At 52.8% G+C, this 57,292-nt stretch carries 57 protein-coding genes, 2 tRNA genes, 3 pseudogenes and 1 riboswitch (2 of these 63 cut by a window edge); of the genes and pseudogenes, 37 read left to right on the top strand and 25 right to left on the bottom strand.

What is annotated here, in order from left to right:
• The 6 genes in view from acsB (Dform_RS04550) to Dform_RS04525 are tightly spaced (at most 36 nt apart) and all read right to left on the bottom strand, a layout consistent with a single transcriptional unit that may run on beyond the window.
• Nucleotides 1-1,978 carry the 5' portion of an acetyl-CoA decarbonylase/synthase complex subunit alpha/beta gene (gene acsB / locus Dform_RS04550; RefSeq protein WP_076003972.1) on the bottom strand. The gene continues 206 nt to the left of window position 1, outside the view, so the window shows 1,978 of its 2,184 coding nt (coding positions 1-1,978); its start codon is at nt 1,976-1,978; its stop codon lies off the left edge, out of view.
• A 32-nt stretch (nt 1,979-2,010) separates the two neighbouring features.
• Complete coding sequence (locus tag Dform_RS04545) at nt 2,011-2,949, bottom strand: acetyl-CoA decarbonylase/synthase complex subunit delta (RefSeq protein ID WP_076003971.1); 939 nt, start codon at nt 2,947-2,949, stop codon at nt 2,011-2,013.
• Nucleotides 2,950-2,985: 36 nt separating this feature from the next.
• Entirely contained in the window at nt 2,986-3,873 is an 888-nt protein-coding gene (gene folD / locus Dform_RS04540; RefSeq protein WP_076003952.1) for a bifunctional methylenetetrahydrofolate dehydrogenase/methenyltetrahydrofolate cyclohydrolase FolD, read from the bottom strand.
• Nucleotides 3,870-4,649, bottom strand: coding sequence for an ATP-binding protein (locus Dform_RS04535; protein ID WP_076003951.1), 780 nt, complete (start codon nt 4,647-4,649; stop codon nt 3,870-3,872). The genes folD (Dform_RS04540) and Dform_RS04535 overlap by 4 nt, the downstream gene beginning before the upstream one ends.
• Nucleotides 4,646-6,562 (bottom strand): ASKHA domain-containing protein, encoded by a 1,917-nt coding sequence (locus Dform_RS04530; RefSeq protein WP_076005061.1) that lies wholly within the window; start codon nt 6,560-6,562, stop codon nt 4,646-4,648. Before Dform_RS04530 ends, Dform_RS04535 begins: the two co-directional genes overlap by 4 nt.
• 11 nt (nt 6,563-6,573) lie before the next feature.
• Complete coding sequence (locus Dform_RS04525; protein WP_076003950.1) at nt 6,574-8,334, bottom strand: formate--tetrahydrofolate ligase; 1,761 nt, start codon at nt 8,332-8,334, stop codon at nt 6,574-6,576.
• 194 nt (nt 8,335-8,528) lie between these two features.
• Here Dform_RS04525 and Dform_RS04520 point away from each other — a divergent pair, with 194 nt between their 5' ends.
• From Dform_RS04520 to cobU, 13 genes and pseudogenes are all read left to right on the top strand, one after another.
• A complete protein-coding gene (locus Dform_RS04520; protein ID WP_076003949.1) occupies nt 8,529-8,741 on the top strand; it encodes an AtpZ/AtpI family protein in 213 nt (70 codons plus the stop codon).
• Nucleotides 8,742-8,985: 244 nt separating this feature from the next.
• Nucleotides 8,986-9,336 (top strand): annotated as a pseudogene (locus Dform_RS11565) (F0F1 ATP synthase subunit A); the annotation flags it as partial.
• Nucleotides 9,337-9,698: 362 nt separating this feature from the next.
• Nucleotides 9,699-10,442 carry a radical SAM protein gene (locus Dform_RS04510; RefSeq protein ID WP_076003969.1) on the top strand — a complete coding sequence of 248 codons (744 nt, stop codon included), beginning with the start codon at nt 9,699-9,701 and terminating at the stop codon, nt 10,440-10,442.
• 344 nt (nt 10,443-10,786) lie between these two features.
• A complete protein-coding gene (locus tag Dform_RS04505) occupies nt 10,787-11,974 on the top strand; it encodes an ABC transporter substrate-binding protein (RefSeq protein ID WP_425481070.1) in 1,188 nt (395 codons plus the stop codon).
• A gap of 67 nt (nt 11,975-12,041) precedes the next feature.
• The gene (locus Dform_RS04500; RefSeq protein ID WP_192846599.1) at nt 12,042-13,103 is read left to right on the top strand and encodes a FecCD family ABC transporter permease; all 1,062 of its coding nucleotides are present in this window, start codon (nt 12,042-12,044) and stop codon (nt 13,101-13,103) included.
• The gene (locus tag Dform_RS04495; RefSeq protein WP_076003967.1) at nt 13,104-13,922 is read left to right on the top strand and encodes an ABC transporter ATP-binding protein; all 819 of its coding nucleotides are present in this window, start codon (nt 13,104-13,106) and stop codon (nt 13,920-13,922) included.
• Nucleotide 13,923: 1 nt separating this feature from the next.
• Nucleotides 13,924-14,670: an adenosylcobinamide amidohydrolase gene (locus Dform_RS04490; RefSeq protein WP_076003966.1), complete on the top strand. Its 747-nt coding sequence runs from the start codon at nt 13,924-13,926 to the stop codon at nt 14,668-14,670.
• An 8-nt stretch (nt 14,671-14,678) separates the two neighbouring features.
• On the top strand, nt 14,679-15,635 hold the full coding sequence (cbiB, locus tag Dform_RS04485) for an adenosylcobinamide-phosphate synthase CbiB (RefSeq protein WP_076003965.1): 957 nt from the start codon (nt 14,679-14,681) through the stop codon (nt 15,633-15,635).
• Nucleotides 15,616-16,719, top strand: a complete 1,104-nt coding sequence (locus tag Dform_RS04480; protein ID WP_076003964.1) for a pyridoxal phosphate-dependent aminotransferase — start codon at nt 15,616-15,618, stop codon at nt 16,717-16,719. Before cbiB ends, Dform_RS04480 begins: the two co-directional genes overlap by 20 nt.
• Nucleotides 16,720-16,730: 11 nt before the next feature.
• A riboswitch (cobalamin riboswitch) is annotated at nt 16,731-16,918 on the top strand.
• A 101-nt stretch (nt 16,919-17,019) separates the two neighbouring features.
• A complete protein-coding gene (gene cobT, locus Dform_RS04475; RefSeq protein WP_076003963.1) occupies nt 17,020-18,081 on the top strand; it encodes a nicotinate-nucleotide--dimethylbenzimidazole phosphoribosyltransferase in 1,062 nt (353 codons plus the stop codon).
• A gap of 59 nt (nt 18,082-18,140) precedes the next feature.
• Nucleotides 18,141-18,905 carry an adenosylcobinamide-GDP ribazoletransferase gene (cobS, locus tag Dform_RS04470; RefSeq protein WP_076003962.1) on the top strand — a complete coding sequence of 255 codons (765 nt, stop codon included), beginning with the start codon at nt 18,141-18,143 and terminating at the stop codon, nt 18,903-18,905.
• Nucleotides 18,906-18,916: 11 nt separating this feature from the next.
• Complete coding sequence (locus Dform_RS04465; protein WP_076003961.1) at nt 18,917-19,525, top strand: histidine phosphatase family protein; 609 nt, start codon at nt 18,917-18,919, stop codon at nt 19,523-19,525.
• Between the two features lies 1 nt (nt 19,526).
• Nucleotides 19,527-20,090: a bifunctional adenosylcobinamide kinase/adenosylcobinamide-phosphate guanylyltransferase gene (gene cobU, locus Dform_RS04460; protein WP_076003960.1), complete on the top strand. Its 564-nt coding sequence runs from the start codon at nt 19,527-19,529 to the stop codon at nt 20,088-20,090.
• 78 nt (nt 20,091-20,168) lie between these two features.
• Here the strand turns inward: cobU and trxA are convergent.
• The 14 genes and pseudogenes from trxA to Dform_RS04390 form a co-directional block, all read right to left on the bottom strand.
• A pseudogene (trxA, locus tag Dform_RS04455) lies at nt 20,169-20,489 on the bottom strand (thioredoxin).
• 51 nt (nt 20,490-20,540) lie between these two features.
• On the bottom strand, nt 20,541-20,729 hold the full coding sequence (locus tag Dform_RS11560) for a hypothetical protein (protein WP_225973761.1): 189 nt from the start codon (nt 20,727-20,729) through the stop codon (nt 20,541-20,543).
• Between the two features lie 64 nt (nt 20,730-20,793).
• Nucleotides 20,794-23,982 carry an FAD-dependent oxidoreductase gene (locus Dform_RS04445; RefSeq protein ID WP_076003958.1) on the bottom strand — a complete coding sequence of 1,063 codons (3,189 nt, stop codon included), beginning with the start codon at nt 23,980-23,982 and terminating at the stop codon, nt 20,794-20,796.
• Between the two features lie 19 nt (nt 23,983-24,001).
• Entirely contained in the window at nt 24,002-25,150 is a 1,149-nt protein-coding gene (locus Dform_RS04440) for a (Fe-S)-binding protein (protein ID WP_076003957.1), read from the bottom strand.
• 75 nt (nt 25,151-25,225) lie between these two features.
• Nucleotides 25,226-26,176, bottom strand: a complete 951-nt coding sequence (locus Dform_RS04435) for a sensor histidine kinase (RefSeq protein WP_225973733.1) — start codon at nt 26,174-26,176, stop codon at nt 25,226-25,228.
• A 212-nt stretch (nt 26,177-26,388) separates the two neighbouring features.
• On the bottom strand, nt 26,389-27,063 hold the full coding sequence (locus tag Dform_RS04430; protein ID WP_076003955.1) for a response regulator transcription factor: 675 nt from the start codon (nt 27,061-27,063) through the stop codon (nt 26,389-26,391).
• A gap of 61 nt (nt 27,064-27,124) precedes the next feature.
• On the bottom strand, nt 27,125-27,763 hold the full coding sequence (locus tag Dform_RS04425; protein ID WP_076003954.1) for a DUF3786 domain-containing protein: 639 nt from the start codon (nt 27,761-27,763) through the stop codon (nt 27,125-27,127).
• A gap of 1 nt (nt 27,764) precedes the next feature.
• A complete protein-coding gene (gene acsC / locus Dform_RS04420; protein WP_076003953.1) occupies nt 27,765-29,111 on the bottom strand; it encodes an acetyl-CoA decarbonylase/synthase complex subunit gamma in 1,347 nt (448 codons plus the stop codon).
• A gap of 13 nt (nt 29,112-29,124) precedes the next feature.
• Nucleotides 29,125-31,310, bottom strand: a pseudogene (acsB, locus tag Dform_RS04415) (acetyl-CoA decarbonylase/synthase complex subunit alpha/beta).
• Nucleotides 31,311-31,440: 130 nt separating this feature from the next.
• Nucleotides 31,441-32,283 (bottom strand): acetyl-CoA decarbonylase/synthase complex subunit delta, encoded by an 843-nt coding sequence (locus tag Dform_RS04410; protein ID WP_225973732.1) that lies wholly within the window; start codon nt 32,281-32,283, stop codon nt 31,441-31,443.
• A 36-nt stretch (nt 32,284-32,319) separates the two neighbouring features.
• Nucleotides 32,320-33,207: a bifunctional methylenetetrahydrofolate dehydrogenase/methenyltetrahydrofolate cyclohydrolase FolD gene (folD, locus tag Dform_RS04405; protein ID WP_076003952.1), complete on the bottom strand. Its 888-nt coding sequence runs from the start codon at nt 33,205-33,207 to the stop codon at nt 32,320-32,322.
• Nucleotides 33,204-33,983 carry an ATP-binding protein gene (locus Dform_RS04400; protein WP_076003951.1) on the bottom strand — a complete coding sequence of 260 codons (780 nt, stop codon included), beginning with the start codon at nt 33,981-33,983 and terminating at the stop codon, nt 33,204-33,206. Before Dform_RS04400 ends, folD (Dform_RS04405) begins: the two co-directional genes overlap by 4 nt.
• Nucleotides 33,980-35,896 carry an ASKHA domain-containing protein gene (locus Dform_RS04395; RefSeq protein WP_076005061.1) on the bottom strand — a complete coding sequence of 639 codons (1,917 nt, stop codon included), beginning with the start codon at nt 35,894-35,896 and terminating at the stop codon, nt 33,980-33,982. The genes Dform_RS04400 and Dform_RS04395 overlap by 4 nt, the downstream gene beginning before the upstream one ends.
• Before the next feature lie 11 nt (nt 35,897-35,907).
• Nucleotides 35,908-37,668, bottom strand: coding sequence for a formate--tetrahydrofolate ligase (locus Dform_RS04390; RefSeq protein ID WP_076003950.1), 1,761 nt, complete (start codon nt 37,666-37,668; stop codon nt 35,908-35,910).
• 194 nt (nt 37,669-37,862) lie between these two features.
• On the opposite strand from Dform_RS04390, the gene Dform_RS04385 reads away from it, so the two are divergent.
• The 9 genes from Dform_RS04385 to Dform_RS04345 are packed head-to-tail and all read left to right on the top strand — an operon-like array spanning nt 37,863 to nt 44,778.
• On the top strand, nt 37,863-38,075 hold the full coding sequence (locus tag Dform_RS04385) for an AtpZ/AtpI family protein (protein ID WP_076003949.1): 213 nt from the start codon (nt 37,863-37,865) through the stop codon (nt 38,073-38,075).
• A gap of 16 nt (nt 38,076-38,091) precedes the next feature.
• Nucleotides 38,092-39,111: a F0F1 ATP synthase subunit A gene (locus Dform_RS04380; RefSeq protein WP_076003948.1), complete on the top strand. Its 1,020-nt coding sequence runs from the start codon at nt 38,092-38,094 to the stop codon at nt 39,109-39,111.
• Between the two features lie 38 nt (nt 39,112-39,149).
• The gene (atpE, locus tag Dform_RS04375; protein ID WP_076003947.1) at nt 39,150-39,380 is read left to right on the top strand and encodes an ATP synthase F0 subunit C; all 231 of its coding nucleotides are present in this window, start codon (nt 39,150-39,152) and stop codon (nt 39,378-39,380) included.
• A gap of 21 nt (nt 39,381-39,401) precedes the next feature.
• Complete coding sequence (gene atpF, locus Dform_RS04370; protein ID WP_076003946.1) at nt 39,402-39,902, top strand: F0F1 ATP synthase subunit B; 501 nt, start codon at nt 39,402-39,404, stop codon at nt 39,900-39,902.
• Between the two features lie 9 nt (nt 39,903-39,911).
• Nucleotides 39,912-40,457: a F0F1 ATP synthase subunit delta gene (locus Dform_RS04365; RefSeq protein WP_076003945.1), complete on the top strand. Its 546-nt coding sequence runs from the start codon at nt 39,912-39,914 to the stop codon at nt 40,455-40,457.
• Between the two features lie 28 nt (nt 40,458-40,485).
• Complete coding sequence (atpA, locus tag Dform_RS04360; RefSeq protein WP_076003944.1) at nt 40,486-41,997, top strand: F0F1 ATP synthase subunit alpha; 1,512 nt, start codon at nt 40,486-40,488, stop codon at nt 41,995-41,997.
• Nucleotides 41,998-42,015: 18 nt separating this feature from the next.
• Nucleotides 42,016-42,873 (top strand): ATP synthase F1 subunit gamma, encoded by an 858-nt coding sequence (atpG, locus tag Dform_RS04355; RefSeq protein ID WP_076003943.1) that lies wholly within the window; start codon nt 42,016-42,018, stop codon nt 42,871-42,873.
• A 15-nt stretch (nt 42,874-42,888) separates the two neighbouring features.
• The gene (gene atpD, locus Dform_RS04350) at nt 42,889-44,280 is read left to right on the top strand and encodes a F0F1 ATP synthase subunit beta (RefSeq protein WP_076003942.1); all 1,392 of its coding nucleotides are present in this window, start codon (nt 42,889-42,891) and stop codon (nt 44,278-44,280) included.
• Nucleotides 44,281-44,334: 54 nt separating this feature from the next.
• The gene (locus Dform_RS04345; protein ID WP_076003941.1) at nt 44,335-44,778 is read left to right on the top strand and encodes a F0F1 ATP synthase subunit epsilon; all 444 of its coding nucleotides are present in this window, start codon (nt 44,335-44,337) and stop codon (nt 44,776-44,778) included.
• A gap of 356 nt (nt 44,779-45,134) precedes the next feature.
• Here Dform_RS04345 and Dform_RS04340 read toward each other — a convergent pair whose 3' ends face one another.
• On the bottom strand, nt 45,135-45,362 hold the full coding sequence (locus tag Dform_RS04340) for a KH domain-containing protein (RefSeq protein ID WP_076003940.1): 228 nt from the start codon (nt 45,360-45,362) through the stop codon (nt 45,135-45,137).
• Nucleotides 45,363-45,389: 27 nt separating this feature from the next.
• Nucleotides 45,390-45,629 carry a 30S ribosomal protein S16 gene (gene rpsP / locus Dform_RS04335; protein WP_076003939.1) on the bottom strand — a complete coding sequence of 80 codons (240 nt, stop codon included), beginning with the start codon at nt 45,627-45,629 and terminating at the stop codon, nt 45,390-45,392.
• Between the two features lie 152 nt (nt 45,630-45,781).
• On the opposite strand from rpsP, the gene nfi reads away from it, so the two are divergent.
• Both nfi and prfB read left to right on the top strand, forming a co-directional pair.
• Nucleotides 45,782-46,489 carry a deoxyribonuclease V gene (gene nfi, locus Dform_RS04330; protein ID WP_076003938.1) on the top strand — a complete coding sequence of 236 codons (708 nt, stop codon included), beginning with the start codon at nt 45,782-45,784 and terminating at the stop codon, nt 46,487-46,489.
• Nucleotides 46,489-47,584 (top strand): peptide chain release factor 2 gene (prfB, locus tag Dform_RS04325; RefSeq protein WP_099092352.1). Its coding sequence is split into 2 segments (ribosomal slippage): nt 46,489-46,554 and nt 46,556-47,584, totalling 1,095 coding nucleotides; the frame shifts between segments, so codons are not numbered across the junction. Before nfi ends, prfB begins: the two co-directional genes overlap by 1 nt.
• Nucleotides 47,585-47,608: 24 nt before the next feature.
• Here prfB and Dform_RS04320 read toward each other — a convergent pair.
• A tRNA-Ser gene (locus tag Dform_RS04320) sits at nt 47,609-47,698 on the bottom strand.
• A gap of 82 nt (nt 47,699-47,780) precedes the next feature.
• The gene (locus tag Dform_RS04315; protein ID WP_076003936.1) at nt 47,781-48,110 is read right to left on the bottom strand and encodes a hypothetical protein; all 330 of its coding nucleotides are present in this window, start codon (nt 48,108-48,110) and stop codon (nt 47,781-47,783) included.
• 193 nt (nt 48,111-48,303) lie between these two features.
• Here Dform_RS04315 and thrS point away from each other — a divergent pair, with 193 nt between their 5' ends.
• From thrS to Dform_RS04250, 13 genes are all read left to right on the top strand, one after another.
• A complete protein-coding gene (gene thrS / locus Dform_RS04310; protein ID WP_076005060.1) occupies nt 48,304-50,019 on the top strand; it encodes a threonine--tRNA ligase in 1,716 nt (571 codons plus the stop codon).
• Between the two features lie 68 nt (nt 50,020-50,087).
• The gene (locus Dform_RS04305) at nt 50,088-50,762 is read left to right on the top strand and encodes an FmdB family zinc ribbon protein (RefSeq protein WP_076003935.1); all 675 of its coding nucleotides are present in this window, start codon (nt 50,088-50,090) and stop codon (nt 50,760-50,762) included.
• 8 nt (nt 50,763-50,770) lie between these two features.
• Nucleotides 50,771-50,846, top strand: a tRNA-Ile gene (locus Dform_RS04300).
• A gap of 117 nt (nt 50,847-50,963) precedes the next feature.
• Nucleotides 50,964-52,091, top strand: coding sequence for a GTPase HflX (gene hflX / locus Dform_RS04295; protein WP_076003934.1), 1,128 nt, complete (start codon nt 50,964-50,966; stop codon nt 52,089-52,091).
• A gap of 327 nt (nt 52,092-52,418) precedes the next feature.
• Nucleotides 52,419-52,688, top strand: coding sequence for a hypothetical protein (locus Dform_RS04290; protein WP_076003933.1), 270 nt, complete (start codon nt 52,419-52,421; stop codon nt 52,686-52,688).
• 110 nt (nt 52,689-52,798) lie between these two features.
• Nucleotides 52,799-53,494, top strand: coding sequence for a hypothetical protein (locus tag Dform_RS04285; protein WP_076003932.1), 696 nt, complete (start codon nt 52,799-52,801; stop codon nt 53,492-53,494).
• Nucleotides 53,495-53,653: 159 nt separating this feature from the next.
• Nucleotides 53,654-54,190: a recombinase family protein gene (locus Dform_RS04280; protein ID WP_076003931.1), complete on the top strand. Its 537-nt coding sequence runs from the start codon at nt 53,654-53,656 to the stop codon at nt 54,188-54,190.
• Nucleotides 54,168-54,395, top strand: a complete 228-nt coding sequence (locus Dform_RS04275) for a hypothetical protein (RefSeq protein ID WP_076003930.1) — start codon at nt 54,168-54,170, stop codon at nt 54,393-54,395. Before Dform_RS04280 ends, Dform_RS04275 begins: the two co-directional genes overlap by 23 nt.
• A gap of 1 nt (nt 54,396) precedes the next feature.
• Entirely contained in the window at nt 54,397-54,579 is a 183-nt protein-coding gene (locus Dform_RS04270) for a hypothetical protein (protein ID WP_076003929.1), read from the top strand.
• Complete coding sequence (locus tag Dform_RS04265) at nt 54,576-55,181, top strand: hypothetical protein (protein WP_076003928.1); 606 nt, start codon at nt 54,576-54,578, stop codon at nt 55,179-55,181. Before Dform_RS04270 ends, Dform_RS04265 begins: the two co-directional genes overlap by 4 nt.
• A gap of 280 nt (nt 55,182-55,461) precedes the next feature.
• Nucleotides 55,462-55,752: a hypothetical protein gene (locus Dform_RS04260; protein ID WP_076003927.1), complete on the top strand. Its 291-nt coding sequence runs from the start codon at nt 55,462-55,464 to the stop codon at nt 55,750-55,752.
• On the top strand, nt 55,749-56,216 hold the full coding sequence (locus tag Dform_RS11220; protein ID WP_076003926.1) for a hypothetical protein: 468 nt from the start codon (nt 55,749-55,751) through the stop codon (nt 56,214-56,216). The genes Dform_RS04260 and Dform_RS11220 overlap by 4 nt, the downstream gene beginning before the upstream one ends.
• Complete coding sequence (locus Dform_RS04250; protein ID WP_076003925.1) at nt 56,194-56,775, top strand: zonular occludens toxin domain-containing protein; 582 nt, start codon at nt 56,194-56,196, stop codon at nt 56,773-56,775. The genes Dform_RS11220 and Dform_RS04250 overlap by 23 nt, the downstream gene beginning before the upstream one ends.
• Nucleotides 56,776-57,044: 269 nt before the next feature.
• On the opposite strand, the gene Dform_RS11215 is transcribed toward Dform_RS04250, so the two are convergent.
• A protein-coding gene (locus Dform_RS11215; RefSeq protein WP_145925531.1) for a hypothetical protein crosses the window boundary here: on the bottom strand, nt 57,045-57,292 show its 3' portion. 22 nt of this gene lie beyond the right edge of the window; the window shows 248 of its 270 coding nt (coding positions 23-270); its start codon lies off the right edge, out of view; its stop codon occupies nt 57,045-57,047.

The following is a 57,292-nucleotide window of genomic DNA, read 5'->3' as shown; positions in this document are numbered from 1 at the left end:
CGGCGGCCAGGAATTTCCGTTGGGTGATATTGTACTTGGAATGCCCCACGAAACCGGGTGTAGTAACGCCGCCGCCGATGGTCCCGGCCAGCGTGGTGAATTTCATACCGCAGGGCGTCATATCGGTGTATTCTCGGTTGACCGTCATAACTCCGTTGCACAAGGGGAGTATGGCGGAAATGCATTCCATACAGCCGCAGGCGGTCATAGGATCCGATATGATGCTGTAAAAATTATAATGGTCCACGTTACCCCGCGACGCTTTGAAAACATATTCGTTAACGCCTTTCCACTGGCCCAGGCGCGGGTCGAGAGTCTGGCCTTTGGATACTGGCTGGTTGGGACCGATGGGGTTGATGTCAAAGGATGCCTTGCAATCCATCCAGTTGTAGGACCCGCAGAGCCCGGTCCGTTCCGGACTGATCACGCATACATGGGACGGGGCGAAGGACTGGCACAACAGGCAGGAATAAAAGGTCTCCACAGATTCATCGGTCATTCCCTCGATGCGGGCATCACGAGCGGCGTAGGCCTCTTTGGCTTTGGCAACGATCGCCAGCACGTCCTCGGTGCGGGTGTAAAGGGTTACCTGCATTTTATCGAAGATGCGGCCGAAATCCTGGTGCAACTTGGCGTGGAGCAATTTTCCGATATGACTCAGCCTGAACCCTTTTTCAACCGCCCCTTTGCTCACCCTTAACCATGCAATATCCCTCTGGCCGATGTGCATGACACCCTGGGCGTAATTGATGAGGTGATGGATCTGCCTTTCCAGAATGGGCTCGTAATCGTCCTGCATTTGCCTTCCGGCGACTTCGACAACGATGGCCAACGGCAGTTTGCTGCCGGCGGGAACCTCATCTAATTCAGGTCCACTGACTTCAACCGCACCGTCAGTGACTTCGTCGATCGGCCTTGAAGTTACCCACTCTACCATCGGCGTGCGCCCGCCACCGCATTCAAGGTAGATGTCTTCACCCCTGACACGCTCACCTTCGTAAGCAGGGCCGTAAGCCACCGGGACCGGGACTTCGTTGATCACGATCTTGAGCCCACGGACATCGATCGCCCGGTTGACGATTTTATCTTGAGAAACATTCGATACGATGGCATTTGGAATTTCGGGAATGGCAGAATCGGCAATAACCGGAAAGCCGAAGTTGAGAGCACCCGCCGCGGTAGCCGCCCATTCTTCGCTCACTTCGCCAAGAGCCATCACAAAGGCGTAAACCCTGTTTTTGCAGTATTCAAACAAGCTCTTCGCCTGCCCCGGAATGACGTTGCCAAAAGAGAGGGCGACTCGCACGGCAAAGCCGATCCCGAAAACGGTCGACGAGGTGTCCGGACCGAAGGGCACCAGCCGGGTCGGCCAGCCGACCTGGATGCCAGAACGCAGTAACTGCCGCGCTAATAGTTGGTCGCCGCTGGCCGCGCTCATAAAGGTATAGAGGTTTTTCTGCTGCAGTTCAGTCGCAATTTTTACGGCGATTTCATCGGAGGGCGCCGCGCCAAGAATAGCAGCAAAACCAGGGGCGGTCCCGTCAACGAACTCGACGCCCCTTTTTCTCAGGATGACGTCATCGGCGGCGCCAAGCCAGATATTGTCGTCAATCGGATCCTCGGTCTTGGTGTAATAATCAGGCTGTTCCAGGTATCGGATCGCCTCAATGATCTCTTCGGCGAACAGAGCCGCCATGCCGGCATTGAGCACCGGATCCAGTGATAAGAGAGCGTCCTCAGGTTTCATGACCGGAGGCAGCATCTCGCGGCATTTGGCTATTGCGTGTGCCACATCGCCGAGGGTCTCTACTTTTTGACCGGTTACGCCGTAAATTACCGGAAGGAAGTAAGCCGTATTTGGGAAACCGACTGGTTGGCCGCTACCTTTGGTTACCAGAGCGTTCCGCCAGGCAGATTCAGCCCGGTCTACCAACTGGTGAGCGCCGTTTATGGCAGCAGTGGCAATAATCGTTGACATAATGTTAACCTCGGAATCGCTAAATATCGAGATCAGCTAAGATCGTCGATCATATCCTTAACCAGTCTAATAGCCTCAGGATGCCGCATCACCAGTATATCGGCGCCAGCCAAAAGCAGTAACGTGGCGCTCATGGCTTCCAGGGTAATGCCGCGTTTTTCGGCATCTCCCAGCCTGGGGTCTTCGGATTCTGCGATTTTGGCTTCTTTGGATTTCCAGGTTTCCCGGGCGATATTACAGATGAGCGGGAATTGGAGCTTTTCATCCTGTTGCGTGAGCGCCGCCATCCGGATACGTTCCATCACAGAATATGCGTATTCGATGCCGTAGCCGATAGAACTCACCGTTGGATCCATTATCATCTCGTTGGGATTGACTCCCAGGTTAGCCATCAGGATATTTAACTGCTTGGCAAGGTTGATATCGATAGGGCTGGACGCAATGACGGTATGCTTGTATGCCATTGCCGCTGCCGCTATCTTTTTGTAATCACCTTTTTCCACAGGACCAAGGACAAGGCGCCGGTCCTGTACCGCTTCCGCCACAGCCCGCAGCACCTCGGTATCTTTTTCATGGTTGGCCGTACCCCAGACAATCAAAGGCACATCGATTGAGTGGGCTACTTGGGAAACCACCCTGGCTGCTGCGTCTGCATCCCGGTTGGTTCCGTTCGGGTCGGTGCTCTGGAGTTGCAGGCAGATCATCTCTGCCCCGTACACCTCGACGCACTTTCTTGCCCATGCGACCGGATCGTTCATCTCACCGGCGAAGGGCGCCTGTGCCGCCTCGGGCCAATCTAATGGAGCTTCATCATAAACTTCCATGGCGATACGGGGCGGATTCGGTGAAGATCCTTCAAAACCGTAAAATGAATATCTCTGTTCGCCGCCGACCATGACTTGCTGTCTATCACCGAGACTGATTGAACGTATACTACCGGAATAATTGATCCTGGGAATATCTACAGCCATAAAAGTTCCTCTCGTCTGGAGGTGGAATAATCTCGGCTATTTCAAGCCGTGAGCCATCTTGGCGGCTTTGACTGTGTTTGCCATCAGCATAACGATTGTCATCGGGCCGACGCCCCCCGGAACCGGCGTGATGGCGCTTGCGACGGCCTTAACATTATCAAAATCGACGTCTCCACACAAGATTCTCTTGCCGGCTGGAGTTTTGCCGATCTCATTGGTTCCCACATCTATGACCGTGGCGCCCGGTTTCACCATATCGGCGGTGATAAACCGTGGTTTACCAATGGCCGCGATGAGGATGTCAGCCCTTCGGGTATGGTTGGCCATATCATGTGTAGCAGAATGGCAGACGGTCACCGTGGCGTTGGCTCCGGCGGCCTTCTGCAACAGTATGTTGGCTATTGGCTTGCCCACGATGTTTGACCGCCCCACGACTACCACTTCCGCACCTTCGGTATCGACATTGCTTCGGATCAGCATCTGCTGGATGCCGGCAGGGGTACACGGCAGCAGGGATTTTTCGCCGATAACCAAACGCCCGATGTTGATGGGATGGAACCCGTCCACGTCTTTGTCGGGCGAGATCGCCGTCAGAACCCTGTTTTCATCGATATGTTTCGGCAGCGGCACCTGCACCAGGATGCCGTTGATCCTCGGATCGTCATTCAAAGTTTTGATGAGGTAGAGCAATTCCTTCTCGGACGTTTCTTCCGGCAATGGATAATTGGCCGAGAATATCCCCAACTCCTGGCAGGCTCTGACCTTGGAACCGACATAGGTTTGGGACGCCGGATCATTGCCCACGATGACGGTGGCCAGACCGGGTATGACATGGTGGCGGGCGCGAAGCATCTCAATTTCATTTTTAAGTTCTTCGCGAATCTGCTTAGAAATTTCGGTACCGCTTATAATCCTGGCCGTCATGAATTAACCTCACTCGGATTCTTTGAAAGAATCTGGTTCATCATTTTATCGATTGCCTGGACCGACGCCGAGTCTCCGGGCATATCCAGCAGCGACCGCTGGTGCCAGTCGTATTCCATTATTAGACGGTCTTCCGGTATCGCGGCTCCTATCGAGATGCCCAGCCTGCCGAATTCCGCTTCAACAAGTGGATCGATTGTCTCGGGAGCCTGGTTCAAGATGACCCACCGATGTTTGATGTTAAGTCTCAGTTCTTTTACCAATTGGATTATCGTACCGACGGTACGTACGCCCTTTACTGAATGGTTTGAGACGAGCAGCAGATGGTCGATAGACTCGGTTGTGCCGCGGCTTAGATGCTCAAGTCCGGCTTCGTTATCCATAACCATGAACTTATAGTTTGGCAAAAGTTTGTCGATGAAGGATTTCAGGACATTGTTCGGAAAACAATAGCAGCCCGCTCCTTCTCCCCGGCCCATGGTTATTAAGTCAAAATCCTGGCTTTCAAATATCGACTCGTTCAGTTTCAAGTCCAGTAGAGCTTCCTTGGACATACCCGGTGGAATAACAAGTTTATTCTCGTTGTAACCAGCCAAAATGGAGCCAATGGTTTTTTCAACATTCACACCCAGGCCAAGGTCAAGATTTGCTGCAGGGTCGGCATCGACTGCCAGGACAGGGACCCTACGCTGTTTTATGAGATAACGGACGATCAGGCAAGCAATGGAGGTTTTGCCGGTACCCCCCTTGCCCGCCATGGCAATGGAAATGGTCATGTCGACTGTGTACCCCCCGATTTGATCACGCCGTGGCTGACTGAAGGGAAGAGGCTTGCATCGGTGTGGGGTAAAAACATGGAAGCCGTGTAATTTTCCATAAATGAAACATTTTCCGAAAGCTCAATGTTGGTTATAAGCCCGGCGACCTTCCTGCCGGCTTCAATAAGTTCAGTTGAAAAACTGGACAGGCGTGCGCCGAGAAGAGAGCCGTTCCCGACAAACACGAATTTACCGCGGTCGATGTCCGGCAATAACCCGATGGTAATTGCATCTTCGATATCGAGATGGCTGCCGAAGGTACCGGCCACGATAACGTTTACTAAACCATCGAAGGTGAGGTCCACGCTTGCCAGAAGTGTTTGATAGCCGGCGTACATCGCCCCCTTGGCGCGAATCAGGTTTTCAACATCGATTTCAGTCAAGACTATATCTTTACCGATCGACGTCTCACCCGCCTGAACAAGCAGGTATTCCGGGCCGTCCTCTCCATCCCGAACGTGTTTTGAAGCCTCGATATTAAATTTGCCTCTTTGGTTGATGATTCCGTTTAAATACAGAGCCGATATCGCGCTAATCAAGCCGGCGCCGCAAATGCCGCGGGGTTTGTCTCCGCCGATTGTGGTGATGTTCGGGCTCCCGTCGGCGCCAATCCTGAACGATTCGATCGCTCCTGCTGTCGCCAGCATGCCATGTCGGATGCCACCGCCTTCGAAAGCCGGGCCAGCTGAGCAAGAAGCGGACACCATCCATTCCCGGTTGCCGACCACGATTTCTCCGTTTGTGCCTATATCGATATACAGCACCGTGTCGGAACGCTGGAATATTCCGGTTCCCACGAGACCGGACACGATATCGCCGCCAATGTAGCTGGCGACCGATGGAATCGTCGAGACGGGCACGTCGTACCCCAGGTCAAGACCGATTTCTCCTGCGGAAACAACAGGAAAGACAGAAGCAGTTGGCACGTAAGGCTCGAGTCTCAGATATTTTGGCTCCACTCCCGTCATCAATTGGACCATGGTAGTGTTCGCAGCAACCATGACATGGGCTATCTGCGACGTATTGACGCTGGCACGGGAAGCCATGTCCGATGCGATCTTGTTCATGGTCGAGACCACCGCCCGTTGCAGTTGGGTCAGGCCGTCCCTTTTTCCGGAGTAATTGATCCGGCTGATCACATCGTCGCCGTAGGCGCGTTGACCATTGTACTCAACCCCCTGGGCCAGGACCTTGCCTTCGTTCAGGTCCAGAAGTTCCCCGCGGATGCCGGTGGTCCCGATGTCGAAGGCGATCCCGTAATTCCGGTCTCTGGTGTCGCCTCCTTCCACGTCGATCAACCGCAGTCCATGTTGTTCTTTCAGCGCCGTGAGAGTGATTTTCCAATTGCATTCTCTAACTGCGCCGGGCAATTTTTTCAAAAAAGCAAGCGCAATCGAAGGATTCTCAATGCCGTGAGATTCGAGAGCCCGGGCCAGGCGGGTAAGATCGCTTGAATTATCCCGCAAATTCGGCGGGGGTAGCGCTATAAAAAGTTTGAAGACCGGCGGGGCGAACCGCCAACCGGATGCCGCCATGACTTCTTCTCGAGTGACCAGCGAACGAAGGTGCCCGCTTGAAGCAGGCGCTTGGGCTTCGGGTAATACGTACACGATCAGGTCTGTCAAAATCCGGGTCTGGCACGCCAGCCGCACGCCGTTAGCAACATCTTCGTTGCAAAGGATCGAACCCGGAGATGTTTCTACGTCACCCTTTTTAATGGATACCCTGCAAGTGCCGCAAACCCCATCGCCACCGCACGAGGCAGCGATGCCGACACCCACGCTCCTGGCGATTTCCAGCAGGTTGTCACCTTCGTGTGCGGGAGCTGAGATGCCCTGGGGCTCGAAACGGACGGTGATCGGCTTATTCATGGTGTTCAAACCTAAAACAGGCCTTTGACTTTGCCTGTTTCGACATCGACATCGATGCGGCGGAATGCAGGGTCGGAAGACGTCCCCGGCATCAATTTAATATCTCCGGCCACCGGGACAACAAATCTGGCGCCATTATATGTAAGGATATCCCGTATAGGAAGAACCCACCCGGAAGGCCGGCCTTTCAAGTTGGGATCGTGAGACAAACTCAGGTGGGTCTTAACCATGCAGGTAGCAAAATCCGATTTGGAAGCGTCAGCTTCGATGGCTTCGGCTTTAGCTTTGGCTTCCGGCGTGTAGGATACCCCATCGGCACCGTACACCTGCCTTGCGATCTTCTCGATGCGGGAGGTCAGGGGCAAGGAGCTTTCGTATAACAACTTGAAGTCATTTTTCTCTTGGCAGGCATCGATAACCGCGTCCGCCAGCTCGAGGGCGCCTTCACCGCCCAGGAGCCAATGGCGCGAGACGGCGACCCTGGCTCCGGCGCGTTCAGCTTCTCTTTTGACGATGGAGATTTCTTCTTCGGAATCCGTTGAGAAATGATTGATACAAACCACCGGGATAATACTTGACTGTTTCACCGTTTCAATGTGGGCGACGAGGTTTGCCGCCCCCTGCTCAACGAGAACCGGGTTAGGCTGGGTGTACGCTGCGTCCAGCGGTTTACCCGGTTTAACAGTCGGACCGCCTCCGTGCATCTTCAGGGCGCGCACCGTGGCAACAATTACGGCGCAATTAGGTTTCAATCCACTGACCCGGCACTTGATGTTCCAGAATTTTTCAAAGCCTATGTCGGCGCCAAAGCCACTTTCAGTTACATGGTAATCAGATAATTTCAGGGCGACTCTGTCGGCGACGATAGAAGACTGGCCGACGGCGATGTTGGCGAACGGCCCGGCGTGGACCATCACGGGTTGTCCTTCAATTGTCTGGAGAAGATTCGGATTTGAAGCCCGGACCAGCCAGGCAGTCATCGCTCCATCGACTTCAAGGTCGTGGGTAGTGACCGGATTGCCCTGCCGATCATAGGCGACGACGATGCGTCCGATGCGCTCGCGCAGGTCACGAAGGCTGGTGAACACCGCCAAAATAGCCATGACCTCCGAACTTACCGATATGGCAAAGCCCGAGCGCATCATGTAACCATCGGTTTTGCCGCCGAGCCCGATGATGATATCCCGCAATGATTGAGCGCAGAAATCCATGGCCCATCGCATTGGAATATTATTGGGATCGATATTCAGCCTGGGTAGCTTGCGTTTTGCCAAAAATTCGTCGGTGTTGTTGGCTTCGTGCTGTAATCGGGCAGTCAAAGCTACCATAGCGAGATTGTGCGCGTTAGTGACGCAATCGATGTCACCGGTTAAACCGAGCGAAAAAGGAGTCAGAGGAATACATTGAGAAAGCCCGCCTCCGGCCGCCGATCCCTTAATATTGAAAGTCGGCCCGCCGGACGGTTGGCGGATTGCCCCCGAAACGTTGCCTTTTCTCTTGGCTAACCCTTGAACAAGTCCGATCGTTGTGGTGCTTTTGCCTTCGCCGAGCGGGGTAGGGGTGATTGCGGTGACGTCGATGTACATGCCATCGGACTCATTTTTGAGACGTTCCAGTACTTGGGCGTAATCCACTTTGCCCAAATAATGTCCGTAGGGCAAGAGTTCATTTTCCAGAATGCCCCATTCAGCCGCCAGCCGGGATACCGGTCTCATCGACTTTTCGGATTCTTCCGCTATCTGCCAGTCCTGAAGTTTTGTTGGATCTAACATCTTAGTAATCTTCCAATGCGAACAACGATGCCGCCGGGAGAAAAATCATAGAATAGTCCAGTATAGTTTGGGGTCGTTGGCTAGTCAAATGGATTGGCCATTTGTTCCCGTTTTTAGACAATTGTTTTATCAGTATTAGGACTTGACCCCAATGGGCGCTTCTGATATGCTTTGTCGGGTTTTTTGAGGCAGGGATGAACCGATGGCGAACCGGCCTGCAGTTCATCGGGATCGGCTGGTATATCAGCCTGATGATCCTGGGAGGGATTCTCCTGGGTCGATGGCTGGATTCCAAGCTTAACACCGGACCTCTGCTGTTGATAGTCGGGCTTTTCCTGGGTTTGGTAGTCGCGTTTTACGGCGCTTACCGGATGATGCCGAAGCCGCCGGATAATAGCAACGAATAGACAAGGATAATCGATAGTGCCAAAAGCGCCTCAAAAGAAAATAATCGGGCTGTCAAAACCGGTCTTTATTGCCTCTTTAATTATCGTTCTGGCTCTGTCTATTGTCAGCCTCCTGGCAGGCGCTATCGGCCGATCCATTATCAAAAATGTCAGTTTGCCCAGTTGGATCATCGTCGATCAACCCAGACCGGAACTGCCCGCTGAAGCCATTGCCCACATCGGCGGCATCGCAATTACCAACACCATGTTGACCGCCTGGATAAGCATAGTCGTTTTAGCCGTTTTCTTTTTCCTTGCCACCCGAAGAATGAAACTGGTGCCTGGCAGACTACAGGCAGTTGCCGAATCCATCATCGATCACCTCTTCTCCTTCTGCACGGACATCGCCGGAGAGAAGAACGGCCGTAAGTTCTTCCCGCTGATGGCAACCATCTTCCTTTTCGTCATTACCAATGCCTGGATGAACCTCATCCCCGGTTACGGATCCATCCTCATCGACACCCACGAAGGCGCCGTCATCTTGTTTCGCGGCGCCAATACCGATATCAATTTCCCCCTGGTGTTAGCGGTTGTTTCATTCGTCATGGTCGAATACTGGGGCTTGCGGACGCTGGGTGTATTTCATTACCTGAGCAAGTTCTTCAATCAATATTTTGAGAATACCGTCCACACACAGGCTTTTATCACCGATTTTGAATGCCGTGGTGGTGCAATTACTGGCTTATTACACCGCGGAGGCCAGAGGCTGCCCGATTGACTTCCCGCGTAACCTGGCAAAAAGCGTGACGGTTGAGTAAACCTTTGGTTTAAGACTGTTTTTTCCTTGTTTAGGTGTAACAGTATCGCCGGAAACAGGCGCGCGATTTGAGTTTGGCGTTGTTTCTACTTTGCCGCCATGGCTCGTTCGAGTGTATACTTGACCGTTAATCACTTTTCAAAGAAACCGGAGGGATCAACTTGAAGGTCTACCATATCGCCTATGAGCCATCGTATGGATCGGTGGATATCCACATTTGGACTAAGTGCACTCTCGATTGCCAGGCTTGCTATACGAATTGGGAATTGTATGACTTCAGCCTTTACGATGACGCAACCACTGAGATCATGACCCGGCAAAGAACTACCCCACCAGACAAATTTTTATCTTATGACCAGGTTATAGAACTGCTCAAGCCTCTCCAAATCAAATATGCTGTATTTATGGGAACCGAGGCGGCCTTGGATCCGGAATTGCCGAAATTGACTAAAGAGCTGCACGAGAAATGGGGTGCTTATAATATACTGTTGACCAATGGCATTGTCATGCCGGATCTGGCTGATATTGATCAGGTTATATTCAGCATCAAGGCTGTATCCGACGATATCTACCGTAAGTACACCGGAAGAAACAACAAACCCGCTCTTGCTCATTTCGCCGAAATCGCCAAAATGGGCAAGAACCTTCACGCCGAGGTAGTTCTCATACCGGAATTAATCGAAGCCGAAGAGATCGAAAAGGTTGCCAAGTTCGTTGGCTCGATCGATCCGAACATCCCTTTCCGCATCGATGCCTATTTCCCCGTCCCTGAGTGTCCGTGGCGGGCAGCCACCAACGCCGAAGTTGAATACGCCGCCGAACTGGCAAAGAAATATATGAACAAAGTGACCATCCTCACTCTAGATATGAAAAGAGTAGGGGACAAGGCGCTACGCATTTTCTAGGTCGAGGGCGGGAATCGAAGGTCGTGATTTGACACGCTGCGTCACCCGGCGTATATTATAATCAATTAAATATTAGCCAACTCAAGGCTGCTTGTTTATTCAAGCTACGGGAGCAAGTCCGGTGAAAGTCCGGCACAGTACCGCCTGCTGTAATCCCAATATTCTTGGGAGAGTCAGAACCCCGGCCTTAAGGCAACTAAGCTCTCCGCGGTTTAAGGAGCGCAAATTGGTAAGCATTAACCTCCTGACCGCAATGGATTTGGAGGTTTTCTTTTTAACCGAATATAAGAAGAATCTTTCTATACCAGAGTAGCCTGTTGATCAGGTGAACGGGTGCAAGTCCGGTGAAAGTCCGGCACAGTACCGCCTGCTGTAATCCCAATCTTCTTGGGAGAGTCAGAACCCCGGCTCAGGTCGAGTGTTTCTCCGCGGAAAAGGAGGCGGGTAAATGTGTAATACAAGCTGACATAGATTTCTTCGATGACCAGTATCAACGAAACAAAAAAGGAAAGTTCAGGATGATCAGCTTCAATAAAATAATAAATTACACACGGGCCAAAATAGGCTTTCTGTCAATCGCCCTGACCGCCGTGCTGATGATAGGCCTGTTGCCAGGCTGTGGAAGCACGACCGAAAATACGACATCACCTGTTACCACGACGCCACCGCCGACCACCGATTACACCGTTACTTTCCCTCTCACGATTAAGGACCAAACCGGGCAGTCATTCACCTTTACCAAACCAGCTACTAAAATAGTGTCTTTGGCGCCGGGTAATACCGAGATCGCTTTCTCGATAGGACTCGACGCAAACATAATCGGTGACACCACTTATTGCGATTATCCACCGGCGGCCGCGAGCAAGCCGAAGATGGGTGGCTTTTCCACCGCCGATACCGAAGCGATCGTTGCAGCTCAACCTGACCTTATTCTCACGGCAAATTTGCACATCACTAAAGTCGTTCCTCAACTACAATCACTGCTACCCAAAACCGCCGTATTCACATTGAATCCCAAAACCATCCAAGATGTAATGGATGCCATGATCTTGGTCGGAAAGATTACTGATCATTTGAAGCAGGCGACCGAACAAGTGGCAGCTTTGCAAGCGAAGTTTGACTCGGTCACTTCGAAAACTGTCCCGCTTACCTCCTTCCAGAAGCCAAAGGTTTTGTACGTCCTGTACCCCGACCCGCTAATGACCGTCGGACCGGATACCCCGCAGTACCAGCTTGTCGAGTTGGCGGGCGGACTCAGTATTTCCCGAGGCATGGCCAATGGATACCCTACCATGTCAATCGAAGCTTTAGTAGCGGCTAATCCGGACATAATAATCACCAGTGGCATGGGAACCGCAGGGTCAGCCAAAGACCAGATTCTAAATAACCCACAACTGCAGACCGTCGCCGCCGTGAAAAACAAGCAGGTATTTGATATAGACGGAAACATCATCCAGCGAATGGGACCCCGCCTGGCTGATGGCCTGATAGCTATGGCACAAGTGATCCATCCAGAATTAGGAATAAAATAAAAGAATAGCGCGGGACGGCGGTTGCCGTCCCGCGTGTAAAACTATGGCCTTGAATTCACTGACTCAAATGAAAGCGGTAAACGCAGCTCCATCGCTGGCCGTAAAGTGGCATTCCCGCGTGGTCACTATGGCTTTGTTATTGACCGGCTTGTTCTTGCTGGCCGCCTTCGCCACGACCATCGGCACCGTTCAGATCCCCTTCAGTTCCACTATAAGCATAATCCTGGACAAGCTGCCGTTCATCCACATAGATCAAACGTGGTCAGATGCTGCACAAACCATCATTACTCAGATCAGGCTCCCTAGAGTAATCCTGGCCGGCGCTGTCGGAATAGCGCTTTCTGTAGCTGGGGCAACTTACCAGGGATTGTTCCGCAACCCGCTAGCAGATCCCTACCTTATTGGCGTTGCCCAGGGGGCCGCTCTGGGTGCTGCAATCGGTTTTATTTTACCCATCACTTTCCACAATGTAGCATTTAGCATCATTCCTGTATTCGCCGCACTCGGCGCTATTCTCACCGTTTTCGTTGTATACAGCATCGCTAAAGTAGGGACGTCAATCCCTGTCACCACCCTCATTTTGGGCGGTGTGGCGGTAGGTTCGCTGCTCATGGCCCTGGTTAACTTCATCATCACAATAAGCGGCGACAAGATCCACGGAATAGTTTTCTGGATGATGGGCAGTTTTTCTTCGAGCCAATGGTCAGATGTTGAAATTGCGCTACCGATCATCTTGCTTGGCAGCGGATTCATTTTCCTGTTTGCCAGGTCGCTAAACATCATCCAGCTTGGTGAAGACCAGGCCAAGCAACTTGGAGTCGACATCGAGAAGATGAAAGTTATGCTGTTGGCAGCAGCCACAATAATCACGGCCGCGGCTGTATCTTTCGTGGGAATCATCGGTTTTGTCGGCATTATCATCCCTCATGCCATCAGGTTGATCTGGGGTGCGGACTATCGCTTCCTACTTCCTTTTTCGGCCCTGGTTGGAGCGATTTTTCTGATTGGTGCGGACATCGTCTCCCGAAGCGTCGGAGCTTCAGAAATACCGATAGGCATTATTACTGCGCTTTGCGGTGCGCCGTTCTTCATGTACCTGTTGCGCAAAAGGACGAAGGTGCTGTTCTAAATGTTAACCCTAGAAATGGAGAACATCACCCTCGCTTACGGCAATAAAGAGGTTGTCCGCAATATTACCTTCAAAGCCATGCCCGGAGAAATGGTCGGCCTGGTCGGGCCAAACGGGTCCGGCAAATCGACTATTATAAAAGCGCTGTGCCACGTCTTGAACCCCAAAGCGGGGCGCATTCTCACTAACGGCAACGACATTTCTCAGTTGTCGTACAGGGATTTAGCCAAGACGATTAGCGTGGTGCCGCAGACTCCCGTGTTGCCCAGTGCTTTTACGGCTTTCGAAATTGTTCTCATGGGTCGCAATCCACATCTCGGCATGTTCCAATATGAGAGTAAAAATGACATAGACATTGCCTGGGGGGCAATGGAACGTTGCGGAGTGCAACAATTCGCCGACAGGCATATTTCGGAATTGTCCGGCGGTGAAATTCAGAGCGTGGTCATCGCCAGAGCCCTGGCCCAGGAAACAGAAGGGATATTGCTCGATGAGCCAACGGCTAATTTGGACATCGGGCGCCAGATAGAAGTTCTCGATCTATTAAAAGAAGAGTGCACCAACAGGCATCTTACGATCATCGCGGCTATTCACGACCTGAACCTGGCGGCACATTACTGCGAAAAACTGGTTTTGATCAAAAATGGTGAACTGTATGCTTTTGGTAGCCCCCGAGAGGTAATAACCTCCGAAAACATTTGCAACGTTTACGGCCCCGGCAGCTATGTCCACACTCACCCATTAAGCGGTCTGCCCGCGGTTTTACCCAAAGTCAGCAACATTAAAGATATCGAACCTTGCATCGTTCACGGAGCGTAAAATGGCCCAGGATATTCATTCGGAGATACTCGGATGTTTCCACGGCATAACCGCCGAAGTGGTTTTTCACCGCATATGGAACGTACCTTCGAACGCGTTGTTGTTGCACCTGCCCGAGCCCCAGAGGACACTCTCCGGCCTCCAGGGATACCGGCGCGTCAGCGTGGTCGCCAACTGTCACATTCCCCAACCGCTATGGATGAAACTTCATGACCCGGCGGTGGATTGGCGCGATTATTACCGGCGTATCTTGAAGGCGAATTCTTTCGGCAAGGTACTTTCATTGGACAATGCCACCATGCTTTCCACTGGCGTCCCGATGCCTGAACTGGCTTATCGCGAAGAAACCGACTGCCATCTTTGGGCTATAGCCTTTGTAACCGCCGGTGTCGAAGGCAATGCCCTGCGGGTCGGAGTAGATACCGGCCGCCACCATAACCCCGTTGGTACCATAAACACGGTTGTATTCACATCGGTCGAACTGACTCAGGCGGCGATGGCAGCCTCTTTTATAACCCTGACAGAAGCCAAGGTGGTTGCCCTGGAAGATCTCGGAATAAAAAGCTCCTACAACCCGGCGCTGCAAGCCACGGGAACAGGCACCGATCAGATTGTCATCGTTTCGGGTAAAGGCGAAAAATGTACTTACGTCAGCGGACATACTAAAATAGGCGCGCTGATGGCGCGGGCGGTTACCGCGGCCACTAAGGAAGCCATCACCAAAAGGCGTAAAGCCCTTAACAGTTAGGAGTCCCGTTGGATATTGTCCTGATACTCCTGGTCGCCCTGGCCGTTGAGTTCACCTTGGGTGACCCTCCGAACGTGGTACACCCCGTTGCCTGGATAGGCAAGGCTATTTCCTCCCTCGAACGTTTGGGATTCATCGGCGGGAAGACCTATCAGTTCGTTTACGGCGCCGTTGCCACCCTCGGGCTGACTGCGGTTGTGATAACCGCCTCGCTTTTCATCGTCTCCTGGCTTAAGGATATCAACTATGTGCTCTATGTGATCGTCGCCGGCGTTTTGCTTAAGATGACGTTCAGTTTTGTATACCTTCGAAAGACGGCGTTGCACATCAAACACTTGATCGAGAACGACGAAACGTTAGACAAGGCTCGTTTCGAACTAAGGGCATTGGTAAGCCGGAACACTTCGAAACTGACACGGCCATACCTCGTTTCCGCCACCGTCGAATCGGTCTCCGAAAGCCTGTGCGATAGCCTGGTTTCACCCCTGTTCTTTTTCGTCGTTTTCAGCTTGTTCGGACCATATGGGATCGCTGCGGCGTTTGGGTTCCGGGTGGTTTCCACCTTCGACAGCATGATCGGTTATCACGGTAAATACGAATACCTGAGTAAATTTCCTGCACGGCTTGATGACGTGCTGAATTATCTTCCGGCCCGGATCTCGGCTCTCCTGGTCGTTGTCGCCGCCGGGATTACCAGGATGGGTGCCCGGCGCACCTGGAGCATCGCCCGGGTAGATCACCTTAAGACCGAAAGCCCCAATGCCGGATGGCCGATGGCTGCCGCAGCAGCGGCGTTACGTGTTCAATTTGAGAAAATTGATCATTACCGCCTGGGGAGAGCTGATCGTCCGATGACGCCTGAGGTAGTCGACGATTCATTGAGACTTATCAACAGCGCCACCTGGGTGTGGTTCATCATCTGTTTTGCCGCGGGAGGACTGCTCTATGCCCTCGCCAAGGCCTGAAATTGCGGCACTCTCAAGCTGTTATCATGGCGGGCCGAATTACACCGAATTCGCTCGGCTGGGAATTGACCCAAAGGATGCCATCGATTTCAGTTCAAACTCCAACCCTTATCCCTTCAACCTTGATTTTAAACTAGATGATGTAATTATCGACCATTATCCCGATTCCGATTCGACGGAATTGCGCCGGGCGCTTGCAGCTCAAAACCAGGTTGGCCTTGATAACATCGTCGTAGGGGCTGGGAGCATGGAGATAATAAGGCTTATTGCTCAAGCCTATTTCAGCCGCGGCGATGAAGTAATCATCGTTAAACCGACCTTTGGCGAATACGAGACTGCCTGTTTGGTCGCCGGAGCGGAGGTGGTGGAGTTTTGGGCTCAGGAAGCTGCCGGTTTTTGTCTCAATATCGAGCGCGCGGTCCAGGCTGTCAAACACCTGAAACCAAAAGCAATCTTTATCTGCAACCCCAACAACCCCACCGGCCGGCACGTTTCCAGGAAGGCGATCGAAGAACTCCTGGTTGCGGCAGACCATGGGCTGGTGGTGCTCGATGAAGCCTATCTTGCGTTTACCGACAATCCGTGGAATTCAGTCGACCTTCTTTCATACGGTAATCTGATAATTCTTCGGAGTATGACCAAGGATTTTGCATTGGCCGGATTGCGCCTGGGTTATTGCCTGGCGTCCGCGGACATTATCGAAAACCTGAACAAGGTGAAACCGCCGTGGAACGTCAATGCCGTCGCGCAAAAAGCCGGATTGCAGGCGACAAGGGATGGAGCCTACCTGCGTCGAAGCGAACGGCTTGTAAAGAAAAATCGAGATTACCTGATGAATGAGTTTATCCCACTGGGGTTCAAAATCGTGCCCACCAGCACCAACTTCTTCCTGATGAAGGTCGGCAAGGCCGGAGAGTTCCGTTCAGCTCTTTTGCGTGATCGAATCGTCGTCAGGGATTGCACTTCGTTCGGCCTCCCCGAGTACGTCAGGATAGCTCCAAGGACAATGCCGGAATGCAGGGAGTTGGTGAGAGCAGTCAAAGGCCTAAAATGGCGGCTTGACACTACATTTTGCCGACGTTAATATTAGCAACAATTGAATATCGGGTTTACGGCGCTCGCAAGAGCTTAATTGGGAAGTTCCGCGCAAGTCGGATGCGGTCCCGCCGCTGTGACTGGTGACGAAACCGGCATCACGCCACTGTTCTTTAAAAGAGAATGGGAAGGCGCCGGGAATAGGTTGAGCCAGGAGCCAGAAGACCTGCCGTACAGCGTAACCCTCGAGGAAGGGTTCGGGAGATGGTAAATCCCTGGACCTGAAAAGGCGTACAGGGATTTTTTTATTTTCAGAATATACTAAATAACAAAAGGTAAGGAGACGACCATGGGAGATTTATTGAACAAGACAATCGCGGCGATCAAACCGCTGGACAAGGACGCTATGGCCAGGGCTGCGGCGCGGCAGGACATGCTAACCAAGCCCCAAGGCGCTCTCGGTAGATTGGAAGAAATATCGATCAGGCTCGCCGGCATCCAAGGCAAGCCAATTCCGGTAATAAAAAACAAGGCAATCATCACCATGGCCGGAGACCATGGAGTTGTCGCAGAAAAAGTCGGCAATTATCCCCAAGAAGTTACCCCGCAAATGGTATTGAACTTCGTACATGGTGGCGCGGCGATTAATGTGATCTCGCGCCAGGTAGGAGCCCGCGTCGTTGTAGTTAACATGGGTGTGGCGGGTGACCTGCCGGCCGACATCCCGGTGGTCAACAAGCTTGTCGCCAGGGGCACCAGGAACATCGCCAAAGGGCCTGCGATGACCGAAGCGCAAGCGGTCCAGGCCATCGAAGCCGGCATCCAGGTGGTTAACGCCGAGATCGATAAAGGCCTCGATATCGTGGGCACCGGAGACATGGGCATCGGGAATACCACGCCTTCCGCCGCCATCTGTGCCGTGATGACCGGCCAATCGGTAGTTAAGGTTACCGGCCGCGGCACCGGTCTTACGGACGATCAACTGCAACACAAAATCGAAGTTATCGAAGAAGCCATCTCGGTTAACAGGCCTGACCCGAAGAATGGACTTGACGTTCTGGCCAAGTTGGGCGGATTTGAAATAGGCGGTATCGCCGGCGTCATTCTGGGCGCCGCTGCCCGCGGGGTACCGGTGGTTGTCGACGGCTTCATTTCCGGCGCCGGCGCTCTGATCGCCGAAGCGATAGCCCCCCAGTCACGTGAGTACATGTTCCTGGGACACCTCTCAGTGGAACCCGGCCACAAGATCATGGCTGACAAACTGGAGCTCAAGCCGATAGTTACACTGGACCTGCGCTTGGGTGAAGGCACGGGCGCGGCGATAGGTATCTTTATCGCGGAGACCTCTGCTAAAATACTGGCCGAAATGGCAACCTTCGGCGAAGCGGGAGTCTCCGAGAAGGAAGAATAGGCAAAGGTCGAAATCTCCACCCGCGATCGTTTAGAGGTTACCCGGAAGGCGATAGAACGATGTCTTTCCTGGCAGCTCTACGTTTTTTGACCAGCATACCGATTCCTTTCAAACGGGAGGAGTGGGACAGGCCGTTGACCCAGCAGCAGTTCGCCAGGTCACTGGTCTTTTACCCGTTGGTAGGACTGATCCTCGGGGGAGTGCTGTGCGGGCTGTACTGGATATTCTCCAGATTATTGCCTCCGCTGCTTGCCGATGCGATGGCCATAGGAGTCCTGGCTTACCTGACTGGTGGATTGCACCTGGACGGCTTGATCGATACCTTCGACGGATTGGCCGGGGGGCACCGGTCTCCCGAGCGCCGGCTGCAGATCATGAAGACCCCGGACGTCGGCGCGATGGGGGTGGTAGCCGGCGTGGTCCTGTTGCTGTTGGAATTCGCCGCACTGGCCAGCGTGCCCCAGGACCATGTGTACCTGGCGCTCGTCCTGATGACGGTGCTTTCCCGGTGGGCCATGGCTTACGCTGTCTTCAATTATCCTTACGCCCGGGATACGGGGATGGGCAAAGAATTGAAAAGCGGCTCAAGCGGCTGGGTCATGCCGGTTGCCAGTATTGTCGCCGCAATTATCGTCGGCGTTACCGGCAGTTGGCTGGGAATAATTGTCATGGCGGGAACCTGGGGGTTAACCGTTATGCTGTCAGCGTTCTTCAAAGGCAAGTTCGGGGGCCTTACCGGGGACACTTACGGAGCGCTCAACGAAATCAGCGAATTTACCACCTTATTGCTGGTGGTTCTCTTCACCTTCAATAATTGGCTTTAGAGGACAAACGATTGCGACTTATCCTGGTACGACACGGCAAAACGGCTACCGATAATCCGGAAAAATGCCACGGTTCTACCGACATCGACCTTTCGGAAGAAGGGTACCGGCAGGCCCACCGCCTTGCCGAGCGATTCAGGCATCAGAAAATAGACGCCATATATGCCAGCACACTCCGCCGAGGGATCGAGACAGCTAAACACATCGCTGCTCCTCATAATATCAAGATATATAGCGCTCCCGAACTTAATGAAGTGAATTTCGGCCAGATCGAGGGCATAACCTTCGAAGAAGCCTGCGGGCTCTTTCCCGAGGTAACCGAATTATGGCGCTGTGGCAGCACCAGTATTTGCTTCCCGCTTGGAGAACGGTTCTTGGATTTTGTCGAAAGGGTCAGCGCGTTCACAGAGAAATTGAAGAGCCATAAAGACGATGATACGGTCATGGTCGTAGGCCATGGCGGACCCTACAAGGTGCTCCTGTGTAAACTCCTCGGCCTGCCTATCGATCATTATTGGCAATTCAAATTTGATATGGCTTCGGTAAGCATAATAGATATTTACCCCACCGGGGCAATGCTGGGAAAATTAAGCGACACGTCACATCTGACAAGGGATTAATATGAAAAAGAGAACCATTCTCCTCATTGGGGGAGCGCGGAGCGGCAAGAGCAGTTACGCTGAAGAATTAGCCCGTGAGATCGGCGGCGAGGTCTTATTTGTGGCTACTGCCGAAGCCCGCGATGAAGAAATGCGACGGCGGATTGAGGTGCACAAGAAATCGCGTCCGGCGCACTGGCATACGCTTGAAGCACCATGCAAGGTTGGCGATTGCATCTCCAAAGATAACCGGATACTCGACGTTGTGGTGCTGGACTGCGTTACCCTGCTGGTAAACAACGTCCTGTGCCAGCATATGGCAGTCTCAGGCGAGGACGTTGACGAAAAAGCCGTGGAGGCTGACATCAAAACCGAGATCAACTCGATCATCGCATGCATGGTTCAAAGTCTGGCCACATATATCATGGTGACGAATGAGGTAGGTGAGGGCATCATCCCGCTCGGGGCGTCGACGCGAATTTATCGAGATGTTCTGGGCAGGGCGAACCAAATGCTGGCAAAAGCGGTGGATGAGGTCTATCTGATGGTCGCGGGAATACCGCTGAAGGTAAAACCCCAGAACTAGCGATTCCCGTTACAAACGAGAAATCAAAAAGAGAGGCGGCTCGAATCGAGCCGCCTCTTTACATAATCTGGTGTCACCCTAGATCAATTTATCGATCTTGGACTGAAGGGCGCTCTCCCGGAACGGCGCCAACAACGGTATCGGCAACCTTACCATCTTTAAAGAACATAAGGGTAGGGATGGACATCACCCTGTACTCACCGGCCGGTTTTTTGGTTATTGTCAACGTTAATTTTGCAGAATTTGAACTTTTCCTTGTGCTTTTCTTCAAGTTTTATCAACAATCGGGGCTACCATCCTGCACGGACCGCACCACGGAGCCCAAAAATCCACCAGGACCGGCAGCTTGGATTTCATCACCTCGGCATCAAATGTATCATCGGTAACTTCCAGCGGCATTGTTCACCTCTCTTTATAGACTATCTACAATAGTAACGTTTCGGGGCTTAACTAGGTCAATAGTTGGAACAACGCGGTCCTGCCGCGCCGGATAATTATCGGATCGTAGCTGGTTACGAAATCGAAAACGGTAATATTTAAAGGGCTCACAAAAGCGTCTACCATGGCACGTAACTGATCGGGCGTAAACCCTTTGACCACAATGCCAGCCTTTGGGAGGTAGCCATGCAGACGCCGCACCCACGGCACTTGATCGGGTCAGTCTCAACTATTTTTTTGATAACGCCGGAATTTTCATACTCGATCAATGTGATTGCCTTATACGGGCAGGGGTCGATACAATAAGCGGCAAACCATCGCAATTTTCCTCTATGACTTCGGACACCCGGGGCTCAAGTTCGATCTTGCCTTTGGCGATGGTAGCCAGGACCCGGGCAGCCGCGGCCTGGGCTTGGGCAACCGTTTGGGGAATATCTTTCGGTCCCTGGGCGCAACCGGCGATAAAGACGCCCTCGTTCATTGTCGCGATCGGGTCCAGTTTGGGGTGCCTCTCGAGGAAAAAGCCGTCAGCACTACGGGACAGGCCAAAAAGACGCCCGACGGCTTCGGCGTCCGGTTGGGGTTCGACAGCCACCGCGAGAACCACCATGTCAACCGGTACCCTCAGGACGGTGCCCAGTAGCGTATCTTCAACAATAACGATGAGTTTGCCGCTCTGTTCATCACCGATCGTTTTGTCGGTGATCTCAGCGACTTTACCGCGGACAAAATTGACACCATCTTCAGCAATCCGGTTCGAGAATTCTTCATAACCTTTGCCCGCGCACCGAAGATCGATGTACATCTGGTAGACCCCGGCACCGGTGCGCTCCCGGATCAGGTGAGCCTGTTTAAGTGAATACATGCAGCAGATCTGGGAGCAGTATTCATGATGATTTTTGTCCCGACTGCCCACACAGTGAACGATGGCAACCGATTCTGGCTTGCGTCCATCCTTTAACCTGATATCACCGCTGGTGGGACCGGAAGCATTAGCCAGGCGTTCAAATTCAAGGCTGGTTATGACATTCGAAAATTTTCCGTAACCATAGCGGGAAATCGCAGCGGGATCGAAAGTATCGAAACCGGTGGCGACAACAATGTTGCCGATTTCCAAATCGATAGCTTCGGTCTTCTGGTCGAAATCGATGCACCTGGCTTCACACGCATCGACACACTGCTCGCAGTCGGAACAACCGGCGCAGTTGAGACAACGGGCGGATTCTGCCACAGCCTGCGCTTCAGTCAGGGTAAGTTCGGATTCGGTAAATGAATTATCGAACGGAGCGTGAGATGTTTTTGCCCGGTTTGTCCGGATAATCCCGTCAAGAGAAGGGTGCACGATATCTGATTGAGGTTTACGGTTAGCGGCGAGATCTACCCCGTTGAGAAAGCGGTCGATAGAAACGGCCGCCTGCTTGCCTGCGCCGATGGCTTCGATAACCGTTGCCGCTCCGGTGATGGCGTCACCGCCGGCGAAGACGCCTTTTAGATTTGTTTCCAGAGTCACCGGATCGGCTGTTACGGTTCCATTGGTATTGCGTTCGAGCTCCCCGAATTCAGCGCGGTCAACCGATTGGCCGGCAGCGATAATGACACTGTTGACCGGTACTTCAAATTCGCTTCCGGACACGGGTACCGGGCGGCGACGGTTGCTTGCATCAGGCTCTCCGAGTTCCATGCGGACACAGCGCAAAGCGCTCAGAGTGCCTTCAGAGGAAAGGATTTCAACCGGGGCAGCAAGCATCATGAACCGCACGCCTTCAGCTTCGGCAGCGGCTACTTCCTCGGGAATTGCCGGCATCTCAACCCTTGAACGGCGGTAGATGACAGTCACCTCGGTGGCTCCGAGACGAACCGCGGTGCGGGCGGAGTCGATCGCGGCATTACCGCCGCCGATTACAGCAACCCTGTCGCCGAGTTTGGGCGCCTGGCCTTTTCTTACCCGCTTTAGAAACTCGAGGGCGTTAAGGACGCCGTTGGCTGACTCACCTGGTATACCAAGTTCCTGGCTCTTCCAGGCGCCGCAGGCGACGAACACGGCAGCGAAGCCATGGTCGTCGAGACCGGCAAGAGAATCGACCTTGATCCCGGTTTTTATTTCGGCGCCGAGTTCCTCGATATACTTGATGTCATTATCCAGGGAGGCTTCTGGCAGGCGATAAGCCGGAATGCCGTAACGGAGCATACCACCTGGTTTTTCATCGGCCTCATAGATGGTCACCGGATAGCCAAGTTTAAGGAGGTCATACGCACATGCCAGACCAGCGGGACCCGAGCCGACGACGGCGATTTTTTCCGACCGCTTGATGTTCCGAACCACGGGGTCACGTCCGCGAGTCAATTCATAATCAGCGATAAAACGTTTAAGAGCCCGAATTGAAACGCTTTCATCGACATCTTTTCGACTGCAGGCGTTTTCGCATGGATGGGTGCACACGCGTCCGCATACGGAGGCGAATGGCATGGTTCGGCGCACGACTTCAAGAGCTTCACCAAATTTGCCTTTGGAGATCAAAGCCGTATAGCCCTGGACGTTCACGCCAGCCGGGCAAGCGGCGCGGCAGGGCGGGGTACCACGCCGGTCTATGGTATAGGTGTTGGGAACGGATTGTGGGAACGGCCGGTAGGCGGCTTTACGAACTGAGAGTCCCTGATCGAACTCGGAGGAAATCTCGACAGGGCAGGCGACAGCACAATCACCGCAACCCTTGCAGTCCTTTTCACGTATATAACGCGGTTTCCGGTTGACTGTAATTATGAAGTTTCCGGCGTGCCCGGAAACTGAGGCAACCTCGCTGTACGATAACAGTTCGATATTGGGGTGCTGGCCGGCCTGGCTCATCTTGGGCGTGGAAATACAGGCGGCACAGTCGAGGGTCGGAAAGGTTTTGTCCAATTGGGCCATGTGCCCACCGATGCTGGGTTTTTTTTCGACGAGGAAGACCTTGTGCCCGGCATCTGCGATTTCGAGGGAGGTGGTGATCCCTGCGATACCGCCGCCGACTACTAGAGTATCTTTATTAACTTCGATAGTGTGGGGTTCGAGGGGCTTTTGGAGAGCTACCCTCATTACTGCGGCTCTGACCGCGTCCTTAGCCTTTTTGGTTGCCGCCACCGGGTTTTCACGGTTAACCCAGGCGCAGTGTTCCCTGATGTTAGCCATCTCAAGCAGATACGGGTTAAGGCCGGTGGTTTGCAGCACCCGGCGGTAGGTTTTCTCGTGCATTGTGGGCGAACAAGCGGCGACCACCACACGATTCAGTTCGAATTTCGAAATATCTGCCTTGATAAGTTCTTGCCCGGGATCGGAGCAGGTGTATTTGTTCGCCCGGGCGATTACCACACCTGGAAGTGTACCGGCGTATTCGGCGACTGAGGCCACATCGACAACGCTAGCGATATTGATACCGCAATGGCAGACATAAACCCCGATCCTGATTTCCTCAGACACAAGAAGCCTCCAGCAAAATTTACAGGGCCTCGGCGAGTAGTTCGCTGATATCCATGATGTCGATGGTTTCCGAGGCAGACTGATTCAGAGAACTGTCTTTAAAATTCGATAAACAGTAAGGGCACGCGGTTACCAGTGTATTGGCGCCGGTTATCAACGCTTGTTTCAACCTGTCCTCACAGAAGCGTTCGTCTCGGGGGGTGTCCATCCAGATACGGCCACCCCCGCCGCCGCAGCAAAGGCTTTCGGCCTTATTGGGTTCAATTTCGATGAAATCAACCCCGGTTATTTCTTTGATCAGTTGTCTAGGATCGTCGTAAACCCCGTTGTGGCGGCCCAGGTAACAGGGGTCATGATACGTGACCTTGCGCTGAGTGTTTTTTCCGGGTTTGAGGCGCCCTTGACGGGTTAGTTCCGAAAACAATTGCGAGGTGTGAATTATTTCGAAGCGTGCTCCGATTTCAGGGTATTCACGTGCGAAGGTATCGAAACAATGTGGTGAATTTACAATAATCTTTTTAACCCCGTTGGTTTCAAAAAGACTGCTGTTTGTGCCGACCAGCTGTTGAAACAAGGCTTCATCGCCGGCTTTACGCGCGCTTTCACCGCAGCAGACTGCACCTTCAAGTATGCCAAAATCGATTCCAGCATGCGTAAGAATCCGTGTTGTAGCTCTGGCTACACTTTTCAAGTTCGGGTCGTAGGACGTGACGCAACAAGGGAAGTAAAGGTAGTGTGTGTTTTGATCGAACCGTTTGATATCTAAATCAGCAGCCCAGGCGTTTCGGTTTCCGGTGGGTTCGCCCATGGGGTTACCCACGGCAGACAGGTTGCGTAAAGCGCCGGCCAGGGCAGACGGGGCTTCGGCTATGCCCATTCCAATAACCGATCGCCGCAGTGCCCGCATCAGATCGATGATCGGCACCCCTCGGGGACAACGCTCGACGCATTTGTTGCATGTAACACATCGCCACAAAGATTCCGATTCAAAATCGGTCAGGCCGAGCCAGGCTTCCTGGAACATACGACGCGGCAAAAACGAGGTATAGTCTCTCCAGGGACAAGTGGCGGTGCAAGTGCCACATTGATAGCATTGTTTTAAAGCATCGCCGCCGCTTTCGATGATGAGATCTGCGACTTCTTGGAAGGGTGATTTGGTCCCCAACATTCACCTCACTGATGTTGAACGATCATTCAACATTATTGAGCGGGATTATAACATAGGGTCAAGATCCGTACCAATTTAGTAGGGGTGTTCAGTGTGCTCGGATGGGTTGGGGAGTTCGACCTTTACAGTCGTGCCCTCGCCTGAAACTGATTTTATCGACAGTTTTGCTCCGATCAATTGGGCCCGTTCCTGCATACCGGTCAGACCCAATTTCCCGCTGACTGCCAGATCACCTATCCGGTCCGGAGGATGGAAACCCCGGCCGTTATCCCTAACGGTAAAAACGGTTGTCTCAGGTTCGAAGTCCACGGTAACCAAAACCTCTGTCGCCATAGCATGCTTCCCGACGTTGCGGAGAGACTCCTGAACTATCCGAAAAAGAACGAGTTCCGCCTCAGGCGGAAACCGCTTAGCCTCTCCATTGATCTTCAGTTCGATTTTTATTTTGTAGTGCTTGGACAATTCCGGGATTAACCAATCTAAAGCCGGAATTAAACCAAGGTCGTCCAGTACCGAAGGGCGAAGGTCCTGACTGAATCGACGGACGCCACTTAAAGTGCGGTTAATATGCTGATGCATATCCTCAAGATAGCTTTCATCGGTTGAAGGCAAAGCCGGATGCAGGGTCATGAAACCATCAACTTTGCGTGATAAAGCGATCAGGTCCTGCGCCGTTTCATCGTGAAGTTCTTGGGCGATCCGCCGTCGCTCCTCTTCCTGAGCGATAGTAATCTGTTTCAAATAGAACCTGAGATTTTGTTGCATGCGCTGCAGTTCACGTTGAGCATTCTCTAATCTCAAATACGCTACCTGGCGGTGTCTTTTGTCAGTTTCATAACTCTCAAGCCAGAGATTAACCACCAAACCGATGATAACAATACCGATAATTTCAATGATGTCATCCTGGGTCGGTCCGGACTGCGAAAGAAACAAGTTGGGCATTATGATACCGATGGCGATCAATAAAGCGAGTAAGCCGAAACGCATCCCGAAAACGAGCGCGGCGTAGGTGACCGGCAGTAACATAATCAGCCGTCCGAAAGAGTGCCGGGTAAGCGATAAAAACGAATTAGGGTCGACTGTGTTGATAAATGGAATCAGGTGGGGATATTGCAGGAAAAATCCTCCCACAAATAAGAGAACCAGCAGCCAGAAATGGAAATTAAGTAGGAAACGAGGCCACCGCCGCGTTTTTGGTGTTTTGGGACCGGAGGGTGCAGTACTGGCACTAACCGCGCCTATGGCAATTCCTCCATATAGAACCAGCCCCGCTTCAGATCATACAAAATCGCTTCGGTACGCGAAGCGACATCTAATTTTTTGAATATGTTTGAAAGATGGGTTTGTACCGTCCTGGTGCTTACAAAAAGCTGCTCGGCGATATCCCTGTTACTTACGCCTCTAGCTGCCAGTTTTAGCACTTCCATCTCCCTTTCGGTAAGAGTGTTGGAAGAGGTGTCATCATCAGTTTTAACTGCCTTTACCTTGAGATGATCGATAACACGGCGAGTAGTGGAGGGTTGGAGAATCGACTCTCCGGAATATACCGCTCTAATGGCGTCTATGAGTTGATTGCCGCGAACGTTTTTTAGCAGGTACCCCGCGGCTCCGGCCTCTAGCAAAGCCATGATGTATTGGTCGCTATCATAGGCAGTCAGTATCAAGACAGCGGTAGAAGGCTGGATCTTCTTGATTTGCTTGGTCGCTTCGATACCGTTCATGTTCGGCATTGCGATATCCATTACAATGACGTCAGGTCTATAGACGCGCGCCAATTCCACCGCTTCGACACCATCGCTGGCTTCAGCCACGACCTGCATATCCGGTTGTCGCTGAACCAGTTCTTTTGTGCCCTCACGAACGATAACGTGATCGTCGGCAAGGAGGACCTTGATCTTTTCGGTACTTTCCATAAAGTTTATATCTAAATTATTATATTCCAGCAGGGTCAGGCTGTCTATGATTTGGCATTTTTCAGGCGGCTAACCGGTTGGCAACCGAATGGCATAAAACGGCAACATCTTCGACAGGGAGATAATCCGTGATGCTGGCATCGAACAAAATCGAACCCTCGGGTGGCAAAAGGTCATCGCCGCGCCAGAATACCCAGTTCAAGGTGACCCTGGCAAAGACAGGGATCGATAAACCCAGATCGCCCATAGCGATTTGGGTTCCACCAATATTTTTTGCCGCGCCGATTAGATCACCAACGGACTTGTTGAATATATTGACAATCGGAGCGATCGCCCTTTTGTAGAACGTTGGGAAATAACCCGAACCCTCGGGGAGGTCTTTGAACGAAATCAATTTGCCCGAAGCCGGTTTGCCCCCGGCCGTGACAAGGTAGTGCAGGATAACCAGTTTATCTGAAATCGAAAGTAGAGGAAACCCTGCTGCGGTCACGCTGCGCTGTCTGATGTCGACGATGACCGGAAAATTCAAAAAATCTAGCTTTATACCCTGGCCCGGCCCAAGCGAGGCGCCGCTGCGCATTCCCAATATCGTCGGATCAACCTCGGTGAGTCGATCAAAAGCCAATTCATAGGATTGGCCGTACGCCTGGTCGTATCCCGGAGGCGAAGGTAGCTTCGGCTTCTGTTCGTTCGGCTTCAATCTATTTCCAGTTCGATTTTAGATATGACAGGAGGTGAGCCGCTTCCCGGGGTCCTACCATAATCTCCCAACCAGGTAGCTGTTCTTCGAGGCCGCCGCTTTCCTGGGCAATGTATCCAGGGATAATAATCTTGCGGTGCTTGATCCGGTCGGCAATACCGCTCTTTTTGACGAATCCGCCGATGTTATCGGCGCCGAACTTTCCGGCGGCCCAGGCAGTCATCACGGAAAGCCCTTCAGTGTCCTTGATCAAGAGGTGGGCAGGCATCCGGGTGTTCTCGATCTCGCCGGAGACGATGAAATAAGTCAGCGAGAAATTGCAGGTGATGGCAACAGGAGAGTTCTCATCGGGTCCGTTTATCTCATAGATGCCCTCGGCGGTAGCCTGGGGCCTCTGGGGGTCGCTGAAAAGGTTCATCCGTGCTACCAGGAGCGGGAAAAGGGTCTCTCCCCGAAAATCCGACAAGACGATTATCCCCGCGTATTTCGCTACCATGATCGAAGCAATCAGCGCTTCTTTCAGGGGGTTATCCGTCATTTCGCCAGGAAAGGCGATCGTCGGATAACCCAATAACCGGAACTTCTTTAGCAAAGCCAACCTGCGTAGGGCAACTTGATCCGCCAGGGCGCTTTTGATGTTTCGGGCTCCGGAATCCAGGATTATGTCCTTGATGCCAAGTTTGACCAACCGGTCGGTCAATTCGGCCAACCCATCCAGGCTTTCGCTTCGCGCTACAACTGGCAGCTTGTAATCGACCGCAATTGGAGCCAGCAGGTCAAGGTTTGATTCTGTGATAGCGCAAAGAACTGGTTTTCTTTCTGAGCAGGCATTAGCCGCAGCTACTATACCATCGACGGCTTTGCACAGCAGGATGATGCCTGCGTCGGTTTCGGCTTTGGCTCGGCTTGCCAAAGATGCGTAAGTTTCCGGGTTGCCGGACTCATATTTCAGAGCCACCAGTTCCGGACGGAGGGTCGCTCCAACGCGGTTATAAGTGTAGAACTTCAAAGCTTTCAAACGGCGATCGATTTCAGCTTCAGGCATGGTATCGCTGATCGTAATCGCCAGTCCCGGGGGATTCTCAAACCTTTTCTCATGCCGGAATAAAACCGTCTCTCCACCGACTTTGAGCGTCTTGTTTCCAGTGCTTATCGTTATGGGGCGGATGGGCGGCGCAGAAGCTTCCTCAAGTTTTGCCTTTGACTCGGCGGTTACAAAAGGGCAGGCGCTCAACTCGGCCTTACCGGCAGCCAGACTCATGGCGAAAGCCAGGCAGGTGGGCACGCCGCATTTACCACAATTTGTTCTCGGTAGATATTTGAAAATTTCAATCCCTGAAAGGGCCATGGTGTCTCCTTTGTTATAACAGCGGATCTAACGAGAGCGCCGGGTGATTCATCTCGGTCAGGAAGGAAAGAATGGCCTCTTCCGTCGTACCAACGGTCTCGTCGGCAACCCGGTTCAATAGATCCGGGATGCCAATCTCGTTTGCCCGCTCGTTAAAAAGATCGGCGATCTCTTCTTTAAGGGAACGGGGCATCCAGACCAGCCGCTTAATCCCCTCTTCGGCGGCCAGGAATTTCCGTTGGGTGATATTGTACTTGGAATGCCCCACGAAACCGGGTGTAGTAACGCCGCCGCCGATGGTCCCGGCCAGCGTGGTGAATTTCATACCGCAGGGCGTCATATCGGTGTATTCTCGGTTGACCGTCATAACTCCGTTGCACAAGGGGAGTATGGCGGAAATGCATTCCATACAGCCGCAGGCGGTCATAGGATCCGATATGATGCTGTAAAAATTATAATGGTCCACGTTACCCCGCGACGCTTTGAAAACATATTCGTTAACGCCTTTCCACTGGCCCAGGCGCGGGTCGAGAGTCTGGCCTTTGGATACTGGCTGGTTGGGACCGATGGGGTTGATGTCAAAGGATGCCTTGCAATCCATCCAGTTGTAGGACCCGCAGAGCCCGGTCCGTTCCGGACTGATCACGCATACATGGGACGGGGCGAAGGACTGGCACAACAGGCAGGAATAAAAGGTCTCCACAGATTCATCGGTCATTCCCTCGATGCGGGCATCACGAGCGGCGTAGGCCTCTTTGGCTTTGGCAACGATCGCCAGCACGTCCTCGGTGCGGGTGTAAAGGGTTACCTGCATTTTATCGAAGATGCGGCCGAAATCCTGGTGCAACTTGGCGTGGAGCAATTTTCCGATATGACTCAGCCTGAACCCTTTTTCAACCGCCCCTTTGCTCACCCTTAACCATGCAATATCCCTCTGGCCGATGTGCATGACACCCTGGGCGTAATTGATGAGGTGATGGATCTGCCTTTCCAGAATGGGCTCGTAATCGTCCTGCATTTGCCTTCCGGCGACTTCGACAACGATGGCCAACGGCAGTTTGCTGCCGGCGGGAACCTCATCTAATTCAGGTCCACTGACTTCAACCGCACCGTCAGTGACTTCGTCGATCGGCCTTGAAGTTACCCACTCTACCATCGGCGTGCGCCCGCCACCGCATTCAAGGTAGATGTCTTCACCCCTGACACGCTCACCTTCGTAAGCAGGGCCGTAAGCCACCGGGACCGGGACTTCGTTGATCACGATCTTGAGCCCACGGACATCGATCGCCCGGTTGACGATTTTATCTTGAGAAACATTCGATACGATGGCATTTGGAATTTCGGGAATGGCAGAATCGGCAATAACCGGAAAGCCGAAGTTGAGAGCACCCGCCGCGGTAGCCGCCCATTCTTCGCTCACTTCGCCAAGAGCCATCACAAAGGCGTAAACCCTGTTTTTGCAGTATTCAAACAAGCTCTTCGCCTGCCCCGGAATGACGTTGCCAAAAGAGAGGGCGACTCGCACGGCAAAGCCGATCCCGAAAACGGTCGACGAGGTGTCCGGACCGAAGGGCACCAGCCGGGTCGGCCAGCCGACCTGGATGCCAGAACGCAGTAACTGCCGCGCTAATAGTTGGTCGCCGCTGGCCGCGCTCATAAAGGTATAGAGGTTTTTCTGCTGCAGTTCAGTCGCAATTTTTACGGCGATTTCATCGGAGGGCGCCGCGCCAAGAATAGCAGCAAAACCAGGGGCGGTCCCGTCAACGAACTCGACGCCCCTTTTTCTCAGGATGACGTCATCGGCGGCGCCAAGCCAGATATTGTCGTCAATCGGATCCTCGGTCTTGGTGTAATAATCAGGCTGTTCCAGGTATCGGATCGCCTCAATGATCTCTTCGGCGAACAGAGCCGCCATGCCGGCATTGAGCACCGGATCCAGTGATAAGAGAGCGTCCTCAGGTTTCATGACCGGAGGCAGCATCTCGCGGCATTTGGCTATTGCGTGTGCCACATCGCCGAGGGTCTCTACTTTTTGACCGGTTACGCCGTAAATTACCGGAAGGAAGTAAGCCGTATTTGGGAAAACCGACTGGTTGGCCGCTACCTTTGGTTACCAGAGCGTTCCGCCAGGCAGATTCAGCCCCGGTCTACCAACTGGTGAGCGCCGTTTATGGCAGCAGTGGCAATAATCGTTGACATAATGTTAACCTCGGAATCGCTAAATATCGAGATCAGCTAAGATCGTCGATCATATCCTTAACCAGTCTAATAGCCTCAGGATGCCGCATCACCAGTATATCGGCGCCAGCCAAAAGCAGTAACGTGGCGCTCATGGCTTCCAGGGTAATGCCCGCGTTTTTTCGGCATCTCCCAGCCTGGGGTCTTCGGATTCTGCGATTTTGGCTTCTTTGGATTTCCAGGTTTCCCGGGCGATATTACAGATGAGCGGGAATTGGAGCTTTTCATCCTGTTGCGTGAGCGCCGCCATCCGGATACGTTCCATCACAGAATATGCGTATTCGATGCCGTAGCCGATAGAACTCACCGTTGGATCCATTATCATCTCGTTGGGATTGACTCCCAGGTTAGCCATCAGGATATTTAACTGCTTGGCAAGGTTGATATCGATAGGGCTGGACGCAATGACGGTATGCTTGTATGCCATTGCCGCTGCCGCTATCTTTTTGTAATCACCTTTTTCCACAGGACCAAGGACAAGGCGCCGGTCCTGTACCGCTTCCGCCACAGCCCGCAGCACCTCGGTATCTTTTTCATGGTTGGCCGTACCCCAGACAATCAAAGGCACATCGATTGAGTGGGCTACTTGGGAAACCACCCTGGCTGCTGCGTCTGCATCCCGGTTGGTTCCGTTCGGGTCGGTGCTCTGGAGTTGCAGGCAGATCATCTCTGCCCCGTACACCTCGACGCACTTTCTTGCCCATGCGACCGGATCGTTCATCTCACCGGCGAAGGGCGCCTGTGCCGCCTCGGGCCAATCTAATGGAGCTTCATCATAAACTTCCATGGCGATACGGGGCGGATTCGGTGAAGATCCTTCAAAACCGTAAAATGAATATCTCTGTTCGCCGCCGACCATGACTTGCTGTCTATCACCGAGACTGATTGAACGTATACTACCGGAATAATTGATCCTGGGAATATCTACAGCCATAAAAGTTCCTCTCGTCTGGAGGTGGAATAATCTCGGCTATTTCAAGCCGTGAGCCATCTTGGCGGCTTTGACTGTGTTTGCCATCAGCATAACGATTGTCATCGGGCCGACGCCCCCCGGAACCGGCGTGATGGCGCTTGCGACGGCCTTAACATTATCAAAATCGACGTCTCCACACAAGATTCTCTTGCCGGCTGGAGTTTTGCCGATCTCATTGGTTCCCACATCTATGACCGTGGCGCCCGGTTTCACCATATCGGCGGTGATAAACCGTGGTTTACCAATGGCCGCGATGAGGATGTCAGCCCTTCGGGTATGGTTGGCCATATCATGTGTAGCAGAATGGCAGACGGTCACCGTGGCGTTGGCTCCGGCGGCCTTCTGCAACAGTATGTTGGCTATTGGCTTGCCCACGATGTTTGACCGCCCCACGACTACCACTTCCGCACCTTCGGTATCGACATTGCTTCGGATCAGCATCTGCTGGATGCCGGCAGGGGTACACGGCAGCAGGGATTTTTCGCCGATAACCAAACGCCCGATGTTGATGGGATGGAACCCGTCCACGTCTTTGTCGGGCGAGATCGCCGTCAGAACCCTGTTTTCATCGATATGTTTCGGCAGCGGCACCTGCACCAGGATGCCGTTGATCCTCGGATCGTCATTCAAAGTTTTGATGAGGTAGAGCAATTCCTTCTCGGACGTTTCTTCCGGCAATGGATAATTGGCCGAGAATATCCCCAACTCCTGGCAGGCTCTGACCTTGGAACCGACATAGGTTTGGGACGCCGGATCATTGCCCACGATGACGGTGGCCAGACCGGGTATGACATGGTGGCGGGCGCGAAGCATCTCAATTTCATTTTTAAGTTCTTCGCGAATCTGCTTAGAAATTTCGGTACCGCTTATAATCCTGGCCGTCATGAATTAACCTCACTCGGATTCTTTGAAAGAATCTGGTTCATCATTTTATCGATTGCCTGGACCGACGCCGAGTCTCCGGGCATATCCAGCAGCGACCGCTGGTGCCAGTCGTATTCCATTATTAGACGGTCTTCCGGTATCGCGGCTCCTATCGAGATGCCCAGCCTGCCGAATTCCGCTTCAACAAGTGGATCGATTGTCTCGGGAGCCTGGTTCAAGATGACCCACCGATGTTTGATGTTAAGTCTCAGTTCTTTTACCAATTGGATTATCGTACCGACGGTACGTACGCCCTTTACTGAATGGTTTGAGACGAGCAGCAGATGGTCGATAGACTCGGTTGTGCCGCGGCTTAGATGCTCAAGTCCGGCTTCGTTATCCATAACCATGAACTTATAGTTTGGCAAAAGTTTGTCGATGAAGGATTTCAGGACATTGTTCGGAAAACAATAGCAGCCCGCTCCTTCTCCCCGGCCCATGGTTATTAAGTCAAAATCCTGGCTTTCAAATATCGACTCGTTCAGTTTCAAGTCCAGTAGAGCTTCCTTGGACATACCCGGTGGAATAACAAGTTTATTCTCGTTGTAACCAGCCAAAATGGAGCCAATGGTTTTTTCAACATTCACACCCAGGCCAAGGTCAAGATTTGCTGCAGGGTCGGCATCGACTGCCAGGACAGGGACCCTACGCTGTTTTATGAGATAACGGACGATCAGGCAAGCAATGGAGGTTTTGCCGGTACCCCCCTTGCCCGCCATGGCAATGGAAATGGTCATGTCGACTGTGTACCCCCCGATTTGATCACGCCGTGGCTGACTGAAGGGAAGAGGCTTGCATCGGTGTGGGGTAAAAACATGGAAGCCGTGTAATTTTCCATAAATGAAACATTTTCCGAAAGCTCAATGTTGGTTATAAGCCCGGCGACCTTCCTGCCGGCTTCAATAAGTTCAGTTGAAAAACTGGACAGGCGTGCGCCGAGAAGAGAGCCGTTCCCGACAAACACGAATTTACCGCGGTCGATGTCCGGCAATAACCCGATGGTAATTGCATCTTCGATATCGAGATGGCTGCCGAAGGTACCGGCCACGATAACGTTTACTAAACCATCGAAGGTGAGGTCCACGCTTGCCAGAAGTGTTTGATAGCCGGCGTACATCGCCCCCTTGGCGCGAATCAGGTTTTCAACATCGATTTCAGTCAAGACTATATCTTTACCGATCGACGTCTCACCCGCCTGAACAAGCAGGTATTCCGGGCCGTCCTCTCCATCCCGAACGTGTTTTGAAGCCTCGATATTAAATTTGCCTCTTTGGTTGATGATTCCGTTTAAATACAGAGCCGATATCGCGCTAATCAAGCCGGCGCCGCAAATGCCGCGGGGTTTGTCTCCGCCGATTGTGGTGATGTTCGGGCTCCCGTCGGCGCCAATCCTGAACGATTCGATCGCTCCTGCTGTCGCCAGCATGCCATGTCGGATGCCACCGCCTTCGAAAGCCGGGCCAGCTGAGCAAGAAGCGGACACCATCCATTCCCGGTTGCCGACCACGATTTCTCCGTTTGTGCCTATATCGATATACAGCACCGTGTCGGAACGCTGGAATATTCCGGTTCCCACGAGACCGGACACGATATCGCCGCCAATGTAGCTGGCGACCGATGGAATCGTCGAGACGGGCACGTCGTACCCCAGGTCAAGACCGATTTCTCCTGCGGAAACAACAGGAAAGACAGAAGCAGTTGGCACGTAAGGCTCGAGTCTCAGATATTTTGGCTCCACTCCCGTCATCAATTGGACCATGGTAGTGTTCGCAGCAACCATGACATGGGCTATCTGCGACGTATTGACGCTGGCACGGGAAGCCATGTCCGATGCGATCTTGTTCATGGTCGAGACCACCGCCCGTTGCAGTTGGGTCAGGCCGTCCCTTTTTCCGGAGTAATTGATCCGGCTGATCACATCGTCGCCGTAGGCGCGTTGACCATTGTACTCAACCCCCTGGGCCAGGACCTTGCCTTCGTTCAGGTCCAGAAGTTCCCCGCGGATGCCGGTGGTCCCGATGTCGAAGGCGATCCCGTAATTCCGGTCTCTGGTGTCGCCTCCTTCCACGTCGATCAACCGCAGTCCATGTTGTTCTTTCAGCGCCGTGAGAGTGATTTTCCAATTGCATTCTCTAACTGCGCCGGGCAATTTTTTCAAAAAAGCAAGCGCAATCGAAGGATTCTCAATGCCGTGAGATTCGAGAGCCCGGGCCAGGCGGGTAAGATCGCTTGAATTATCCCGCAAATTCGGCGGGGGTAGCGCTATAAAAAGTTTGAAGACCGGCGGGGCGAACCGCCAACCGGATGCCGCCATGACTTCTTCTCGAGTGACCAGCGAACGAAGGTGCCCGCTTGAAGCAGGCGCTTGGGCTTCGGGTAATACGTACACGATCAGGTCTGTCAAAATCCGGGTCTGGCACGCCAGCCGCACGCCGTTAGCAACATCTTCGTTGCAAAGGATCGAACCCGGAGATGTTTCTACGTCACCCTTTTTAATGGATACCCTGCAAGTGCCGCAAACCCCATCGCCACCGCACGAGGCAGCGATGCCGACACCCACGCTCCTGGCGATTTCCAGCAGGTTGTCACCTTCGTGTGCGGGAGCTGAGATGCCCTGGGGCTCGAAACGGACGGTGATCGGCTTATTCATGGTGTTCAAACCTAAAACAGGCCTTTGACTTTGCCTGTTTCGACATCGACATCGATGCGGCGGAATGCAGGGTCGGAAGACGTCCCCGGCATCAATTTAATATCTCCGGCCACCGGGACAACAAATCTGGCGCCATTATATGTAAGGATATCCCGTATAGGAAGAACCCACCCGGAAGGCCGGCCTTTCAAGTTGGGATCGTGAGACAAACTCAGGTGGGTCTTAACCATGCAGGTAGCAAAATCCGATTTGGAAGCGTCAGCTTCGATGGCTTCGGCTTTAGCTTTGGCTTCCGGCGTGTAGGATACCCCATCGGCACCGTACACCTGCCTTGCGATCTTCTCGATGCGGGAGGTCAGGGGCAAGGAGCTTTCGTATAACAACTTGAAGTCATTTTTCTCTTGGCAGGCATCGATAACCGCGTCCGCCAGCTCGAGGGCGCCTTCACCGCCCAGGAGCCAATGGCGCGAGACGGCGACCCTGGCTCCGGCGCGTTCAGCTTCTCTTTTGACGATGGAGATTTCTTCTTCGGAATCCGTTGAGAAATGATTGATACAAACCACCGGGATAATACTTGACTGTTTCACCGTTTCAATGTGGGCGACGAGGTTTGCCGCCCCCTGCTCAACGAGAACCGGGTTAGGCTGGGTGTACGCTGCGTCCAGCGGTTTACCCGGTTTAACAGTCGGACCGCCTCCGTGCATCTTCAGGGCGCGCACCGTGGCAACAATTACGGCGCAATTAGGTTTCAATCCACTGACCCGGCACTTGATGTTCCAGAATTTTTCAAAGCCTATGTCGGCGCCAAAGCCACTTTCAGTTACATGGTAATCAGATAATTTCAGGGCGACTCTGTCGGCGACGATAGAAGACTGGCCGACGGCGATGTTGGCGAACGGCCCGGCGTGGACCATCACGGGTTGTCCTTCAATTGTCTGGAGAAGATTCGGATTTGAAGCCCGGACCAGCCAGGCAGTCATCGCTCCATCGACTTCAAGGTCGTGGGTAGTGACCGGATTGCCCTGCCGATCATAGGCGACGACGATGCGTCCGATGCGCTCGCGCAGGTCACGAAGGCTGGTGAACACCGCCAAAATAGCCATGACCTCCGAACTTACCGATATGGCAAAGCCCGAGCGCATCATGTAACCATCGGTTTTGCCGCCGAGCCCGATGATGATATCCCGCAATGATTGAGCGCAGAAATCCATGGCCCATCGCATTGGAATATTATTGGGATCGATATTCAGCCTGGGTAGCTTGCGTTTTGCCAAAAATTCGTCGGTGTTGTTGGCTTCGTGCTGTAATCGGGCAGTCAAAGCTACCATAGCGAGATTGTGCGCGTTAGTGACGCAATCGATGTCACCGGTTAAACCGAGCGAAAAAGGAGTCAGAGGAATACATTGAGAAAGCCCGCCTCCGGCCGCCGATCCCTTAATATTGAAAGTCGGCCCGCCGGACGGTTGGCGGATTGCCCCCGAAACGTTGCCTTTTCTCTTGGCTAACCCTTGAACAAGTCCGATCGTTGTGGTGCTTTTGCCTTCGCCGAGCGGGGTAGGGGTGATTGCGGTGACGTCGATGTACATGCCATCGGACTCATTTTTGAGACGTTCCAGTACTTGGGCGTAATCCACTTTGCCCAAATAATGTCCGTAGGGCAAGAGTTCATTTTCCAGAATGCCCCATTCAGCCGCCAGCCGGGATACCGGTCTCATCGACTTTTCGGATTCTTCCGCTATCTGCCAGTCCTGAAGTTTTGTTGGATCTAACATCTTAGTAATCTTCCAATGCGAACAACGATGCCGCCGGGAGAAAAATCATAGAATAGTCCAGTATAGTTTGGGGTCGTTGGCTAGTCAAATGGATTGGCCATTTGTTCCCGTTTTTAGACAATTGTTTTATCAGTATTAGGACTTGACCCCAATGGGCGCTTCTGATATGCTTTGTCGGGTTTTTTGAGGCAGGGATGAACCGATGGCGAACCGGCCTGCAGTTCATCGGGATCGGCTGGTATATCAGCCTGATGATCCTGGGAGGGATTCTCCTGGGTCGATGGCTGGATTCCAAGCTTAACACCGGACCTCTGCTGTTGATAGTCGGGCTTTTCCTGGGTTTGGTAGTCGCGTTTTACGGCGCTTACCGGATGATGCCGAAGCCGCCGGATAATAGCAACGAATAGACAAGGATAATCGATAGTGCCAAAAGCGCCTCAAAAGAAAATAATCGGGCTGTCAAAACCGGTCTTTATTGCCTCTTTAATTATCGTTCTGGCTCTGTCTATTGTCAGCCTCCTGGCAGGCGCTATCGGCCGATCCATTATCAAAAATGTCAGTTTGCCCAGTTGGATCATCGTCGATCAACCCAGACCGGAACTGCCCGCTGAAGCCATTGCCCACATCGGCGGCATCGCAATTACCAACACCATGTTGACCGCCTGGATAAGCATAGTCGTTTTAGCCGTTTTCTTTTTCCTTGCCACCCGAAGAATGAAACTGGTGCCTGGCAGACTACAGGCAGTTGCCGAATCCATCATCGATCACCTCTTCTCCTTCTGCACGGACATCGCCGGAGAGAAGAACGGCCGTAAGTTCTTCCCGCTGATGGCAACCATCTTCCTTTTCGTCATTACCAATGCCTGGATGAACCTCATCCCCGGTTACGGATCCATCCTCATCGACACCCACGAAGGCGCCGTCATCTTGTTTCGCGGCGCCAATACCGATATCAATTTCCCCCTGGTGTTAGCGGTTGTTTCATTCGTCATGGTCGAATACTGGGGCTTGCGGACGCTGGGTGTATTTCATTACCTGAGCAAGTTCTTCAATTTTAAGAAATTTATCCGCGGATGGAAGGAATTATTCACCGGCAAACTAAAAGATGGCGTCATGGACATTTTTATGGGCGCCATCGATATCTTCATCGGTTTAATCGAACTGCTTTCTGAGTTCATCCGACTTCTCTCTTTTACCTTCCGTCTTTTCGGCAACATGACCGGCGGCGAAATCTTACTTATCTCTATGTTGTTCCTTGCGCCTTTCATCGTGGCCATCCCGTTCTACGTACTGGAATTGTTCGTGGGGTATATTCAGGCGCTCATTTTCGCCGGGCTTACCCTGGTCTTCGCTTTCATGGCCGTGTCTTCCCATGAAGCTGAGGGTGAATCCCACAGCTCGGAACACGGCGGAGCAGCAATCGCTGAGGCCGCATCTCACTAGGGAAATATAACGAGAAGTTCAAGAAAGGGGATCAATCAATGGACGAAGCAGCGGTACGACTCTTAGCAGCAGGTTTGGCAATGGGCTTGGGCGCCATCGGCCCTGGCGTAGGTCTTGGCATTCTGGGCATGGGCGCGGTTAACGCGGTCAGCCGTAATCCCGAAGCGCGGGGCACCATCTTTACCAACTTCCTTTTCGCCCTGGCTTTGACTGAAGCCGTCGCGATCTATGCCCTGGTTGTCGCTATCATTTTGATCTTTGTCGCCTAGACTACCAAGGAGGATAAGACCATGGGAGCACTAGGCATTAACCTGCCTTCATTTATTGCGCAACTGGTAAATTTCGGGATTCTGTTCCTGCTTTTATCGGTCTTGGCTTACAAACCCATCCTAAAAATGATGGACGAACGGAGCCGGCGCATCAAAGAAAGCCTGGAACAGGCAGAGGTGATGAAGGCGCAGGCCGAGAAAGCGCAAGAGGACTTCAAACAGCAGATCGCCGAAGCCTCCAAACAAGGTCAACAGGTGATTGAACGGGCGGCCAAGACCGGCGAAGAGATCAGGGAAAAAGCCAAGGTGGAAGCCCAAGCTGAGGCGGAAGCTCTGTTGCAACGAGCCAAGGCTGACATCCGCCGTGAGCGCGATGAAGTGATCGATGAGTTGCGTAAAGAATTCGCCGATCTGACCATTCTTGCGGCCGGCAGGGTTATCGGAAAATCTCTCGATAAAGCAGCCCATCGCGAAATGATTGACCAGGTGCTCGAAGAGAGCGCCGCGTTGAGAAAGAACTAGAGGGTTACTTTGGGAAAAAGTGCCTACGCCCAAGCCATGCGGTATGGACAGGCGATTTTTGAAATTGCCGCCAAGCACCAGAACTTCAACACATGGCGGGACAACCTTGAAACGTTGGTCCGCATGGTGCAAGACCGGGATGTACTCTTTTTCCTCGAGAATCCCCGCGTGTCAGTAGCCGCAAAAAGAGAAGCGCTCGAACCGAAATTGAAAGGCGTCAATCCGCTGGCGGTCAACTTGCTGTACCTACTTGTCGAGCGCGGTGGTCTGGCACTGATGCCTGATATTTTTACCGATTATCAGCGCCGATTGGACGAACTGCACGGAATAGCCCACGCTAATGTCAGTGCCGCGGTTCCCCTGTCCGAAGCCGAGACGGTGGAAATCAAGCAAAAGTTGTCGCTTATGTTCGGTAAGCAGGTTGACATAACAACCAAGGTAAACCCGTCTCTCCTGGGGGGAATCGTAGCCAGGGTAGGTGACAAAGTTATCGACGGCAGTGTCTCACGCCGTCTGGAAAATTTGAAACGAGAAATTAACCAGGCCAGATTATAACTCGGCCACTCCAAAAGGAGTTTTGAACATGGCGCAAAAAGGTTTGGACATAGTTGCCGTAATCAAAGAGCAGATCGAAAACTTCGGTGCAGAGGTTACCGTTACCGACGTCGGCACGGTGATCGAGGTCGGCGATGGTATCGCCCGTATCCACGGCCTGGCATCGGCGGAATACAACGAACTGCTTGAGTTCCCTAACGGCGTTATGGGTATTGCCCTAAACCTCGAAGAGGACTCTGTCGCCGCAGTGCTACTGGGAGAAGATACCCTGATCAAAGAAGGCGATGAAGTCAGGCGCACCAACCGCGTGGTCGAGGTACCCGTCGGGATGGAAATGATCGGCCGTGTCGTCAATCCTCTGGGCCAACCCATCGATGGCAAAGGACCAATAAAAACCTCAAAGCGACGTGCCGTCGAGCGTGTGGCGCCTAACGTCGTCACCCGAAAAGGCGTCGATACCCCGGTTCAAACCGGTATCAAGGCAATCGACTCAATGATTCCGATTGGCCGTGGTCAACGGGAACTCATTATCGGCGATCGTTCCACTGGTAAAACAGCCGTCGCCCTGGACACCATTATCAATCAGAAGGGCGGCGATCTAATCTGCATCTACGTCGCTATCGGTTTGAAGACGTCAAAGATCGCCCAGATTGTCGGTACGCTTGAAAAATACGGCGCCATGGCTCATACCATTGTTGTAGCCGCCTCTGCCTCAGATCCGGCCGCTTTCCAGTACCTGGCTCCGTTTTCCGGTTGCGCCATGGGAGAAGAGTTCATGGATACCGGCAAAGAGGCTTTGATCGTCTATGACGACCTGACAAAACACGCTTGGGCCTACCGCCAATTGTCCCTTTTGCTTCGCCGCCCGCCGGGCCGAGAAGCCTATCCCGGCGACGTCTTCTATTTACACTCACGACTTCTGGAACGCGCTGCCAAATTGAACAAAGAAAACGGCGGTGGCTCCCTGACCGCGTTACCGATTATTGAAACTCAAGCCCAAGACGTTTCGGCTTATATTCCGACCAACGTAATTTCGATTACCGACGGCCAGATCTACCTTGAGCCTGATCTGTTCAACGCCGGCATTCGGCCTGCCCTGAACGTCGGTATTTCCGTGTCTCGCGTTGGTTCGGCCGCCCAAACCAAGGCTATGAGAAAGGTTGCCGGCCGCCTTAAGTTGGAAATGAGCCAATATCAGGCTTTGGCTGCTTTCGCTCAATTCGGTACGTCTGAACTCGACAAGGCGACTAGAGCACAAATCGAGCGCGGTCAACGGATTACTGAAGTCCTGAAACAACTCCAATACAAACCCGTTGCCGTGGAAAATCAGGTCATTATTTTCTTTGCCCTTCTCAACGGGTTCCTCGACGATGTCGCCGTCTCCGATGTGTCACGGTTTGAAACAAGCCTTTACCAATTCTTGTCGGCTAATTACCCCCAGATTGCCAAAGGGATCGCCGACACCAAGGTCTTTAGCCCCGAGACCGAGACGGCCCTCAAAGGCGCACTGGTCGAATTCAAGAAAAGTTTTATAGCCTAGGGAAGGATCATACGATAAATGGCTAACCTAAGAGCCATACGGCTGCGGATTCGCGGCGTTAAGAACATCGCCAAGATCACGCGTGCCATGGAGATGATCGCCGCCTCCAAGATGCGCAAAGCCCAGGATCGCGGTTTGGCGGGGCGCCCTTACAGCCAGAAAATAACCGCTGTCATCGCCGCTCTCTCGGCCAGGTCCGAGGGCAAAGCTGGGCATCCCCTTTTAGAGCAACGTCCGGTGAAGAAGGTCGCCATCCTTCATATCACCCCGGACCGTGGTCTTTCAGGCGGGCTCGTTGGAAACATAAACCGGGCGACGCTGGCCTTTGCCATTGATCATAAAGAGCTACCTCTGAACATGATCGTGGTCGGTAAAAAGGGGCTCGATTTCATGAGGCGTTCGCAACGAAACATTGTTGCTGAATTTACTGGGCTTGGAGATAAACCCACTCTGATGGATACCCTGCCCATTTCGCGGGTAATTATGGATGACTTCAAGTCCGGCGCCGTCGACGAGGTCTATGTGGCTTACAGCCAGTTCGTGTCAACTTTGGTTCAGAAACCTGAGGTCGTGAAACTACTGCCGGTAGAACCTGCGCAAGTACCGCCCCAGCAGAATGTCGAATACATATTTGAACCGGATGCCGCCGGTGTTTTAGGTTCTCTATTGCCCCGATACATCGAAATGAAAGTCTACCATTTGATACTGGAATCGATCGCCAGTGAACAATCGGCGCGCATGGTGGCCATGAGAAACGCCACCCAGAACGCCAACGAACTGGTGGGTGAATTGACGCTTGAATACAACAAGGCGCGCCAGGAGTCTATTACTTCGGAACTGCTCGACATCGTCGGCGGCGTGGCGGCGCTGGCATAACTCTAGGAGGAATTGATGGCCAAAGGTAAAGTTGTACAGGTTATCGGCTCGGTGGTTGACGTTGAATTCCCATCAGCTGAACTTCCGGCTCTCTTCAATGCTGTTGAAATCGACAACCAGGGCGAGCGCATCGTTCTGGAAGTTCAGGCCCACGTTGGAAATAACTGGGTCCGATGCCTTTCCTTCATGCCGACCGATGGCTTGGCCCGTGGCACCGAGGTCGTTGACACCGGCGCGCCGGTTAGCGTGCCGGTAGGGCAGGGAGCGCTGGGACGCATCTTCAACGTCCTGGGTGAACCTCTTGACAGCGAAGGCGAAGTCAAAACCACCGAACGCTGGCCGATTCATCGAAACGCCCCTCCTTTCGATCAGCAGGAAACTACCGCTCAGATGCTGGAAACGGGTATCAAGGTTATCGACCTCATCACTCCGTTTGCCAGAGGCGGTAAGATCGGTGCCTATGGCGGCGCCGGCGTGGGTAAAACCGTTATCATCCAGGAACTTATCCGCAACATCGCCTCGGAACACGGCGGCTTCTCGGTCTTCGCCGGCGTCGGCGAAAGATCCAGGGAAGGTAACGACCTGTGGCATGAAATGAAGGACTCCGGTGTTATCGCCAAGACCGCTCTGGTTTTCGGTCAGATGAACGAACTGCCCGCCGTGCGCCTGAGAATCGCCCTGACTGGCCTGACCATGGCCGAATATTTCCGCGATGTTGAGCACCGCGACGTACTTCTCTTCATCGATAATATCTACCGCTACACGCTTGCCGGTGTTGAAGTGTCGGCCCTTCTCGGCCGCATGCCTTCGGCCGTTGGTTATCAACCGACGCTGGCTACCGAAATGGGCGCCCTCCAGGAGCGCATCACCACAACTAAAAACGGTTCGATCACCTCGTTCCAAGCCATTTACGTACCGGCCGACGACTACACCGACCCCGGCGTCGTTGCCACCTTCGGCCACCTGGACGCGGTCATCGCCCTTGAGCGTTCTCTGGCGGCCCAGGCCCTTTTCCCGGCGGTTGATCCCCTGGCTTCGAACTCCCGCATCCTTGATCCTATCGTCGTTGGCGAAGAGCATTATCGCACCGCCCGCGAAGTGCAGCGGGTGCTTCAACGCTACAAGGACCTCCAGGACGTCATCGCCATTCTCGGCATGGAAGAGCTTTCAGAAGAAGACAAGGCTACGGTTGCCCGTGCCCGCAAGATTCAGCGCTTCTTGACCCAGCCGTTCTTCGTGTCGGAGATTTTCACCGGGCGTCCCGGCAAGTATGTTTCACTTTCCGAAACCATCCGCGGCTTCAAAGAAATCCTGGAAGGCAAACATGATGCCCTGCCGGAGCAAGCCTTCTACATGGTCGGCACCATTGATGAAGCCGTCGAAGCCGCAGCCAAGATGGCTGCCTAACAACAATTGAGTTTTTAAAGGTACAATACTAGATATGGTATCGGAGTCGGAAATTTGGCAACGATAAGATTAGAAGTGGTGACGCCGGAACGGAGCGTCTTTTCCGACGACGTCGATATCGTAGTCGCCCCCGGTATTGAAGGTGAACTTGGCATCCTGCCCAAGCACTCGCCATTGATGACCGCCCTGAAAACTGGTGAACTCCGAGCCCGTAAAGGATCAGAGGAATTTTCGCTCTGCGTTGCCGGTGGATTCTTGGAAGTCAGGCCGGACCGTGTGATCGTTCTTGCCGATACCTGCGAACGGGCCGAGGAGATCGATCTGGCTCGGGCAGAGGAAGCTCGCAAACGGGCTGAACAGCGAATGTCGGAGAAATACGAACCCGGTTTCGATGCCGCCGAAAGCGAAGCTGCCCTCCATCGGGCTATGGCGCGTCTGGCAATCGCCGAAAAAGCGAAGCACCGTAAGGGTTCCCTCCGACCACCTCCTTCGACTTGATAAACCCGATTCTAAAAAGAGTCCTGAAAATAGGACTCTTTTTTTACACAGTTCATTCCCGAGTCCCTGATCTCGGATAAATCGCGTTGAGCCGTGGTTATTTGTATTCATTCTTTGGTAATTCCGCACTTATCAATGGTACCTTGGAAAAGTATGCACGGTTTTGTTCGTCTTGAAATCCCTTCATAGCCTCGGAACCTGGACTCGGGTCGATTTTATCTTTACCTTTTCCGGGGGGATGCGTGATAAAGAAGGTAAATTGATATCAAAACGATAGGTCCTCAGTCGCAAAAAAGAAAGGGGGATGCACCGGTTGGCGCATCCCCCATTCTTAATATCTGAAATGGTTCTTAATTTTAGAGAATTTCAAGCCTGGCTTTGGTGCCGGCTTTTGCGGCTTTCACCCTTATAAGCGTCCGCATGGCCTGAGCGATCCGGCCCTGTTTGCCGATGATACGGCCCTTATCGCCGTCATCTACCTTGAGGGTCAGCTTCAAGCCTTCCTCTTCCTGTTCTTCAGTGACTATCACCGCTTCAGGTTTGTCTGCCAGGGATTTGGCGATGTACTCCACTAGCTCTTTCATGGTGGCTCCTTGCTAACGGATCGAGACCTACAGGACCCCGGCTTTTTTCAACAGTCTGCTGACCGTCTCGGTGGGTTGGGCTCCCTTACCGATCCAACTCTTGGCTTTTTCCGCTTCGACTTTGATGGTTTCGGGATTTGTCATCGGATCATATTGACCGACAATCTCAAGAAAAGCGCCGCCGCGGGAGGTTTTGGAATCGGCAACGACCATTCTGTAGCTTGGCCTTTTGGGGGCGCCCATTCTGCGAAGTTTGATCTTAAGCATGCTGCTATGGAATACTCTCTCTCTCTTTTTAGGGTATTATCCAATATGCTGATAGTAGTGTCAAATACAAACAGATTCGGAATATCATACTCCCGGTTAGCTCAGCTTAGTATGGAAGGTAAATTGCATACCGGGTATAATTACATAAAGTGATGATCAGCGAATTACATCCGTTTGAATTGTCGTATTCCTCAGCGGTGAAGCTCCAGACTGATTTGGCTTCTTCTATCGTATGTGCCGATACACCGGTCGAAGTCAAGCTTATTGCGGGGATTGACGTGTCGGTAGGCCGGCAGGGGAGTACTGGCAGGTCCGCTGTGGTCGTAATGAGTTATCCCTCCCTCGAAATCGTCGCCGAATCAATCCACGAAGGCACAGCGACAATGCCTTATATCCCCGGTTTATTATCGTTCCGGGAATTGCCTTTGATCCTTCCGGCGCTTGAAAAATTAGACGTTGAACCGGACCTTTTTATGGTCGACGGACAAGGGATAGCACATCCCAGGCGGTTGGGTATCGCATCTCACCTCGGGTTGATTGTGGGTAAACCCTCCATCGGCTGTGCCAAATCCCGCCTGTGCGGGGAGCACCAGGAGCTCGGCCCAGACATCGGCAACGGGTGCGCCCTAACCGACAGAAAAGAGATCATCGGACGCGTGCTTCGCACCCGAGCAGGCACTAAACCAATATTTGTCTCGGTAGGCCATATGATCAGCCTTGAAACTGCTGTCGATTGGGTGCTTAAATTGAATATAGGATACAGGCTTCCCGAACCCGTTCGGCAAGCTCACCTTGCTGCCGGTCGTAAAACAGCTGGGGTTTATGGTAATCATTCCCGCAGTAAGATATTGGAGAGATAATGTCAGAATTTGCATCGCCCTTAAGCGCTCTGTCTGAACGGATAATTAACGACTTGGAGCGTCTTTGACATCCCTGCTAAAGAAAAAGAAATCGCAGAACTGGAGCATATTACCGGAAACGCTGAATTTTGGCAGGATTCTCAGAAGGCGCAAGTTACCATGCGCAGGCTTAATGAGTTAAAAAAGACTGCGGAACAATGGCGCAGCCTCGAAAACCGGCTTTCCGACCTGAATGAGTTAAGCAAACTCATCGAGGGTGATCCGGCATTGTTTACTGAAATCCAGAAAGACCTGGATACCTTGACCGCTGAGCTTGACAAGCTGGAATTCGAACTGGCTTACTCCGGTCCCTACGATGAGCGCAGCGCAATCCTTTCGATCCACGCCGGAGCCGGTGGGGTGGAAAGCCAGGATTGGGCGGAGATGTTATTAAATATGTATCTCCGTTGGGCGGAGAAACATGATTATGACGCTGAAGTGCTCGACGTGTCTGCGGGCGATGAAGCCGGCATAAAAAGTGTCACCGTAATATTTCGCGGACGGTACGCCTATGGCAACCTGCGGAGTGAACATGGCGTGCATCGTCTGATCAGGCTTTCGCCTTTCGATTCCGATCACGCCAGGCACACCTCATTCGCGTTGGTGGAGGTTATGCCCGAAGCTGAAGCGGACGCCGATGTCGAGATCAACCCTGAAGACATAAAAATGGAAGCCTACCGGTCAAGCGGCGCCGGGGGGCAGAACGTCCAGAAAGTGTCCAGCGCCGTGCGCCTGACCCATGTTCCGACCGGCACTGTCGTCACCGCACAAACAGAACGCTCTCAATATCAGAACCGCGAAATAGCGATGAGCCTGCTGAAAGCCCGGCTTTTAAAGTTCAAGATCGCTGAACAGGAAATCGAACGTGCCAGGCTTAAAGGTGAACGGATCTCTGCCGAATGGGGCAGTCAGATCCGAAGTTACGTCTTACATCCGTACAAGATGGTCAAAGACCATCGCACGGATTATGAAACGGGCAATACCACGGCTGTTCTCGAACAGGGCGAGCTCGCGCCTTTTATTGATGCCTACCTGAGATCGCAGGCGGCCGGTTAGAAGCTCGCGAAAAAGAAAATAAAATGGCGGAGGGTGTGGGATTCGAACCCACGGTCCGCTTGCGCGGACAACGGTTTTCAAGACCGTCACCATAGGCCGCTCGGACAACCCTCCGCGATGCGCCGGCTATTTTAGCATTACTTCCACGTGGTTTGCATCCAGATGAGACTGGATGAACTTGCGGCCTTGCAGTGAGTTACGGGCAGAATATGTGGTGGCGCATGTCTGTGACGCCGCTCATGGCTTCGATTATGGCATCGGCTGTGGCGTCAAAGTTAGCCAGGGGCTGGATAGTGAATTTGCTGATATGGCTTAACGGGAAACTCAGGAGAATTCTGGTCAATTCTTCGTGTGAGGCTGCATCAATAATAAATAAGCCGCCACCGTCGGTAAAACTGTATGCGCCATCAAGTTTTTTTGACTCCGTCAGTTCCTTGACCCATTCTTTGCATGATTCCAGATAGTTAAGCTGAGATCTGTGTTCGGAAGTGGTCGAGGTTTGTTGTCCGTTTACCAGAAATTTCATATAAGATCCTTTAAGCCAGGGGTCGAAGCCATTTTAGGTTGAGCTAAAATTCATGTCAAGGAAATGCCAGGATTTTGCCTTGGTATACCGGTGGCGTTATAATTGCCCGATTCGGTGAGTTTAATGTTGGAAAACAAACTCATAAGGACGAGGTGAAGATTTGGCGAACGAACCGATCGATCAACAACTGGCGATGATGCGCCATTCGGCAGCTCATGTGTTGGCACATGCCGTGACCGCTCTGTTTCCGGGTACCAAACTGGGGATTGGTCCGTCGATAGAAACTGGTTTCTATTATGATTTCGAGTTGCCGCGAGCGTTGGTTCCTGAAGATCTGCCATTGATAGAAGCGAAAATGGCAGAGATTGTTAAACAGAACCTGCCGTTCGTAAAAGAAACGGTTTCCAGGGCGGAGGTGGAGAAAATTTTCGCTGGCCAACCCTATAAACTTGAAGTTCTCGCCGATCTACCTGAAGGCGAGGATATCACCATTTACCGCGACGGTGACTTTGTTGACCTGTGCCGCGGGCCTCACGTATCTCATACCGCCCGTATCAAGGCCTTCAAATTATTATCAATCGCCGGCGCGTATTGGCGTGGTGATGAGAAACGTCCGATGCTACAGCGAATTTACGGGACGGCCTTTCCGACCAAGGCTGAACTTGAAGAATACTTGAAAAAGCTCGAAGAGCTCGAAGCCAGGGACCACCGCAAGCTCAACAAACAACTCGATCTCTTCGCCACACCTGAAGAATTGGGCGGAGGGTTGATTATCTACGGACCCAAAGCTGGCCGTATAAGAACAACGGTCGAGGAATTCTGGCGCCGAGAACATTATGACGCCGGCTATGAAATACTGTACAGCCCGCATATAGGTCGCGGCACATTATGGGAGACATCAGGCCACCTCGCGAACTACAAGGATATTATGTACTCTCCCATGGATATAGATGGGCAGGACTATTACGTCAAACCCATGAACTGCCCCTTCCACATACTGTATTACAAGTCGCAGACCAGGTCTTACCGTGACCTGCCGTTGAGATGGTGCGAGCTTGGCACCGTCTACCGTTACGAACGCAGCGGCGTCTTGACTGGCCTGCTTCGGGTCCGCGGCTTCACTCAGGATGACGCCCACATTTTCTGCACTCCCGAACAAATGGAGAGCGAGATCGCCGAGGTAATCCGGTTCTCATTCCATATTTGGCAGACGTTCGGCTTCAAGGACTACCAGCTTTACCTGGCTACTCGCCCTGAGAAGGCTATCGGTACCGAAGAGCAATGGCAAAAAGCCGCGGACGTGTTGCGGAAGGTGATGGACGCCCAGGGATTGAAGTACAAGATCGATGAAGGCGGCGGCGCCTTCTACGGGCCGAAAATAGACCTTAAAGTCAAGGATGCCTTAGGCCGCGAATGGCAGATGACGACCATCCAGTTCGATTTCAACCTGCCGGAACGGTTCAACATGGTTTATGTTGGTGCGGATGGCCAGGAGCATCGGCCGTACATGGTTCACAGAGCGTTACTGGGATCATGGGAACGCTTCTTCGGTCTGTTGATAGAGCATTATGCCGGGGCGTTTCCGGTGTGGCTCCACCCGGTCCAGGTAGCCGTTCTTCCGATATCAGATCGACACCTGGAGTACGCTGGTAACCTGACCCGCGAACTCAAGGCAGCAGGCTACAGGGTGAACTTGGATGATCGCTCCGAAACCATTAATCAGAAGATCAGGCAAGCCCAATTGGATAAGATTCCATGTATGCTTGTCATAGGAGACAAGGAGATTGAATCCGGCACCGTGTCCGTCAGGTTAAGAACCGGCGAACAGAAGTTCGGTGTCACCCCAGGCAAATTGTTGGAGGGTCTAAACGCAGCGGTGAGAGAACGGGCTACAAATTTAGCCTTGTAACTTGATGAAAAAGGTTTGGAAGTGATACAATTTAACGTAAAGTAATCGAATTCTTGTGGGGGTTGCTCATGCCAATTTACGAATATATTTGCCCGCAGTGCCGCAAAACATTTGAACTCAGAAGACCGTTCAGTGAATGTGACGCCATCACAAATTGTCCAAATTGTAATGCGGAATGCGACCGGATTCTTTCAGCGGCATTTTCTCAAGTAATGTCTACGCCGCCCGATAGCTATTTGATCACTCAAGACAAAGCCAAGGAAAAGATGTGGCAGTCACAACGGCGGGCTGATGATGACAAGATCAAAAACCCGGATCCATTAAAACGGTGGCGTGAGGAACGTCAGGAAGCCTGCGGCCGCGGTCCTGAAGCTTGGGTGGAGTGGGCTAAAGAAGAGCTCGTCAAACAGGAAAAAGAAAAAGACGAGCAGAATATGAAGGAAACGGCGGAAAAGGACTACGCAAATTGGGCTAGGAAATCCACAACGGTAGATCCAAAAGAAAAAGAACGTTATTGGGCGTTGGGCGAACTCCAGAAAATGGAGGCTGAAAAACAGGCTCTTCAGGAAAAAATGAAATGGAATCCGGATACTGAAACCTGGGAAGAAGAAAAGCCCGTTTTTGATTATCCGCCGGTCATTAAACCCACAGGACAAAAGAAAGAAAGCCGTTTCGAACGCAAAAAAGTGGAACGTGACGAAGAGTCCGAAGACGAGATACCCGAGGGCGAACAATACCTATAACCGCCACCGGGCTCGTAGCTCAGTGGTCAGAGCGGGCGGCTCATAACCGCTTGGTCGCAGGTTCGAAACCTGCCGAGCCCACCATATTAAGAGCTTGATTCCGGGGGACATGTGAAGTCCCCCGGTTTTTTTAACCTGTAAAATAGAGGCAAATTCATCCCGAAATCGATTATCAATACCTCAATTGAACCTGAACGGGTAATGCTGGTCGCCATCAATACCGGCAATCCCAAGGCTCAGTCTGAGTGGACTGCCGACGAATCGCTTACGGAGCTGGCTGAACTGGTCAAAACCGCAGGGGGCGTTGTGGTGGGGCGCCTGACGCAGCGGTTGCCCCAACCCCAAAAGGTGACCTATCTGGGGAAAGGGAAGCTCGACGAACTAATCGAGTCCCGAGCCCAAATCAACTATGACACCGCGGTTTTCGACGACGAACTAACTCCGTTGCAGCAGCGAACTCTTGAAGAAGCCCTGAAGGTCAAGGTGATCGACAGGGTAGCTCTTATCCTCGACATCTTCGCCCGGCACGCACACACCAGGGAAGGAAAACTTCAAGTTGAACTGGCGCAGTTACAATACCTGCTGCCCCGCCTTGCCGGACAATGGAGTCACCTGGAGCGTCTCGGGGGCGGCATTGGTACCAGAGGTCCCGGCGAATCCCAGCTAGAGACTGACAAGCGCATATTGCAGCGCAAAATTGTCGTCCTGGAATCCAAACTTGACGATGTGAGCCGCCAACGAGACCTGTACAGGCAAAAGAGGAAAAGAGAAGGGATTCCGGTAGCTGCCCTGGTGGGATATACCAATAGCGGCAAAAGCAGCCTTATGCGGGCTATGACCAAAGCTGATGTTTTTGTAGAAGACAAATTGTTTGCCACCCTGGATCCGACGACCAGGCGAATGACGCTGCCCGACAAACGGCAAATCCTGATAACAGACACGGTCGGGTTTATTAAAAAGCTGCCGCCGACGATCGTGAAAGCCTTCCGGGCCACTCTCGAGGAACTCTCCGAGGCTTCCATATTGATCCATGTAATTGACATAACATCGAGAAATGCGGTAGGGCAGTGTCAGACTGTTGAGACTATCCTTAAGGAACTTGAAATCGACGAAAAACCACGGATCACTGTGTTTAACAAGATAGACTTGTTACCAGGCCTGGTAAACGCTAAAAACGAAACAGAAGCGCTGAGCGGTTTGAAAGAACGCGGCGTTGAGCCAGCATGTACTGTGTTCACCTCGGCGACCAACCGGTGGGGACTTAAGGACCTTTCACTAGGAATCGGGCAGCTGGTACCTGGCAACTCGACGTTCGGTTTTCAAACCTGACAAACTCAAAAGATAGCGCTCGAGACTCGAAACGGTGAATGCTTTATCCATAATCCGGGCGGCGGAGATCCGCGACCTCAAAGATAATTGGCTTTTGCTAAATGGGGACTGGGTTATTTCACGTTTATATGGTTCGCACTATATATGTTATGTTATATAGAGATATAACACTTAACATAATAGGTGCGAAATGCTTTTACATAAAGTAATCATAAAAGGATCGGTACCGCTTGAAGCTAAATGCTTAGCTTTGCCGCCCGTTCTAAAAAGAGAACACTCTAAGTTAACCGTAACTCGCATATGCGAACCGAAAAAAGAGGTAGAAAAATGTCAATCAACTTTGAAGTTGACGCCCGCCCGAAGCTTAACCCGTACGAACTGGCGATCATTCTGGGCTTACTCAGGAGAGCGGAACTTGCCGCCGAAGCTGAAAACGCCAACCACGCCCACTATCACGAATACGATAGCCCCTATAAACAACGGGCCGATGATCTCCACACACTTAGATACCGGCTTGAATACGGCGGGCGAAGCCGTGTTACCCGCCCCGTTGACCTGGGCGATCTCTCAATACCCACCGAAAAACGCCTATTATAACCCGATCGGTACCGATAAATCCCTGGGAGAACTTAGCCGGCGGCTACGCCGGCGTAAAAAACACGCCGCCGGCTATCGCGCCGGTATTATTTTATCCGTTCGGAGGGCCTGTGTCGTCTAAGTACTACCGCAAACTCTCTAAAGACGTATACCAATGCCTGGTATGCGACCGCCCCTACTCCGGCCCTATGGGTCGCCACGCGGCTACTAAATGTTGCGACGCCAAAAAGCCGGTAATCGAAATCGCTCTCTCCGAAGCGGACGAAGTTGTTAACGCCTACCTGGACAAAACCCGCCTTAGCCCCGAACTTACAGCGGATATGATGTGGGCCGATATCGAACTAGGCGCGTTAGTTCTGCCGGCCAAACCCGCCAAAAAACCCCGCCGGACGCCGGCCCAGGTTGTCGCCCAGGGCGGTAAATCAGACTCGAAAAAGGCCGATATCATCTTAGGCCAGGCGATGGCTAAAGCGGATCGTGCCGCCTTTAATGCCAACCTGGACAATATCTTGTCAACGTGCGGCCAGGCGGACGGACACGAGTGTTCGGCCCTTCAAAAACTCGCCTACGCCTTCCACCTTCATTCCTGGACTGCCGTTAAAGGCGCGGCCTATGATCTCGCGCTCGAAATTGCCGAACGGACTATAGCCCGTGGCCCTAACTGGACGCTCGCCGCCCGCTGTGAGGAAGTCTTAGCCGAACTCGACAACCTGGCCGGAGATCTCGGCATAGATCCGGCCGCCGATCCATACGACATTGACGGCCCATGCTTTGACGAAAAGCTATTTAACGAGGCCGGCGAGTGAAACAATGGCGCCGCGTCATTATTGACACTTGCCCGCATTGTGGCGCCAGTACCCAGGGCGGCCGGCGCCTGGTATTCGATCGGGATCTGGATAATTGCCAGGTCTGTATATTCTGCGGTTACGTAGCCCACGAGAGTATTAAATTAGGAGGTAAAAGGCATGAAACAACCGGCGGCCGCGCTCTATGTTCGCGTATCAACTGACGATCAAACAGTAGACAATCAATTAATAGCTTTGACTCGTTGGCTAAATGAACGCGGGCTAGGGATCGCGGCCGTTTATCAAGAGAGCGAGAGTGCTTTCAAGAGTGGCCACCAAACCGAACTAGCCCGCTTAAGGGCCGATAGCCGTAGACGCGGCCGGCCCTGGGACATTGTAGCAGTATGGGCGTTAGATCGCCTAACACGCGAGGGGCCAACGCGGGCGTTATCCCTGATTGCCGATTTTAGGTCCGTCGGCGTTCGTGTTTTAAGCTATCAAGAACAATGGTTAGATATGCCTGGCGGCCTAGACGAAGTTTTTACGGCCCTGATCGCCTGGGTTGCTAATTGGGAGAGTAAACGCCGATCTGAGCGCACAAAGGCCGGATTGGCCCGCCTGGCCGCCGGCGGTAAAACCCTGGGCCGCCCCAAAGGTTCAACCGATACGAAAAAAAGGAAAAAAAGGAGATACTATGAACCCGTCAAATCAATATAGGTTAGACGAACGCGAAATTAAGCAGATCGCCGCCGCCCTGGCCGCCGCCCAGGCCCAGGCCGAAAAAGTAGGCCGGATCGACGACGCCGGCCGGTGCTATACGTTGCGGTTGCGATTGATGGCCCCTGGAAACGCCGCGGCTAAGAAAAACGCGGCCCCTACAATGCCCGTACAAGGCCCGAAACTGGCCGCCGGAGTGGTTTAGTATGCCTGAAATTAGTACCGAACGAATCAAACAAGCCATAGCCGAACTTTGCCGGCATTGTAAAAGCGGTATACCGCCCTGGGGCCGGTGCCAGTATAGCCTATTGCCGATCACCGAACAGGGCGAGGCTTATTGTATCTATCGTTGTTCGATCTACGCCGGCGCAAAGGCGGCCGGCCGATGATTACCCAGGTATTGCCGTTAGGTGTTACCCCGAGATCGGTTAACAACCTAAAACAATTCCGAGACAAGAAAACACCAAACCGCCCGGGCGATTATAGAGGGGCGTTTGCGTCCGGTCCGGAACGGATCATAAGGGAATTGATCGGCAGCTCGGATAACGTTTTACACCTTTATTCGGGCCGTTCGACAATAGGCCGGATCCGTGTAGACCTGGAATGCGAAGAAGCCACTCTAAAAATGAGCGTCGAAAAATATATATCGAGCTGCTCGGATCATTTCGAGTGGTGTTTACTCGATCCCCCATATCAGATCAAAGACCACGACAACCTAAAAGAGTATGCCGACGCGAGGGCTTTATCAGGTAACGCGTTATTCCGTGATCGGATCCGGCTTTTTTTCCGCGAACACGTCGATAACGTTTTATACCTTGACTATTGTAGCCCAACTTGTCGAGGTTTTAGCCGAGCCGGCGTGTGGGCCTTTTTACCTGGCTATTCCTGGCAGCCGGTCCGGTGTTTGACCTGGTTAAAACGGCAAAACTATGAAATGTCTTTGTTTGATAAAAAGGATCGCCCCGCGCCAATCGTAGCCGGCCACGATTAACGGCCGAATAACAAAAAAGGAACCTTTTTAACATGTGTGAAACTGTCAATGAAAAACCGAATAATGCAATTCCTAACGTCGGGCGGGCTATCCCAAAAGCCCCCGATCCCTGGGCCGGACGCGGCGTAAAAATGCGGTGCCTTTCGTGTATGTGGTTTGTCGAAAAACGCGAGGCCGTGGGACGTTGCCGACGCCACGCCCCTACCATGTCCGGTTATCCGGTTGTCTTTAACACCGATTGGTGTGGAGATCACAAACTTAACGAGGAGGTAGTAACCTAATGACTCACCCTTGCCCGCATTGTTCTAAAGGCCCCTTTAGTTCCAAAGCATCGTTAGATCGACACGTTAGCAAGTACCACGGCGGCCCGCCGGCTGATCCGCCGGCCGATCCGCCGGCCACGCCCGCCCAGGCGGCTATCGGTACCGATCCGGCGGCCCAACCGCTTAACGTCACAAAACCGCCGGCCGGCAAATCGTATTACTGCATAGACTGTGGATCGGATATCAAAAAGGGCGCCGCCACTTGTCCGACGTGTGGAGCCGTCCATGATTGGAGCGCCGTTAAATGAGCCTAAAAACACAAGCCGACATACTCAACATAGCCGGCCAGGCGGCCGGATCCGCCGGCGCCGGCGCTCCGGCCGGCTCGGATCTAATGAGCGGCCTAAATAGCCTAATCACCGGAGCAAATCAGTTTATGACTAACCTTAACAACCTGGCCCAAAAAACCGGTATGCCGCTAATCGGGCCGGACGCGGCTATCCGACGCCTGGCGCCGCCAGCGCCCGCCCAGGCGCCCGCCCAGGCTCCGCCGGAGAGATCCGGCCCACTACTGCCGGCGCCGCCGCCGCCGCCCGCTCCGCCCGCCGTACCGGCCCTGGACTGGCCGGCTATCCTGGGCCGAGTCTCCCAGGAACTAGACAAGCGCGGGATCTCCGGCCTAACTGTCGGCCAGGTTCTCGCGTTTCTCCAAAATAAAACGCTAGGCGAGCTAGTAAACGAGGTAAAAAATGGATCTCAACCTAAAGGGTAAAACCGGAGTTATCGCCGGCCTTAAAGGATCCGGAAAGTCTAACCTGGCCGATACGATCTCGAGGACGTACGGCGCCCAGGCGCTAATCTATGACAGCCTGGGAGAGTACAACCTAAAGGCCGAGTACGACATATACCGGCCCAACGATCGCAACTCGCCGGCCGAGCTAGAAAAGGTTATCCGTGGCGTCATGCGCTCCCGCGCCTACCGGCTACTCGTTATTGACGAGTCACATCGTTTCTGCCCGCCAAAGCCGGCGCCGCTCCCCCTGGCCGTCCGCGATCTTAACGACTGGTGCCGACATGAGCAATATGATCTATCGGTACTTTTTATCACTCAACGGCCGGTTAAGCTACATCAAGATATAACCGAGCAAGCGGACTATCTCTTTTTGTTCCGCCTGGCCGGAGTTAACGATCAAAAGTACCTTAACGATCTCTCCGCCGGCCTGGGAGACGCGGTTCAAACGCTCCCGCCGTTCTACTTCTACCTATGCGATCAAACACGCCAGTATAAACTTATGTCTCCGGTACCAAAGGCGGACAAATCGAGCCACTAAAAAAGATTTTTTAACTACGTTTGCCGCCGGCTCTCCGTAAACGCGGAAAATTAGAGCCGGCGGCCCTTTTTTAGTATTGACTCCCTGGGCCGGATCCTAATACGCTAGGATCATACAAAGGCGCAAGGATCGGGCGGCCAATCTCATTAATTGGCAATACGGCCGATCACGACGGGCATTAGTCGAGTACCACGGAGCGCCGCGTAAATCGAAATAGGAGCAAGACCACTTTGGACAAAATTGGCGTACCTTCAGTACGTACCATGAAATCAGCCTTTGGCAACTATGCCGTAGGCGCCCTGGGCGGGTTGATTTACTCGCTCGGCCGCTCCGTATTCGGTAACGGCTTGATTGGCTCGCTCGTCGCGCCCGTCCTGGCCGGATCCGTTGTTAAGGGCGAGGCCGGTGTAGCTCTCGCTACAACTGCCGGTTTCTTCCAATTCTCCGGCATAGCCGGATCGTCCGCCGTGGCCGCAAGCTCCGCACCCGCCGAACAGGTAATCTAAAATGGACTTAA

The sequence above is a fragment of the Dehalogenimonas formicexedens genome (genome assembly GCF_001953175.1).
GTDB classification, from domain to species: domain Bacteria; phylum Chloroflexota; class Dehalococcoidia; order Dehalococcoidales; family Dehalococcoidaceae; genus Dehalogenimonas; species Dehalogenimonas formicexedens.
The sequence above is the reverse complement of the archived record's forward strand: the minus strand, read 5'-3'. Positions and strand labels throughout refer to the sequence as shown.

Bases quoted from the DNA above. Each gene is read 5' to 3' on its own strand.
- Dform_RS04390 (WP_076003950.1), bottom strand. From the start codon at position 37,668: ATGTTAGATCCAACAAAACTTCAGGACTGGCAGATAGCGGAAGAATCC.
- Dform_RS04500 (WP_192846599.1), top strand. From the start codon at position 12,042: ATGAAAGCGGTAAACGCAGCTCCATCGCTGGCCGTAAAGTGGCATTCC.
- Dform_RS04440 (WP_076003957.1), bottom strand. From the start codon at position 25,150: ATGTTGGGGACCAAATCACCCTTCCAAGAAGTCGCAGATCTCATCATC.
- Dform_RS04430 (WP_076003955.1), bottom strand. From the start codon at position 27,063: ATGGAAAGTACCGAAAAGATCAAGGTCCTCCTTGCCGACGATCACGTT.
- atpE (WP_076003947.1), top strand. From the start codon at position 39,150: ATGGACGAAGCAGCGGTACGACTCTTAGCAGCAGGTTTGGCAATGGGC.
- cobS (WP_076003962.1), top strand. From the start codon at position 18,141: ATGTCTTTCCTGGCAGCTCTACGTTTTTTGACCAGCATACCGATTCCT.
- Dform_RS04250 (WP_076003925.1), top strand. From the start codon at position 56,194: ATGGATCTCAACCTAAAGGGTAAAACCGGAGTTATCGCCGGCCTTAAA.
- Dform_RS04400 (WP_076003951.1), bottom strand. From the start codon at position 33,983: ATGACCATTTCCATTGCCATGGCGGGCAAGGGGGGTACCGGCAAAACC.
- atpD (WP_076003942.1), top strand. From the start codon at position 42,889: ATGGCCAAAGGTAAAGTTGTACAGGTTATCGGCTCGGTGGTTGACGTT.
- hflX (WP_076003934.1), top strand. From the start codon at position 50,964: ATGCTGGTCGCCATCAATACCGGCAATCCCAAGGCTCAGTCTGAGTGG.
- Dform_RS04270 (WP_076003929.1), top strand. From the start codon at position 54,397: ATGCCTGAAATTAGTACCGAACGAATCAAACAAGCCATAGCCGAACTT.
- Dform_RS04290 (WP_076003933.1), top strand. From the start codon at position 52,419: ATGTCAATCAACTTTGAAGTTGACGCCCGCCCGAAGCTTAACCCGTAC.
- Dform_RS04265 (WP_076003928.1), top strand. From the start codon at position 54,576: ATGATTACCCAGGTATTGCCGTTAGGTGTTACCCCGAGATCGGTTAAC.
- Dform_RS04280 (WP_076003931.1), top strand. From the start codon at position 53,654: ATGAAACAACCGGCGGCCGCGCTCTATGTTCGCGTATCAACTGACGAT.
- Dform_RS04490 (WP_076003966.1), top strand. From the start codon at position 13,924: ATGGCCCAGGATATTCATTCGGAGATACTCGGATGTTTCCACGGCATA.
- Dform_RS04260 (WP_076003927.1), top strand. From the start codon at position 55,462: ATGACTCACCCTTGCCCGCATTGTTCTAAAGGCCCCTTTAGTTCCAAA.
- atpG (WP_076003943.1), top strand. From the start codon at position 42,016: ATGGCTAACCTAAGAGCCATACGGCTGCGGATTCGCGGCGTTAAGAAC.
- Dform_RS04305 (WP_076003935.1), top strand. From the start codon at position 50,088: ATGCCAATTTACGAATATATTTGCCCGCAGTGCCGCAAAACATTTGAA.
- Dform_RS04385 (WP_076003949.1), top strand. From the start codon at position 37,863: ATGAACCGATGGCGAACCGGCCTGCAGTTCATCGGGATCGGCTGGTAT.
- Dform_RS04275 (WP_076003930.1), top strand. From the start codon at position 54,168: ATGAACCCGTCAAATCAATATAGGTTAGACGAACGCGAAATTAAGCAG.
- cobU (WP_076003960.1), top strand. From the start codon at position 19,527: ATGAAAAAGAGAACCATTCTCCTCATTGGGGGAGCGCGGAGCGGCAAG.
- Dform_RS04340 (WP_076003940.1), bottom strand. From the start codon at position 45,362: ATGAAAGAGCTAGTGGAGTACATCGCCAAATCCCTGGCAGACAAACCT.
- Dform_RS04435 (WP_225973733.1), bottom strand. From the start codon at position 26,176: ATGTTACTGCCGGTCACCTACGCCGCGCTCGTTTTCGGGATGCGTTTC.
- Dform_RS04520 (WP_076003949.1), top strand. From the start codon at position 8,529: ATGAACCGATGGCGAACCGGCCTGCAGTTCATCGGGATCGGCTGGTAT.
- Dform_RS11220 (WP_076003926.1), top strand. From the start codon at position 55,749: ATGAGCCTAAAAACACAAGCCGACATACTCAACATAGCCGGCCAGGCG.
- Dform_RS04480 (WP_076003964.1), top strand. From the start codon at position 15,616: ATGCCCTCGCCAAGGCCTGAAATTGCGGCACTCTCAAGCTGTTATCAT.
- folD (WP_076003952.1), bottom strand. From the start codon at position 3,873: ATGACGGCCAGGATTATAAGCGGTACCGAAATTTCTAAGCAGATTCGC.
- atpF (WP_076003946.1), top strand. From the start codon at position 39,402: ATGGGAGCACTAGGCATTAACCTGCCTTCATTTATTGCGCAACTGGTA.
- Dform_RS04530 (WP_076005061.1), bottom strand. From the start codon at position 6,562: ATGAATAAGCCGATCACCGTCCGTTTCGAGCCCCAGGGCATCTCAGCT.
- acsC (WP_076003953.1), bottom strand. From the start codon at position 29,111: ATGGCCCTTTCAGGGATTGAAATTTTCAAATATCTACCGAGAACAAAT.
- Dform_RS04410 (WP_225973732.1), bottom strand. From the start codon at position 32,283: ATGGCTGTAGATATTCCCAGGATCAATTATTCCGGTAGTATACGTTCA.
- atpA (WP_076003944.1), top strand. From the start codon at position 40,486: ATGGCGCAAAAAGGTTTGGACATAGTTGCCGTAATCAAAGAGCAGATC.
- Dform_RS04535 (WP_076003951.1), bottom strand. From the start codon at position 4,649: ATGACCATTTCCATTGCCATGGCGGGCAAGGGGGGTACCGGCAAAACC.
- cobT (WP_076003963.1), top strand. From the start codon at position 17,020: ATGGGAGATTTATTGAACAAGACAATCGCGGCGATCAAACCGCTGGAC.
- nfi (WP_076003938.1), top strand. From the start codon at position 45,782: ATGATCAGCGAATTACATCCGTTTGAATTGTCGTATTCCTCAGCGGTG.
- Dform_RS04495 (WP_076003967.1), top strand. From the start codon at position 13,104: ATGTTAACCCTAGAAATGGAGAACATCACCCTCGCTTACGGCAATAAA.
- Dform_RS04315 (WP_076003936.1), bottom strand. From the start codon at position 48,110: ATGAAATTTCTGGTAAACGGACAACAAACCTCGACCACTTCCGAACAC.
- Dform_RS04525 (WP_076003950.1), bottom strand. From the start codon at position 8,334: ATGTTAGATCCAACAAAACTTCAGGACTGGCAGATAGCGGAAGAATCC.
- Dform_RS04395 (WP_076005061.1), bottom strand. From the start codon at position 35,896: ATGAATAAGCCGATCACCGTCCGTTTCGAGCCCCAGGGCATCTCAGCT.
- thrS (WP_076005060.1), top strand. From the start codon at position 48,304: ATGATGCGCCATTCGGCAGCTCATGTGTTGGCACATGCCGTGACCGCT.
- folD (WP_076003952.1), bottom strand. From the start codon at position 33,207: ATGACGGCCAGGATTATAAGCGGTACCGAAATTTCTAAGCAGATTCGC.
- rpsP (WP_076003939.1), bottom strand. From the start codon at position 45,629: ATGCTTAAGATCAAACTTCGCAGAATGGGCGCCCCCAAAAGGCCAAGC.
- Dform_RS04545 (WP_076003971.1), bottom strand. From the start codon at position 2,949: ATGGCTGTAGATATTCCCAGGATCAATTATTCCGGTAGTATACGTTCA.